Origin of the sequence: Burkholderia sp. MSMB1826 (genome assembly GCF_001526325.1) — a bacterium.
Taxonomy (GTDB): Bacteria; Pseudomonadota; Gammaproteobacteria; order Burkholderiales; family Burkholderiaceae; genus Burkholderia.
Map to the genome: position 1 here is coordinate 1 of NZ_LOYN01000040.1, position 57671 is coordinate 57671.

Annotated in this window: 50 protein-coding genes and 1 pseudogene (1 of these 51 running past the window's edge); 19 read left to right on the forward strand and 32 right to left on the reverse strand. The window is 68.7% G+C overall.

What is annotated here, in order from left to right; all coding sequences use genetic code 11:
* Positions 1-979, forward strand: a 979-nt coding sequence (locus WS95_RS23285) for an electron transfer flavoprotein-ubiquinone oxidoreductase (protein WP_179950227.1), incomplete at its 5' end; no start/stop codon positions are given.
* A 149-nt stretch (positions 980-1128) separates the two neighbouring features.
* On the opposite strand, the gene aroC is transcribed toward WS95_RS23285, so the two are convergent.
* The 3 genes from aroC to WS95_RS23300 all read right to left on the reverse strand — a co-directional run bounded on the left by aroC (position 1129) and on the right by WS95_RS23300 (position 5006).
* Complete coding sequence (gene aroC, locus WS95_RS23290) at positions 1129-2229, reverse strand: chorismate synthase (RefSeq protein ID WP_034207095.1); 1101 nt, start codon at positions 2227-2229, stop codon at positions 1129-1131.
* A gap of 244 nt (positions 2230-2473) precedes the next feature.
* A complete protein-coding gene (locus tag WS95_RS23295; protein ID WP_059826387.1) occupies positions 2474-4408 on the reverse strand; it encodes an MFS transporter in 1935 nt (644 codons plus the stop codon).
* A 142-nt stretch (positions 4409-4550) separates the two neighbouring features.
* Complete coding sequence (locus tag WS95_RS23300; RefSeq protein ID WP_034207093.1) at positions 4551-5006, reverse strand: CBS domain-containing protein; 456 nt, start codon at positions 5004-5006, stop codon at positions 4551-4553.
* Between the two features lie 157 nt (positions 5007-5163).
* Between WS95_RS23300 and WS95_RS23305 the strand changes: the two genes are divergently transcribed.
* Entirely contained in the window at positions 5164-5481 is a 318-nt protein-coding gene (locus WS95_RS23305; protein WP_059826390.1) for an Mpo1-like protein, read from the forward strand.
* Positions 5482-5497: 16 nt separating this feature from the next.
* On the opposite strand, the gene WS95_RS23310 is transcribed toward WS95_RS23305, so the two are convergent.
* Positions 5498-6826, reverse strand: coding sequence for a YihY family inner membrane protein (locus tag WS95_RS23310; protein ID WP_059826393.1), 1329 nt, complete (start codon positions 6824-6826; stop codon positions 5498-5500).
* 142 nt (positions 6827-6968) lie between these two features.
* On the opposite strand from WS95_RS23310, the gene wrbA reads away from it, so the two are divergent.
* Genes wrbA through WS95_RS23330 form a run of 4 tightly spaced genes read left to right on the forward strand, consistent with a single transcriptional unit; the run spans position 6969 to position 10274 of the window.
* The gene (gene wrbA / locus WS95_RS23315; protein WP_059826394.1) at positions 6969-7589 is read left to right on the forward strand and encodes an NAD(P)H:quinone oxidoreductase; all 621 of its coding nucleotides are present in this window, start codon (positions 6969-6971) and stop codon (positions 7587-7589) included.
* Positions 7586-7978, forward strand: coding sequence for a DUF2069 domain-containing protein (locus tag WS95_RS23320; protein WP_059826397.1), 393 nt, complete (start codon positions 7586-7588; stop codon positions 7976-7978). Before wrbA ends, WS95_RS23320 begins: the two co-directional genes overlap by 4 nt.
* A gap of 18 nt (positions 7979-7996) precedes the next feature.
* Positions 7997-9418, forward strand: a complete 1422-nt coding sequence (locus WS95_RS23325) for an FAD-binding oxidoreductase (RefSeq protein ID WP_059826400.1) — start codon at positions 7997-7999, stop codon at positions 9416-9418.
* 25 nt (positions 9419-9443) lie between these two features.
* Positions 9444-10274, forward strand: coding sequence for a metallophosphoesterase (locus tag WS95_RS23330; protein ID WP_059826403.1), 831 nt, complete (start codon positions 9444-9446; stop codon positions 10272-10274).
* Between the two features lie 57 nt (positions 10275-10331).
* On the opposite strand, the gene WS95_RS35395 is transcribed toward WS95_RS23330, so the two are convergent.
* Entirely contained in the window at positions 10332-10484 is a 153-nt protein-coding gene (locus WS95_RS35395; RefSeq protein ID WP_179949992.1) for a hypothetical protein, read from the reverse strand.
* Between the two features lie 117 nt (positions 10485-10601).
* Positions 10602-11543, reverse strand: coding sequence for a LysR family transcriptional regulator (locus tag WS95_RS23335; protein ID WP_059826406.1), 942 nt, complete (start codon positions 11541-11543; stop codon positions 10602-10604).
* 157 nt (positions 11544-11700) lie between these two features.
* On the opposite strand from WS95_RS23335, the gene WS95_RS23340 reads away from it, so the two are divergent.
* Genes WS95_RS23340 through WS95_RS23355 form a run of 4 tightly spaced genes read left to right on the forward strand, consistent with a single transcriptional unit; the run spans position 11701 to position 16595 of the window.
* Entirely contained in the window at positions 11701-13287 is a 1587-nt protein-coding gene (locus WS95_RS23340; RefSeq protein WP_059826408.1) for an efflux transporter outer membrane subunit, read from the forward strand.
* 15 nt (positions 13288-13302) lie between these two features.
* Positions 13303-15507, forward strand: a complete 2205-nt coding sequence (locus WS95_RS23345; protein WP_034207085.1) for an FUSC family protein — start codon at positions 13303-13305, stop codon at positions 15505-15507.
* A complete protein-coding gene (locus WS95_RS23350; RefSeq protein ID WP_034207084.1) occupies positions 15504-15707 on the forward strand; it encodes a DUF1656 domain-containing protein in 204 nt (67 codons plus the stop codon). The genes WS95_RS23345 and WS95_RS23350 overlap by 4 nt, the downstream gene beginning before the upstream one ends.
* A 12-nt stretch (positions 15708-15719) precedes the next feature.
* Positions 15720-16595 (forward strand): efflux RND transporter periplasmic adaptor subunit, encoded by an 876-nt coding sequence (locus WS95_RS23355; RefSeq protein ID WP_034207083.1) that lies wholly within the window; start codon positions 15720-15722, stop codon positions 16593-16595.
* 21 nt (positions 16596-16616) lie between these two features.
* Here the strand turns inward: WS95_RS23355 and WS95_RS23360 are convergent, their stop codons facing one another.
* Positions 16617-18290, reverse strand: a complete 1674-nt coding sequence (locus tag WS95_RS23360; RefSeq protein ID WP_059826409.1) for a methyl-accepting chemotaxis protein — start codon at positions 18288-18290, stop codon at positions 16617-16619.
* Positions 18291-18693: 403 nt separating this feature from the next.
* Here WS95_RS23360 and WS95_RS23365 point away from each other — a divergent pair, with 403 nt between their 5' ends.
* Entirely contained in the window at positions 18694-19932 is a 1239-nt protein-coding gene (locus WS95_RS23365) for an MFS transporter (protein ID WP_059780253.1), read from the forward strand.
* A 69-nt stretch (positions 19933-20001) separates the two neighbouring features.
* On the opposite strand, the gene WS95_RS23370 is transcribed toward WS95_RS23365, so the two are convergent.
* Both WS95_RS23370 and WS95_RS23375 read right to left on the reverse strand, forming a co-directional pair.
* Positions 20002-20796, reverse strand: coding sequence for a 5'-methylthioadenosine/adenosylhomocysteine nucleosidase (locus WS95_RS23370; protein WP_373557166.1), 795 nt, complete (start codon positions 20794-20796; stop codon positions 20002-20004).
* Positions 20796-23159 (reverse strand): UvrD-helicase domain-containing protein, encoded by a 2364-nt coding sequence (locus WS95_RS23375; RefSeq protein ID WP_034207079.1) that lies wholly within the window; start codon positions 23157-23159, stop codon positions 20796-20798. The genes WS95_RS23370 and WS95_RS23375 overlap by 1 nt, the downstream gene beginning before the upstream one ends.
* Before the next feature lie 224 nt (positions 23160-23383).
* Between WS95_RS23375 and WS95_RS23380 the strand changes: the two genes are divergently transcribed.
* Together WS95_RS23380 and galU are read left to right on the forward strand one after the other, a co-directional pair.
* Positions 23384-26251, forward strand: coding sequence for a valine--tRNA ligase (locus WS95_RS23380; RefSeq protein WP_059826411.1), 2868 nt, complete (start codon positions 23384-23386; stop codon positions 26249-26251).
* Between the two features lie 87 nt (positions 26252-26338).
* A complete protein-coding gene (gene galU, locus WS95_RS23385) occupies positions 26339-27223 on the forward strand; it encodes a UTP--glucose-1-phosphate uridylyltransferase GalU (protein ID WP_034207077.1) in 885 nt (294 codons plus the stop codon).
* 51 nt (positions 27224-27274) lie between these two features.
* On the opposite strand, the gene WS95_RS23390 is transcribed toward galU, so the two are convergent.
* From WS95_RS23390 to WS95_RS23420, 7 genes are all read right to left on the reverse strand, one after another.
* A complete protein-coding gene (locus tag WS95_RS23390) occupies positions 27275-27889 on the reverse strand; it encodes a DUF4136 domain-containing protein (protein ID WP_034207076.1) in 615 nt (204 codons plus the stop codon).
* 37 nt (positions 27890-27926) lie between these two features.
* On the reverse strand, positions 27927-30314 hold the full coding sequence (locus WS95_RS23395; protein WP_059826413.1) for a CHASE2 domain-containing protein: 2388 nt from the start codon (positions 30312-30314) through the stop codon (positions 27927-27929).
* Between the two features lie 10 nt (positions 30315-30324).
* A complete protein-coding gene (locus tag WS95_RS23400; protein ID WP_059826416.1) occupies positions 30325-31698 on the reverse strand; it encodes a FecR family protein in 1374 nt (457 codons plus the stop codon).
* Positions 31695-32399, reverse strand: a complete 705-nt coding sequence (locus WS95_RS23405) for a response regulator transcription factor (RefSeq protein WP_006490421.1) — start codon at positions 32397-32399, stop codon at positions 31695-31697. The genes WS95_RS23400 and WS95_RS23405 overlap by 4 nt, the downstream gene beginning before the upstream one ends.
* Positions 32400-32665: 266 nt before the next feature.
* Positions 32666-33085 (reverse strand): hypothetical protein, encoded by a 420-nt coding sequence (locus WS95_RS23410; protein WP_034207074.1) that lies wholly within the window; start codon positions 33083-33085, stop codon positions 32666-32668.
* Positions 33086-33359: 274 nt separating this feature from the next.
* Positions 33360-33587: a sulfurtransferase TusA family protein gene (locus tag WS95_RS23415; protein ID WP_006402122.1), complete on the reverse strand. Its 228-nt coding sequence runs from the start codon at positions 33585-33587 to the stop codon at positions 33360-33362.
* Positions 33588-33703: 116 nt separating this feature from the next.
* On the reverse strand, positions 33704-34639 hold the full coding sequence (locus tag WS95_RS23420) for a LysR family transcriptional regulator (protein ID WP_059826418.1): 936 nt from the start codon (positions 34637-34639) through the stop codon (positions 33704-33706).
* Positions 34640-34756: 117 nt separating this feature from the next.
* Between WS95_RS23420 and WS95_RS23425 the strand changes: the two genes are divergently transcribed.
* The gene (locus WS95_RS23425; protein ID WP_059826422.1) at positions 34757-36277 is read left to right on the forward strand and encodes a CoA-acylating methylmalonate-semialdehyde dehydrogenase; all 1521 of its coding nucleotides are present in this window, start codon (positions 34757-34759) and stop codon (positions 36275-36277) included.
* A 57-nt stretch (positions 36278-36334) separates the two neighbouring features.
* On the opposite strand, the gene WS95_RS23430 is transcribed toward WS95_RS23425, so the two are convergent.
* The 8 genes from WS95_RS23430 to WS95_RS23465 all read right to left on the reverse strand — a co-directional run bounded on the left by WS95_RS23430 (position 36335) and on the right by WS95_RS23465 (position 45426).
* Positions 36335-37219, reverse strand: a complete 885-nt coding sequence (locus tag WS95_RS23430; RefSeq protein ID WP_034207071.1) for a MurR/RpiR family transcriptional regulator — start codon at positions 37217-37219, stop codon at positions 36335-36337.
* A gap of 284 nt (positions 37220-37503) precedes the next feature.
* Positions 37504-38676 carry a Gfo/Idh/MocA family protein gene (locus WS95_RS23435; protein ID WP_059780245.1) on the reverse strand — a complete coding sequence of 391 codons (1173 nt, stop codon included), beginning with the start codon at positions 38674-38676 and terminating at the stop codon, positions 37504-37506.
* A gap of 65 nt (positions 38677-38741) precedes the next feature.
* Positions 38742-39668 carry a TIM barrel protein gene (locus WS95_RS23440; protein WP_059826423.1) on the reverse strand — a complete coding sequence of 309 codons (927 nt, stop codon included), beginning with the start codon at positions 39666-39668 and terminating at the stop codon, positions 38742-38744.
* A gap of 77 nt (positions 39669-39745) precedes the next feature.
* Complete coding sequence (locus WS95_RS23445) at positions 39746-40759, reverse strand: Gfo/Idh/MocA family protein (protein ID WP_059826426.1); 1014 nt, start codon at positions 40757-40759, stop codon at positions 39746-39748.
* A gap of 75 nt (positions 40760-40834) precedes the next feature.
* Positions 40835-41749, reverse strand: coding sequence for a sugar phosphate isomerase/epimerase family protein (locus tag WS95_RS23450; RefSeq protein ID WP_059826428.1), 915 nt, complete (start codon positions 41747-41749; stop codon positions 40835-40837).
* A 44-nt stretch (positions 41750-41793) separates the two neighbouring features.
* Positions 41794-42819, reverse strand: a complete 1026-nt coding sequence (locus WS95_RS23455; protein WP_034207066.1) for an ABC transporter permease — start codon at positions 42817-42819, stop codon at positions 41794-41796.
* A 27-nt stretch (positions 42820-42846) separates the two neighbouring features.
* Positions 42847-44430, reverse strand: a complete 1584-nt coding sequence (locus WS95_RS23460; RefSeq protein ID WP_059826431.1) for a sugar ABC transporter ATP-binding protein — start codon at positions 44428-44430, stop codon at positions 42847-42849.
* A 69-nt stretch (positions 44431-44499) separates the two neighbouring features.
* Positions 44500-45426, reverse strand: coding sequence for a sugar ABC transporter substrate-binding protein (locus tag WS95_RS23465; RefSeq protein ID WP_034207064.1), 927 nt, complete (start codon positions 45424-45426; stop codon positions 44500-44502).
* Between the two features lie 316 nt (positions 45427-45742).
* On the opposite strand from WS95_RS23465, the gene WS95_RS23470 reads away from it, so the two are divergent.
* From WS95_RS23470 to WS95_RS23490, 5 genes are all read left to right on the forward strand, one after another.
* Entirely contained in the window at positions 45743-47698 is a 1956-nt protein-coding gene (locus tag WS95_RS23470) for a bifunctional 5-dehydro-2-deoxygluconokinase/5-dehydro-2-deoxyphosphogluconate aldolase (protein WP_059826432.1), read from the forward strand.
* A 46-nt stretch (positions 47699-47744) separates the two neighbouring features.
* The gene (gene iolD / locus WS95_RS23475) at positions 47745-49628 is read left to right on the forward strand and encodes a 3D-(3,5/4)-trihydroxycyclohexane-1,2-dione acylhydrolase (decyclizing) (protein WP_059826435.1); all 1884 of its coding nucleotides are present in this window, start codon (positions 47745-47747) and stop codon (positions 49626-49628) included.
* A gap of 70 nt (positions 49629-49698) precedes the next feature.
* Complete coding sequence (iolE, locus tag WS95_RS23480) at positions 49699-50628, forward strand: myo-inosose-2 dehydratase (protein WP_059826438.1); 930 nt, start codon at positions 49699-49701, stop codon at positions 50626-50628.
* A gap of 56 nt (positions 50629-50684) precedes the next feature.
* Entirely contained in the window at positions 50685-51503 is an 819-nt protein-coding gene (iolB, locus tag WS95_RS23485; RefSeq protein WP_059505638.1) for a 5-deoxy-glucuronate isomerase, read from the forward strand.
* Between the two features lie 102 nt (positions 51504-51605).
* The gene (locus tag WS95_RS23490) at positions 51606-52100 is read left to right on the forward strand and encodes a heme-degrading domain-containing protein (protein ID WP_059826439.1); all 495 of its coding nucleotides are present in this window, start codon (positions 51606-51608) and stop codon (positions 52098-52100) included.
* A gap of 46 nt (positions 52101-52146) precedes the next feature.
* On the opposite strand, the gene WS95_RS23495 is transcribed toward WS95_RS23490, so the two are convergent.
* From WS95_RS23495 to WS95_RS23525, 8 genes and pseudogenes are all read right to left on the reverse strand, one after another.
* Entirely contained in the window at positions 52147-52893 is a 747-nt protein-coding gene (locus WS95_RS23495; protein WP_034207058.1) for an SDR family NAD(P)-dependent oxidoreductase, read from the reverse strand.
* Between the two features lie 184 nt (positions 52894-53077).
* Positions 53078-53782, reverse strand: a complete 705-nt coding sequence (locus tag WS95_RS23500; protein WP_059826441.1) for an ABC transporter ATP-binding protein — start codon at positions 53780-53782, stop codon at positions 53078-53080.
* Complete coding sequence (locus tag WS95_RS23505) at positions 53779-54531, reverse strand: ABC transporter ATP-binding protein (RefSeq protein WP_059826443.1); 753 nt, start codon at positions 54529-54531, stop codon at positions 53779-53781. Before WS95_RS23505 ends, WS95_RS23500 begins: the two co-directional genes overlap by 4 nt.
* Positions 54528-55757, reverse strand: a complete 1230-nt coding sequence (locus WS95_RS23510) for a branched-chain amino acid ABC transporter permease (protein WP_059826444.1) — start codon at positions 55755-55757, stop codon at positions 54528-54530. The genes WS95_RS23505 and WS95_RS23510 overlap by 4 nt, the downstream gene beginning before the upstream one ends.
* Positions 55750-56685, reverse strand: a complete 936-nt coding sequence (locus tag WS95_RS23515; RefSeq protein ID WP_059826445.1) for a branched-chain amino acid ABC transporter permease — start codon at positions 56683-56685, stop codon at positions 55750-55752. Before WS95_RS23515 ends, WS95_RS23510 begins: the two co-directional genes overlap by 8 nt.
* A 9-nt stretch (positions 56686-56694) precedes the next feature.
* The gene (locus WS95_RS23520) at positions 56695-57132 is read right to left on the reverse strand and encodes an acyl-CoA thioesterase (RefSeq protein ID WP_059826447.1); all 438 of its coding nucleotides are present in this window, start codon (positions 57130-57132) and stop codon (positions 56695-56697) included.
* Positions 57036-57254, reverse strand: a pseudogene (locus WS95_RS36200) (hypothetical protein). The gene WS95_RS23520 and the pseudogene WS95_RS36200 overlap by 97 nt, the downstream one beginning before the upstream one ends.
* A gap of 20 nt (positions 57255-57274) precedes the next feature.
* Positions 57275-57671, reverse strand: partial view of an NUDIX domain-containing protein gene (locus tag WS95_RS23525; RefSeq protein ID WP_059780231.1) — the 3' portion only. 140 nt of this gene lie beyond the right edge of the window; 397 of the gene's 537 nt are visible here — the last part of the coding sequence; its start codon lies beyond the right edge, outside the window — the gene reads right to left on this strand; the stop codon is at positions 57275-57277.

The following is a 57671-nucleotide window of genomic DNA, read 5'->3' on the forward strand; positions in this document are numbered from 1 at the left end:
TCCGGCCAAGCACAAGCCGGGCCTCGTGATCCACACGGCCGGCTGGCCGCTGAAGTCGGATACGTACGGCGGCTCGTTCCTGTATCACATGGACAACAACCAGGTCGTGGTCGGCTTCGTGGTGGGCTTGGGCTACACGAACCCGTACCTGTCGCCGTTCGAGGAATTCCAGCGCTACAAGACGCATCCGTCGATCCGCGCATTCCTCGAAGGCGGCAAGCGCGTGTCGTACGGCGCGCGCGCGATCACGGCCGGCGGTCTGCTGTCGTTGCCGAAGACGGTGTTCCCGGGCGGCGCGCTGATCGGCGACGATGCGGGCTTCCTGAACGCGTCGCGGATCAAGGGCAGCCATGCGGCGATCAAGACCGGTATGCTGGCCGCGGACGCCGCATTCGACGCGGTGCAGGCAGGCCGGCAGTCGGACGAACTCAACGCGTACCCGGACGCGTTCAAGCAATCGTGGCTGTACACGGAGCTGTACCGCGCGCGCAACTTCAAGCAGTGGATGGCCAAGGGCCTGTACCTCGGCACGCTGATGGTCGGCATCGAGCAGAAGGTGATGGGCGGCAACGTGCCGTGGACGCTGCATCACCAGCATGCGGACCACGAGATGCTGAAGCCGGCGTCGCAGTGCGAGCCGATCGCGTATCCGAAGCCGGACGGCAAGCTGACGTTCGATCGCCTCTCGTCGGTGTTCATCTCGAACACGAACCACGAGGAGAACCAGCCGGCGCACCTGACGCTGAAGGACGCGAGCGTGCCGGTGAACGTGAACCTGCGCACGTACGCGGGGCCGGAGGCGCGGTTCTGCCCGGCGGCGGTGTACGAGTTCGTGAAGAACGACGACGGCAGCGAGCGGCTCGTGATCAACGCGCAGAACTGCGTGCACTGCAAGACCTGCGACATCAAGGACCCGACGCAGAACATCGTGTGGGTCACGCCGGAAGGCGGCGGCGGGCCGAATTACCCGAACATGTAAGCTGCCGGAACGCGCCGCCACGAGCGGCGCGTTTCGTTTGGCCACTGCACATCGCCGCAAACGAAACGGGGCGCTGCATCACGCAGCGCCCCGCTTGCATTCGTCGTTCGACGGTCGAGACGGTGCGCGCTGCGCCCCGCCCGCTCGTATCAGGTCGCGCTGCCGGCGATCTTCGGCGTCGGCGTCTCGACGTCGCCGCACTGCGCGCGGTGACGCAGCGCATGATCGATCAGCACCAGCGCGAGCATCGATTCGGCGATCGGCGTCGCACGAATGCCGACGCACGGATCGTGGCGACCGAAGGTTTCGACCGTCGCCTCTTCACCGCTCTTCGTGATCGAGCGGCGCGGCGTGCGGATGCTCGACGTCGGCTTGATCGCGATCGACACGGTGATGTCCTGCCCCGTCGAAATCCCGCCGAGCACGCCGCCTGCATGGTTGCCGACGAAGCCGGCCGGCGTCAGTTCGTCGCCGTGGACCGAGCCGCGCTGCGCGACGCTGTCGAAGCCCGCGCCGATCTCGACGCCCTTCACCGCGTTGATGCTCATCATCGCCTTCGCGATATCGGCGTCGAGCCGGTCGAACACCGGTTCGCCCCAGCCGACCGGCACGCCCGACGCGACGACGTCGATGCGCGCGCCGATCGAATCGCCGTCCTTGCGCAGCGCGTCCATGTACGCCTCGAGCTCCGGCACGACCGCCGCGTTCGGCGAGAAGAACGGGTTCTCGTGCACGTGCGACCAGTCGACGAACGGCACGTCGATTTCGCCGAGGCCGCTCATGTAGCCGCGCACCTCGACCCCGAAGCGCTCGCGCAGCCACTTCTTCGCGACCGCGCCGGCGCCGACGATCGGCGCGGTCAGGCGTGCGGACGAGCGGCCGCCGCCGCGGTAGTCGCGGATGCCGTATTTCTGCCAGTAGGTGTAGTCGGCGTGGCCGGGACGGAACGTCTCGACGATGTTGCCGTAATCCTTGCTGCGCTGGTCGGTGTTGCGGATCAGCAGCGCGATCGGCGTACCGGTCGTCACGCCTTCGAACACGCCCGACAGGATCTCGACCTCGTCGGCCTCCTGCCGTTGCGTCACGTGCCGCGACGTGCCCGGCTTGCGGCGATCGAGCTCGACCTGGATGTCGGCTTCGGTCAGCCCCATCCCCGGCGGGCAGCCGTCGATCACGCAGCCGATCGCGGGACCGTGCGATTCGCCGAAGGTCGTGACAGTGAAAAGCGTGCCGAGGGTATTGCCGGACATGATGGAACCGCCCAAAGAGAAATGGGCAAACCGATGCGCTGCCGGGGCCGCAGGCAGGTCGATCGTTTGCCGGTCGAGAAAAGAGGTAAACCGCTATTATGCCAGCCGTCCCGGACCCGCGGGCCGCCCGACCGCCGGCCACGCGCAGGCTGCGTGCATGCGCGGCCCACGAAAGCGCGTCCGGGAGGCCCGCCCCAGCCCGGACGCAGCCGAATTCCCGCGCGTTGCCGGGTCCAGCGCTCGCCTACTTCCGCGCGCCGCGCAGCTCCGTCACCGCCGCCTGCAACGCCTCGGGCGTCGCCACCGACGCCGGGACCGGCTCGCCGACCGCCAGCGTCAGCCGGCTCATCACGCCGCGCTTGATGGGACGCGGCATCCGCGCATCGGTATGCCGCGAAAAATAGCTGCCCCACAGCCCGCGCAATGCCATCGGGATCACCGGCGCCGGCGTGCGGTTCAGGATCTCGGTGATGCCGTGGTGGAACGTGTTGATGTCGCCCGTCTTCGTCAGCTTGCCCTCGGGGAAGATGCACACGAGCTCGCCGTCCTTCAGCGCGGCCTCGCACAGGTCGTACGCGCGCGCGAGCATCGCAGGATCCTCGTGACGCGGCGCGATCGGGATCGCCTTCGCATGCCGGAATACCCAGCTCGCGAAACGCGTCTTGAAGATCCGGTGATCCATCACGAAACGAATCGGGCGCGGGCTCGCGGCGGCCAGCACGAGCGCGTCGACGTAGCTGACGTGGTTGCACACGAGTACCGCGGCCCCTTCCGCCGGGATTCGCTCCGCGTGCACGAGGCGGATCCGGTAGAAGGTATGCACGAGCACCCACGCGACGAAGCGCAGCAGGAACTCGGGCACGAGCAGGTAGATATACGTCGCGACGACCACGTTCAGCAGCGCGGTGACGAGGAACAGCCCGGGAATGTCGACGCCGGCCTTGGTCAACCCCATCGCCATCACGGCCGACAGGATCATGAACAGCGCGTTCAGGATGTTGTTCGCGGCGATGATTCGCGCGCGGTGCGTCGGCGCGCTGCGGCTCTGGATCAGCGCGTACAGCGGCACGCTGTAGAAGCCGCCGAACATCGCCAGCAGGAACAGGTCGGCCAGGATGCGCCAGTGGCGCGCACCAGCCAGGAATTCGCCGACCGACAGCAGATGGCCGGGCGACGGCAGCGCGTGGCTCGCGAAATACAGCTCGATCGCGAACACGCTGATGCCGATCGAGCCGAGCGGCACGAGGCCGATCTCGACGCGCCGCTGCGACAGCCGCTCGCACAGCAGCGAACCGAGGCCGATGCCGACCGAGAACGTCGCGAGCAGGATCGTGACGACGTCGGGGCTCGCGGACAGCACGTCCTTCGCGAAATTGAAGAACGACGTGAGGAACGTCGCGCCGACGAACCACAGCCACGAGATGCCGAGCAGGCTCAGGAACACCGTGCGGTTCTGGCGCGCGAGGCCGAGGTTGCGCCAGGTCTCGCTGACCGGGTTCCAGTTGATCACGAGGTCGGGCTGCGGCGCGGGCGTCGACGGCACGCGCTGCGCGACGAGCCGCCCGGCCAGCGCGATGACGACGACGCTCACCGCGAGCACGCGCTCGCCGCTGCCTTCGATGCCGGCCGCCGCGCCGCCGATGATCGTGCCGATCAGGATCGCGATGAACGTACCCATCTCGACGAGGCCGTTGCCGCCGACCAGCTCGTGTTCGCCGAGATGCTGCGGCAGGTACGAATACTTGACGGGCCCGAACAGCGTCGAGTGCATCCCCATCATGAACGTGCACAGATACAGCAGCGTCGCGCTGTGCGTGACGAAGCCGGCTGCGCCGACCACCATCAGCACGATCTCGAAGGACTTCACGAAGCGCGTGAGGGTCGCCTTGTCGTATTTGTCGGCGATCTGGCCGGACGTCGCCGAGAACAGCACGAACGGCAAAATGAAGATCGCGGAAATCAGGAACGCGGCCGTCTTCGCATCGACGCCGGAGAACCGCGCTGTGTGATACGTGACGAGCGACGTGAAGCCGATCTTGAAGACGTTGTCGTTCAGCGCGCCGAGGAACTGGGTCGTGAAGAACGGCACGAAGCGACGCTCGCGCAGCAGGTCGAACTGCGATGCGTGCGCGCGCCGTTCGTCGCGCCGCCCGGAAGTGGCTTGCGTGTGATCGCTCATGCGGAATACGCGCGCATCGTCTGGGCGAAGCTGCGCGGGCCTCGTGTTGTTGTCGTTGAAAAAAAGGCGGCGCAGGACAAACCTGCGCCGCCGCATGCCGGATGGCGGCGCCCATGCATCGAGGTGCCGGGCGCGGCAGGGTTCACGGCTTGTGCGCTTCGGCTTCCGATTCCGGCCAGTCGCGGATGTACGCCTTCAGCATCCGGTTCTCGAAGCTCTGCGCCTCGACGACCGTCTTCGCGACGTCGTAGAACGAAATGACGCCCATCAGCACCTTCTTGTCGAGCACCGGCATGTAGCGTGCGTGACGCTCGAGCATCATCCGGCGCACTTCGTTGACGTCGGTTTCCGGCGTGCACGTGAGCGGCTCGTCCATCACCTTGCGCACCTGCACGTCGCCGATCGCGCCGCCGTTTTCGCGCAGGCGCAGGATGATCTCGCGAAACGTCAGCATCCCGACGAGATCGCCGTACTCCATCACGACGAGCGAACCGATGTCGTGTTCGGCCATCGTATCGACCGCTTCGCGCAGCGGCTTATCGGGCGTCACCGTAAACAGCGTGTTGCCCTTCACTTTCAGAATATCGCTGACGCGCATCGTAGTCCCCTCATGCTTGAATGCAAAATCTCTTTCGATCCTATCGGAAAGCCTGTCAAAAGGAAAGCACGGGCCGGCGCGGCGGGCCGCCGCCGCTTGCGGACCCGGGCCGCCGGCCGCACAATGGCCTCATGAACGGCGGCCCGAGGAGACGGCCATGGCGCATACGCATACGGAGCAATTCGCCAGCTTCGCTGACTTCTACCCGTATTACCTGAACGAGCACCAGAACCTGACGTCGCGGCGGCTGCATTTCGTCGGCTCGCTCGGCGTGATCGGCTGCGTCGCGATGGCGGTCGCGACCGGCTACTGGCTGTGGCTGCCGGCGGCGATCGTCTGCGGCTACGGGTTCGCGTGGCTCGGACACTTCTTCTTCGAGAAGAACCGCCCGGCCACGTTCCGGCACCCGGTCTACAGCCTGATGGGTGACTGGGTGATGTTCAAGGACATCTGCACCGGCAAGATCCCGCTGTAACCGCCGGGCCCCGCCGTCACGCAGGCCGCGGCGGCCGCGCGGGCGGGTCGGCCACGCCCGGCGCCGCACCGGCGCCGCCGGCCGGCTCCGCGCCCGCGAGCCGGTGCGCGGCGATCAGCGACGCGAGCGTCACGTCGAACCGGTCGCTCGACAGCACCGCGAGCAGCGCCGCGCCGTCGACGTGGCTGCGGCGCCGCTGGAGCTGGTAGGTCAGTTCCGTGCGATCGATCACCAGCACGTCGAACAGCTGCGCGAGCGTCAATTGTTCCGGGTTCGCGAGCAGGATGTAGCGCGGCGTGGCCTCGCCGTCGCCGTCGAGCCGCGCCACCCATTCCCGCTCCTCCATCGTCGTCAGCAGCCGCTGCGCGGTTTCCATGTCGCAGCGCAGCATCGTCGCGAGCCGGATCGCCGTGTGGCCGCGCTTGCCGGCCGCGCGCGCGTCGGCCAGCCGCGCGAGCAGCTCGAGCGCGTCGAGCAGGTCGCTGCCCGGATAGTGGATGCGGTGGAACTGGCCGACACGAATCGCGGGCAGCGCCGACGCGACCATCGCGCCGAGCAGCGCGATGAACCAGCTCAAATACACCCACAGCAGGAACACCGGCAGCGCCGCGAACGCGCCATAGACGGCCGTATAGGTCGGAATGCGCCGGACGTAGTAGCCGAAGCCGCGCTTCGCGAGTTCGAACGCGATGGCCGCGAACAGGCCGCCGATCACCGCGTCGCGCCATGCGACCGCGCAGTTCGGCAGGTACACGTACAGCAGCGTGAACGCGAGCACCGTCAACGGCAGCGACGCAAGTGCGAGCAGCCACTCGACGATCGACGTGGACGGCCCCGCGCCGGTGAACGCGAGCGACTGCGTGAACAGGTACGACGAGATCGACAGGCTCACGCCGAACAGCAACGGCCCGAGCGTGATCAGCGCCCAGTACGCGAGCACGCGCTGCGCGAACGGCCTGGGCTTGCGCACGCGCCAGATCAGGTTGAACGCCGATTCGATCGTCATCATGGTCATCACCGACGTGACGACGAGCACGATCAGGCCGGCCGTCGTCAGGCCCTTGGCCTTCGACGCGAACTGGTTCAGGTACTTGAAGATCTGGATGTTGAACTGCGCGGGCATCAGGTGATCCGCGAGGAACCCCTGCAGCGAGATCTGGAACGACGCGAACATCGGGAACGCGGTGAACAACGCGAACGCGACCGTCAGCAGCGGCACGAGCGACAGCATCGTCGTGAAGGTCAGGCTGCCCGCCACTTGCGGGATGCGATCCTCGGCGCTGCGCCGGGCCGCGAACTGCGCGAGGCGCTTGATGGTGACGAGATCGACGCTCAACTTCGGCAAACGGCTTCTCCTTCTTGATGCTGCGCGCGTCACGGCGCGCCGCCGCGCTGCGCGACGGCTTCAGCCCCTATAATAGCCGCTCGATTCCAGCAGGGGCCGACTGCACCGGGCACGCGCGCGGCCGCACGCGGCCCCGTCGCCCATGAAAGACATCCTCGTCCTCTATTACAGCCGTCACGGCGCCACGCGCGATCTCGCGCTCGCGATCGCGAACGGCATCGACAGCGTGCCGGGCATGCAGGCCCGCATCCGCACCGTGCCGCCCGTGTCGGCCGTCTGCGAAGCCACCGCCCCCGACATCCCGGCCGACGGCCCGCCGTACGCGGAACTGCGCGACCTCGAAGAATGCGCGGGCCTCGCGCTCGGCTCGCCCACCCGCTTCGGCAACATGGCCGCGTCGCTCAAGTATTTCCTCGACGGCACGACGCCGCAATGGCTGTCGGGCGCGCTGACCGGCAAGCCCGCGAGCGTGTTCACGTCGACGGGCAGCCTGCACGGCGGCCAGGAATCGACGCTGTTGTCGATGATGCTGCCGCTGCTGCATCACGGGATGATGATCGTCGGGATCCCGTACACCGAATCCGCCCTCAGCACGACGCGTACGGGCGGCACGCCGTACGGCGCGTCGCACGTCGCGCAGCACGACCGCGCGGCGCCCGGCGGGCTGTCGGCGGACGAGAAGGCGCTCGCGGCCGCGCTCGGCGTACGGCTCGCGCGCGCCGCCGCGGCCCTCGCCGGCGCCCGGGCCGCCGAGGCGGCATGAGCGCCCCCGCCCGCCCCGCGGTCGCGTCCCGGCCGCGCCATGCGCGGGCCGCCGCCGCGTGTCTCGTCGCGCTGATCGCGCTGTCGCTCGCGTGGGAGCTGTGGCTCGCGCCGTTGCGCCCCGGCGGCTCCGCGCTGATGCTCAAGGCCGTGCCGCTCGCGCTCGCGCTGCCCGGCGTCTGGCGGCGTAACATCTATACGATGCAGTGGGCGAGCATGCTGATCCTCGTCTATCTTGCAGAAGGCATCGTGCGCGGCATGTCCGATCGCGGGCTGTCCGCGACGCTCGGCTGGTGCGAGACCGCACTGGCCGTCGGCTTCTTCGTGGCGGCGCTGGCTTACGTCGCGCCGTTCAAGCGCGCGGCGAAAAAGCCGCGCGCCACGTCCTGACCCTTACGCGACAAGGTGATGATGTCCTCCGAAGCTTTCGTTTCCGCGTGCCGCGACGCGATCGGCGCCGACCACGTGCTGACCGATCCGCACGATACCGAACCGTTCCTGACCGACTGGCGCCGCCGCTACAAGGGCGCGGCATGCGCGGTGCTGAAACCCGCGAACACGGCCGAAGTCGCCGCGGTCGTGAAGCTCGCCAACGCGCACGGCGTCGCGCTCGTGCCGCAAGGCGGCAATACGGGCCTCGCCGGCGGCGCGACGCCCGATGCGAGCGGCAGCCAGGCCGTGCTGAGCGTCGCGCGCCTGAACCGCGTGCGCGCACTCGATCCGCACAACAACACGATCACCGTCGAAGCCGGCGTGATCCTCGCCGACGTGCAGGCGCGCGCCCGCGAAGGCGGCCGGCTGTTCGCGCTGAGCCTCGCGGCGGAAGGCAGCTGCACGATCGGCGGCAACCTGTCGACCAATGCGGGCGGCACCGCGGTGCTGCGCTACGGCAATGCGCGCGAGCAGTGCCTCGGGCTCGAGGTCGTGACGCCGCAGGGCGAGATCTGGGACGGGCTGCGCGGACTGCGCAAGGACAACACGGGCTACGACCTGCGCGACCTGTTCATCGGCGCCGAAGGCACGCTCGGCATCATCACGGCGGCGGTGATGAAGCTGCATCCGCTGCCGGCGGCACAGGTCACGGCGCTGGCCGCGCTCGAATCGCCGCATGCGGCGCTCGATTTCCTCGCGCTGGCGCAGCGGGCGGCCGGGCCGCTGTTGACCGGCTTCGAGCTGATGTCGGATTTCTGCATGCAGCTGGTCGGCAAGCACTATCCGCAACTGCGTTACCCGTTCGCGCAGACCCATGCGCAAACGGTGCTGCTGGAGCTGTCCGACAACGAAAGCGAAGCGCATGCGCGCGCGCTGTTCGAGAAGCTGATGGAAGAAGCGTTCGAGGCCGGGCTCGTGGTCGATGCGGTGGTCGCGGAGAACCTCGCGCAATCGCGTGCGTTCTGGGACCTGCGCGAGCACATCCCGCTCGCGCAGGCCGACGAAGGGCTCAACATCAAGCACGACATCGCGGTGCCGATCTCGTCGATCGCCCGCTTCATCGACGAGACCGACGCAGCGATCCAGCAGGCCGCGCCGGGCGCGCGCATGGTCACGTTCGGCCACCTCGGCGACGGCAACCTGCACTACAACGTGCAGATGCCCGAAGGCGGCGATGCGAAGGCGTTCCTCGCCGCGTTCCAGGCGCCGATCAACCGGATCGTCTACGACAACGTGCACCGCCACCACGGCACGATCAGCGCGGAGCACGGCATCGGCCAGTTGAAGATCGACGACGCGCAGCGCTACAAGTCGCCGGTCGAAACGACGCTGATGCGCACGCTGAAGACCGCGCTCGATCCGCGCGGCCTGATGAATCCCGGCAAGGTCCTGCGCTGAAGCCGCCTGCTCCGGAGCGAATCCCGTGAAAGTCCGCGTCCTGTCCGACCTGCATCTCGAAAGCAACCTGCCCGACGCGATCCCGTATGCAGACGCCGATCTCGTCGTGCTGGCCGGCGACATCCACAATCACGCGGAGGGCCTGCGCTGGGCCGCCGAAACGTTCGACCCGGCGGTGCCGGTGATCTACGTACCGGGCAACCACGAGTACTACGACGGGGAATTCGGCGCGCTGGAGACGGCGATGCGCGACGCGGCGCACGCGCTCGACAACGTGCATTACCTGAACAACGGCGTCTACGTCGATCCCGCCCAACGCTTCCGCGTGCTGGGCACGACGCTCTGGACCGATTTTTCGCTGTTCGGCCGGGACGAAGCCAGCGTCGCGCGCGCGACCGACGCCGGCCTGCGCGTGATGCTCGATTTCAAGGGATTGATCCAGGTGACCTGGCCGCACGACGCGGCGGTGCATGCGACGGCAGAGGCGCCGGAACGGGATTTCGCGCCGGCCGACGCGATCGCGCTGCACCGGCAAGGCCGTGCATGGCTGGAAGCGCAGCTGGCGGCGCCGTTCGCGGGCAGGACGATCGTCGTCACCCATCATGCGCCGCACCGCCGCTCGCTGGCGGAACGCTATGCGGAAGATCTGGCGTCGGCGGGGTTCGTCACGGACATGGCGGAACTGGTGCGGCCGCCGGTGGATCTGTGGCTGCACGGCCACACGCATACGTCATTCGACTACGTTGCGGACGGCGGCACGCGCGTGGTGTGCAATCCGCGCGGCTACCTTCACCGGCGCACCGGCGAATGGGAAAACCCCGCGTTCGCGTGGGACAAGGTCGTCGAACTCGACTGAGGGCCGGCCGGACGGCCGCGTGGCGCGGCCTTCCCGCCCTGAGGCGCGACGGCAGGATCAGCGGCCGGGGCGGCGCGGCTGGCGCACGCGGACCGGCACGGGCTTCATCTGCGCCTTCGCCTTCATCGCACGCAGCAGGTCGCGGGTCGCCGCCGCGGCGGCAGCCGCGCCCAGCAGGACGCCAAGGCCGATCATCAGGTGCGTATCCATCGCTACTCCGGTGTGGTGTATCTCGTTAATTCCAACAGTATCAAACTGTCCGACACACGTTCGTAAAAAAATGTTGCGTGAAGGACAAATCTCGTCAGATTGCGGTCGACTGCGCGCTCATGTCGCACGCGTGTACTGTTCGAGCGCGGCTTCGTCGGCTTCGAGCGTGAGCGGCAATTCCTCGCGCAGGAAATCGACCCAGGTCCGGATTTTCGCGTCGAGGTACTGGCGCGACGGATACAGCGCGTAGATGTTCATCACGTGCGACCGGTACTCGGGCATCACGCGCACGATGTGCCCGCTGCGCAGCCAGCCGATTGCCGAATAGACCGGCAACCCGCCGACGCCCATCCCCTCCCGCACGGCCACCGCGAGCGCCTCGGCGACGTTCACGCGGAACGGCGGCGCCGTGATCGGCACGACCTCGTCGCCGTTCGGCCCCGCCAGCGCCCATTCGTCGAAGTGAAAGCCCGGCGTGACCATCCCGAGGCACACGTGCTGCGCGAGATCGGCCGGCCGCTGCGGCACGCCGTGCGACTCGACGTAGCCCGGCGATGCACACACGACGCTATAGCTCTCGCCGAGCCGCTGCGACACGAGCCCCGAATCGGGCAGATCGCGGCCGACGACGATCGCGACGTCGTACCCCTCGTCGAGCAGGTCGGGCATGCGCTGCGCGAGCGTCAGCTCGACGTGCACGTCCGGGTAGCGCTCGCGGTAGCGCGCGATGGCCGGCACCAGATAGTGCTGGCCGAGGCTCGTGAAGCAATGGACCTTCAGCTTGCCGGACGGGCGCGCATGCGCGTCGCCCGCCTCGGCTTCGGCCTGGTCGACGTACGCGAGGATCTGTTCGCAGCGTTGCAGATAGCGCTCGCCGGCTTCGGTCAGCGCGATCCGGCGCGTCGTGCGGTTCAGGAGACGCGTGCGCAGGTGTGCCTCGAGATCCGAGACCGCGCGCGACGCGTAGGCGGTGGTCGAATTCATCTGCTGGGCGGCCGCGGTAAAGCTGCCCGCGTCGACCACGCGGACGAATACCCGCATGTTTTGTAGCGTATCCATCCTGTTACCCCTGTGAATCCGGAGGGATTGTTGCACAGGGCCCAACAAATATTATCTCAAGATTCGTAAAAATGACTTGCACCGTTGTCCGTATATTCAGGAATCGCTGAAAAATATAATCGCTTCCGACTCATCTATATCCGAAAGGGAGAAAATCGTGCAGTCTCCGGCGACAAAAGGGACGCTCGCACTGGCGGTTCTTGCAGTCTCATTAATAATGGCCGGTTGCGCGAGCATGGGCGACAACACAACCCAGTCCACCCGTATCGACGCGAACGCGCTCGATGCCGGCGCGGCGATCCGCGCGGCCGACCGCGACGCGGGCTGGCCCGCCGCGGACTGGTGGCGCGCGTACCGCGATCCGCAGCTCGATGCGTGGATCGCCGCCGCCCAGGCCGGCAACCCGACCCTCGCGGCCGCCGAGGCCCGCGTGCGCGAAGCGCAGGCAATGGCGCGCGTCGCGCGTTCGGCCGAACTGCCGCAGATCAACGGCAACCTGTCGCTGATGCGCGAGCACTGGCCGGACAACGTGTACTACGGCCCGGGCCCGCTCGCGAACGCCGACACCTGGAACAACACCGGCACGCTCGGCCTGTCGTACCACCTCGATCTGTGGGGCAAGGACAAGAACGCGACCGAGCGCGCGCTCGACACCGCGCACGCGAGCGCCGCCGACGCACGGGCGGCGAAGCTCGAACTCGAGGTCAACGTCGTACGCGCGTATGTCGGCCTGTCGATGAACTACGCGCTGCTCGATCTCGCGCACGAAACCTTCGAACGCCAGCGCGCGCTCGCCGATCTCGCACGCAAGCGGCTGCAGGCCGGCCTCGGCACGCAGCTCGACGTGAGCCAGGCGGAATCGACGCTGCCCGACTACGAGCGCCAGATCGACAGCTACGAAGAAGCGATCCAGCTCGCGCGCCACCAGCTCGCCGCCCTCGCCGGCAAGGGCCCGGGCGCCGGCGACGCCATCAAGCGGCCGCAGCTTGCGCTCGACGCGCCGGCCGGCCTGCCGTCGGCGCTGCCGGCCGACCTGCTCGGCCGCCGCCCCGACGTCGTCGCGGCGCGCTGGACGGTCGACGCGCAGGCGCGCGGCATCGACGTCGCGAAAGCGTCGTTCTACCCGAACATCGACCTGCTCGCGACGGTCGGCGGCTTCGGCGTGACCGCGCCGTTCACCGACTTCCTGCGCGCGATGAACGGCGGCTGGACGGCCGGCCCCGCGCTATCGCTGCCGATCTTCGAAGGCGGCCGGCTGCGCGCGCAGCTCGGCGCCGCGAATGCCGGCTACGACCAGGCGGTCGAGCGCTACAACCAGACGATCGTCGGCGCGCTCAAGGACATCGCCGATCAGGTCGTGCGGATCCGCTCGCTCGATACGCAGAAGAAGGACGCCGCGCGGTCGGTGGCGGCCAACGATCGCAGCTATCGACTGTCGCGCGAAGGCTTCCGCCGCGGGCTGACCGATTACGTGAACGTGCTGGTCGCGCAGCAGCAACTGCTGCGCGCGCAGGAAACGGCCGCCCGCATCGACGCGGAACGCCTCGCCGCGCACGCGCAGTTGATGGCCGCGCTCGGCGGCGGGATCGAGACGGGCAAGGACGTTCCGGCGGACGACCGGCCCGCCGACGGCACCAACCCGTCGGGCACGGCGCCCGCGGCGGCGGTTGCCCGGCCCGCGGAAGTCGCCGCCGCCGGCACGTCCGGGACGCCCCGGACGCCCGCCGTGCCGGCCGCACGGTAACGCGGAGCGCGCGCCATGTCAGCCTCCTCTCCCGCTTCCACGCCCGCCGGCGGTCCGCTCGCGGCCTGGTACGCCGCGTTCGGCGACTGGGCCCGCACCGACGGCGCCGCCTGGCTCTATCTGTTCAAGGCGCTGCTCGCCGCGTTCATCGCGACCGGCGTGTCGATGCGGCTCGACCTGCCCGCGCCGAAAACGGCGATGACGACGGTGTTCATCGTGATGCAGCCGCAAAGCGGCGCGGTGCTCGCAAAAAGCTTCTACCGCGTCGCCGGCACGATCTTCGGGCTGATCGCGACGCTCACCTTCGTCGGGCTGTTCCCGCAGCAGCCGCAACTGTTCCTGCTGGCGGTCGCGCTGTGGGTCGCACTGTGCACGGCCGGCGCCGCGCGCAACCGCAACTTCCGCAGCTACGGCTTCCTGCTGGCCGGCTACACGACCGCGCTGATCGGGCTGCCTGCGTCGCAGCACCCGGACGGCGCGTTCATGAGCGCGATGACGCGGGTGGCCGAAATCATGGTCGGGATCGTGTCGGCCGGCGTGGTCAGCGCGCTCGTGTTTCCGCAGACCACCGGCGAGCAGATGCGCACGACGGTGCGCAAGCGCTTCGGCAGCTTCGTCGACTACGTCGCGGCGGCGCTGTCGGGCCAGCTCGACCGCGCGCATATCGAAACCATCCATACGCGCTTCGTCGCCGACGTGGTCGGGTTCGAGGCCGCGCGCAGCATGGCCGTGTTCGAGGATCCGGACACGCGAATGCGCAGCGGCCGCCTCGCGCGGCTGAACAGCGAGTTCATGAGCGCGTCGAGCCGGTTCCATGCGCTGCACCAGTTGATGAACCGGCTGCATGCGGCCGGCGCGCAGGCCGCGATCGACGCGATCGAGCCGTACTTCCGCGAGATCGCACCGCTGCTGCTGACGCCCGCCGGCGAACCGGTGCGCACGTCGGCCGATGCGGGCCACGCGGCCGCGCAACTGCTCGCGTGGCGCGACGCGCTGCCGCGCCGCATCCGCGCGACGCGCGCCGCGCTCGAAACGCAGCCGGACTTTCCGCTGCTCGACTTCGACACGGCCGCCGAACTGCTGTACCGCTTCATCACCGACCTGCACGAGTACGCGGCCACCTATGCGTCGCTGTCGACCGCGACGCACGAGCGCGAACGCTGGATCGAGCGCTACGAGCCGCGCACCAATGCGACGGCGATGGTGATCGCGGCGATTCGCACCGCGACCGTGATCCTCGTGCTCGGCTGGTTCTGGATCGAGACCGCGTGGCCGAGCGGCGTGACGATGACGCTGACGGCCGCGGCCACCTGCGCGCTCGCGTCGTCGACGCCGCGCCCGACCGCGATGTCCGCGCAGATGGGCATGGGCACGGCGCTCGCCGTCTGCACGGGCTTCCTGCTGACGTTCGGCATCTATCCGCACATCGACGGCTTTGCGCTGCTGTGCGTCGCGCTCGCGCCGCTGCTCGCGATCGGCATCTTCATGACGCTGAAGCCGAAGCTCGCCGGCTACGGAATGGGCTACCTGATCTTCTTCAGCTTCCTCGCCGGCCCGGACAACATCACGCACTACGATCCGACCGGTTTCATGAACGATTCGCTCGCGCTCGTGCTGTCGATGCTGGTGTCGGCGATCGCGTTCGCGGTGCTGTTCCCGCCGACCGCGCCGTGGCTCAAGAAGCGGCTGTTCGCGGACCTGCGCCACCAGGCCGTCGCAGCCGGCCACGCGCGGCTCGCGGGCTTGCGCACGCGCTTCGAGAGCGGTGCGCGCGACCTGATGTACCAGGCGCACACGCTGTCGGCCGACCAGCCCGACGTGCAGCGCGACGCGCTGCGCTGGATGTTCGCGGTGCTCGAAGCCGGCAACGCGACGATCGACCTGCGTCACGAGCTCGCGACGCTGCCGTCCGAGCCGCGCTATGCACCCGCGATGCCGTGGCGGCGCGCGATCGAGACGATGCGCACCGCGCTGTCGGCGCTGTTCTCGAAGCCGAGCGCCGCGCGTTTCGATGCGACGCTCGCCGCGACCAACGCGGCGATCGACGCGACCCGGCAAACGCTCGATGCGTTCGAGCCGTCGCGTGACGAGCGCCACCGGCTGCAGCGCATCCTGAGCCATCTGCATTTCGTACGGACCGCGCTGCTCGACCCGGAATCGCCGCTCGAGCCGCTCAACCGCAACCGCCCCGTGCGTCCTCAACCCGGAGCCTCGTCATGATGCCGCGTGAAATCGCCATTCTCGATGCCTACATGCCCACGGTGGTGCTGATGTTCGCGCTCGGCGCGATCGCGACCTGGGCCGTCGATCGCTTGCTCGCCTATACGGGCCTCTACCGTCTCGTCTGGCACCCGTCGCTGTTCCGGGCCTGCCTTCTCGTCTGCATTTGCGGCGGACTGAGTCTTGCCGTTTACCGTTGATTCCGAACCATCATGATGCTCAGAAAACTCCTCGGCTTCGTCGCGACCGCCGTCATCCTTCTCGTCGCGATCCTGATCGGGCGCTCGCTGTGGGTGCACTACATGGACGATCCGTGGACGCGCGACGGACGTGTGCGCGCCGAGATCGTCAACGTCGCGCCGGACGTGTCGGGCGCGATCGTCGACCTGCCGGTGCATGACAACCAGCTGGTGAAGAAAGGCGACCTGATCATGCAGATCGACCCGTCGCACTACCGGATCGCGGTCGAGCAGGCGCAGGCGGCGGTGGCCGCTCGTCGCGCGGAACTGCAGATGCGCCGCGACGACGCGGCCCGCCGCGCGGACCTCGACGCGCTCGTCGTGTCGAAGGAAAACCGCGAGAACGCGGTGCACAGCGCGTCGAGCGCCGATGCGCAGTACCAGCAGGCGGTCGCCGCGCTCGACGCCGCGAAGCTCAACCTCGAACGCACGCGCGTCGTCGCGCCGGTCGACGGCTACATCACGAACCTGCAGACGTTCAAGGGCAACTATGCGGTGGCCGGCCAGGCGAAGCTCGCGATCGTCGACAGCCACTCGTTCTGGGTCTACGGCTACTTCGAGGAAACCAAGCTGCCGCGCGTGAAGATCGGCGCGCCGGCCGAGATGCGGCTGATGAGCGGCGGCGTGATGAAGGGCCACGTCGAGAGCATCTCGCGCGGCATCTACGATCGCGACAACCCGCAAAGCCGCGACCTCGTCGCGGACGTTAACCCGACCTTCAACTGGGTGCGCCTCGCGCAGCGCGTGCCGGTGCGCATCCGGATCGACGAAGTGCCGGCCGACGTGGTGCTGTCGGCGGGCACGACCTGCACGGTCATCATCGATCCGGATCGGCGGAAGAAGTCGTGATCGCCCGGGCGCGCCGCGCGCTCACGCCGCGATACGGAAACGCCCGACCAGCGCCTTCAACGCCTGTGCCTGCTCGTCGAGCGCGTTCGCGGCAGCGGCCGCCTGTTCGACGAGCGCCGCGTTCTGCTGGGTGCCGGCGTCCATCTGCGTGACCGCGCGGCCGATCTCGTCGATCCCCGCGCTCTGCTCGTCCGACGCCGCCGAGATCTCGCCGATGATGTCGGTCACGCGCTTGACCGCGCGTACCACGTCGCCCATCGTGCGGCCCGCGTCGTGCGCGAGCGCCGCGCCGTTCGCCACGCGCTCGACCGACGCGCCGATCAGTTCCCGAATCTCCTTGGCCGCCGTCGCCGAGCGCTGCGCGAGCAGCCGCACCTCGCCCGCGACCACCGAAAAGCCGCGTCCCTGTTCGCCGGCGCGCGCGGCCTCGACCGCCGCGTTCAACGCGAGAATGTTGGTCTGGAATGCGATCCCCTCGATCGTGCCGATGATGTCGCGAATGTTCTTCGCGCTGTCGTCGATCTCGCTCATCGTCGCGACCACGCGCCCGACGACCTCCCCGCCCGTCTCCGCGACCGCCGACGCATTGGCCGCGAGCGTGCTCGCCTGCCGCGCGTTCTCGGCGTTCTGCCGCACGGTCGACGTGAGCTGCTCCATGCTGGCCGCGGTGCGCTCGAGCGCGACGGCCTGCTGTTCGGTACGCCGCGACAGGTCGAGGTTGCCGGTCGAGATTTCGCCGGACGCGGCCGCGATCGCCTCGGCGCTCACCGCGATCTCGCCCACGGTGGCCGCGAGCCCCGTCTGCATCTCGGCCAGCGCGCGCACCATGCTGTCGCGGTCGTGGCGGCCGAGCGTGATCGGCCGCGTCAGGTCGCCGCGCGCGATGTCCGCGGCAATCTCCTTCGCGTGCGCGGGCTCGCCGCCGAGCTGCGATGCGAGGCGCCGCACGACGCGCTCGGCGATCGCGACGGCCAGCACGATCAGCGCGGCCGTCATCGCCGCGATCATCGCGAACGACGACGAAAAAATGGTCGCGGACGCATCGAGCGTCGCCTTCGACTTTTCGCCGCGCGTCTTCACGAGTTCGGCGACGAGTTTTTCGAGCTTGCCGGTTTCGACCAGCAGCGACACGTCCTGCGTGCCGACCTGCCAGTTCATCTGCGACAGGTCGAGCGGTTGCGCACGCACGAGCGTGACGAAATCGCGCAGATGCGCGCTCCACGTGCCGACCGCCGTCGAGAATGCGTGCAGCCGCGCCGAATCGCCGGCATCGGCCGGATCCGCATAGCGCTGCAGCGTGCCGAGCGCCTGGCCGATCGACGCGAGTCCCGCGCTCACGTCGGCGCCGAGTTCGTCGCGCTCCTTCGCGGTGGTCGCGGTCAGCAGCATCTTCTGCGCGCGGCTCGCGCGCAGCACCTCGGCGCGGACTTCCTCGGCCGCACGGCTCGCGACGTGCCCCTGCGCGTAGACCGACGCGATCGACGCGTTCAGGCGGCTGATCTGCCACAGCGAAAACATGCCGATCGCGAGCGTGCCGGCCAGCAGGATCGCGAATGCGGCGCGCAACGTCGCCTTGACGGTCCACGGCCGGCGCGCGCGACGCGCCGCGTGTGCGCGCCGAGCGGCGCGACCGGCGGCAACGTCGGGTGCGGCGGCGGCTGCACCGGGCTGTGGATGCAAAGATGCTGCTTTCATCGATCTACCCCGTATTGATCACGCTGCCGGAAAGGTCGGTCCCGGCGTTCCCGCGACGGCTGGCCATGCCGCGCGTCCTGCCCCCTGCCCGGCGGGTAGCCGGCGCCGGGCGCGGCGCGCCTGTTGTCATTGGGTCGTTCTACGGCCGCCACCGCCGTTTCTTGAGTCCGGTAAAACACCACCCGGCCCCGGCGCGCTGCCGTTCACGGGCCGACACGCCGCCAGCGTTATACCCGTTCAAAAAAGTACGCACCGGCCGATCCGTCACACGAATGTCCGATTCACGACAAAACTTGGCCTGACATTCTCGATACGCCACATTACACTTCTTTGACGCAGCAACGATCCAGAACGCGCCGATCCCCAACAGAGCGCGCCAGCCACCTCAACTCGTTCAACTCTCATGGAAACCAGCCTCGACTCCGGCTCCGCCGGCGCAGCCGCCGCCCAGCCGTCCGCACCGCCCGTCGCCCGCACCGTCTATCCGGTGCTCGGCGCGATCAGCTTCTCGCACATGCTCAACGACATGATCCAGTCGTTGATCCTCGCGATCTATCCGATGCTCAAGAGCCAGTTCGCGCTGTCGTTCGCGCAGATCGGCCTGATCACGCTCACCTACCAGATCACCGCGTCGCTGCTGCAGCCGCTCGTCGGCCTCTATACCGACAAGCGTCCGAAGCCGTATTCGCTGCCGGTCGGCATGGGCTTCACGCTCGCAGGCTTGCTGCTGATGTCGGCGGCGTCGAATTTCCCGATGCTGCTGGTGGCCGCCGCGCTCGTCGGCTGCGGCTCGTCGGTGTTCCACCCCGAATCGTCGCGGGTCGCGCGGATGGCGTCGGGCGGCCAGCACGGGCTCGCGCAGTCGGTGTTCCAGGTGGGCGGCAATGCAGGCTCGGCGCTCGGGCCGCTGCTCGCCGCGCTCGTGATCATTCCGCACGGCCAGCACAGCATCGCGTGGTTCTCGGCGGCCGCGCTCGTCGCGATGATCGTGCTCACGCAGATCGGCCACTGGTACAAGAAGCATCCGTCGATGAAGAAGAAGGCCGCGTCGGCCGGCCACCCGACGCTGTCGCGCGGCCGCGTGATGGGCGCGATCGGCGTGCTGGTGCTGCTCGTGTTCTCGAAGTACTTCTACCTCGCGAGCATCAACAGCTATTTCACGTTCTATCTGATCGACAAGTTCCACCTGTCGGTGCAGGCCGCGCAGATCCACCTGTTCGTGTTCCTCGCGGCGGTGGCGGCCGGCACGCTGATCGGCGGGCCCGTCGGCGACCGGATCGGCCGCAAGTACGTGATCTGGGTGTCGATCCTCGGCGTCGCGCCGTTCACGATGCTGCTGCCGTACGCGAACCTGTTCTGGACGAGCGTGCTGACCGTGATCATCGGCGTCGTGCTGGCGTCGGCGTTCGCTGCGATCCTCGTCTATGCGACGGAGCTGATGCCCGGCAAGGTCGGGATGGTCGCGGGCCTGTTCTTCGGCTTCGCATTCGGCCTGGGCGGCGTCGGCGCGGCCGTGCTCGGCCAGCTCGCGGACGCGACGAGCATCCCGTTCGTCTACAAGGTGTGCTCGTTCCTGCCGCTGATCGGCGTGCTGACGGTGTTCCTGCCGAACCTCGAAAGCAGCCGGCGCAAGAAGGCATGACGAACGACAGGCCGCGGCGTGCAAGCCGCGGCCTGTCGAATGGTACGAACGGCGGATTCGACGGCGGCTTCAGGCCGCCGTCGTCGCATGCAGCGTCAGGAAACGCTCGAGGATGCCGGACGAATAGCTGCTCGCGATCGCCGACAGGAAGTGCGAGAACGACTGCGTCGCGTGGTCGTCGGCCGTGTCGGAGATCGTGCGCACGAGCGCGAACGGCACGTCGTGTTCCGCGCATACCTGCGCGATCGCCGCGCCTTCCATCTCGACCGCGAGCGCGTCCGGCAGCGCGTCGCGCAGCGCGACGACTTCCCGCTCGCTCGACACGAAGCGGTCGCCGCTGATGATCAACCCGCCGTGTAGCGTCGCGCCGGCCAGCCCGAAGCGCTCGGCGAACTGCGCGCCCTCTTCTTCGACGAACAGCGCGCATGCGGCCTTCAGGCGGGCCGTCAGCGCCGCGTCGGTCGCGAAGCGCGTGATGCCGAGCAGCGGCACCTCGTAGCGCGGAAACAGCGGCGACGCGTCGAGATCGTGCTGCAGCAGCGTATCGGCCACGACGACGTCGCCGACCCGCACCGTGCGCGACACGCCGCCCGCGACGCCGGTGAACACGACGCCCGACACGCCGAACACGTGGATCAGCGCGCTGACCGTCGCGGCGGCCGCGACCTTGCCGACGCGCGCGAGCGTGACGACGCAGGCCGCACCGTGCACGGTTCCGACGTGATAATCGCGGCGGCCGAGCGTGACCGTCTTCATCGCGCCGTCGGCGCGCATCGCGGCGATCAGGTCGCCGAGTTCCTCGGGCAGCGCGGCCAGAATGCCGAGCGGCCGGGCGGCAGGCGTAACGGCCATGTCGACGTCCATCATTCCACCGCCTGCAGTTTCGCGACCGCGAGCGCGAGCCATTTCTCGCCGTGGCGCTTGAACTTCACCTGCGCCTTCGCATCGGTGCCGTTGCCTTCGAGCGCGGTGACCGTGCCTTCGCCGAATTTCGTATGGAACACCTGCTGGCCGACCCGGAAGCCGGCGTCGGCCGCGCGCTGCTTGTCCGCGAACGCCGGCAGCGGCGCGGACACGGCCGCATCGACGATCTGCTCGCGACTGCCGCCGCCCGGCCGCGCGAACCAGTCGCGCCCGTAACCGGCATTGTCCGACCGGCCGCCCCAACGCGACCCGGCCTCGACCTTCGGCGTCAACCACTTCAGCACGTGCTCCGGCAGTTCGTCGAAGAAGCGCGAGCGCACGTTGTAGCGCGTCTGGCCGTGCAGCATCCGGCTTTGCGCGAACGACAGGTAGAGCCGCTCCTTCGCGCGCGTGATCGCGACGTACATCAGCCGGCGCTCTTCCTCGAGGCCGTCCGATTCGAGCACGCTGTTCTCGTGCGGGAACAGCCCCTCCTCGAGCCCCGTGATGAACACGGCCGAGAACTCGAGCCCCTTCGCCGCGTGCACCGTCATCAGTTGCACGGCGTCCTGGCCGGCCTGCGCCTGGTTGTCGCCGGCCTCCAGCGACGCGTGCGACAGAAAGCCCGCGAGCGGCGTCATCGTGTCGGGATTCTGCGCGGGGTCGGCGGGCGAAGCCGGATCGAGCACGTCGAGCGCCGGATCGTCCGTCGCGGCGCTCAGCTCGGGCGCCGCGATCGCGCCCGCGCGCAGCGGGATCGAGCGGGCCGGCGTGTCGAGCCCGTAGCCTTCCTCGGCGATGAACGCGGTGGCCGCGTTCACGAGTTCCTGCAGGTTTTCGAGGCGATCCTGGCCTTCGCGCTCGCCCTGGTAGAAATCGGCGAGGCCGCTCGCGCGCACGATGTGCTCGACGGTGTCGGGCAGGTTCATGTGCTGCGTGTCGGCGCGCATCTTCGCGATCAGGTTCGCGAACCCGCCGAGGCTCGTGCCGGCCTTGCCGGTCACGTACGGAATCGCGGCGGCCATCGAGCAGCCGTACAGGCGTGCTGCGTCGGCCAGTTGCTCGACCGAGCGCGCGCCGATCCCGCGGGTCGGAAAATTGACGACGCGCGCGAATGCCGTGTCGTCGTTCGGGTTGTCGATCAGGCGCAGGTAGGCGAGCGCGTGCTTCACTTCCTGCCGCTCGAAAAAGCGCAGGCCGCCGTACACGCGGTACGGAATGCCCGACGACATCAGCGTGTGCTCGATCGAGCGCGACTGCGCGTTGCTGCGGTACAGGACGGCCACTTCGCTGCGCGCCATCCCGGTGTTGATCAGCGAACGGATCTCCTCGACGATCCAGCCGGCCTCCTGCGAATCGGTGCTGGCTTCGTACACGCGCACGGGCTCGCCGTGGCCGGCATCGGTGCGCAGGTTCTTGCCGAGGCGGTGCGCGTTGTTCGAGATCAGCTGGTTCGCCGCGTCGAGGATGTTGCCGTGCGACCGGTAGTTCTGCTCGAGCTTGATCAGGTTGCGCACGCGGAATTCGTCTTCGAAGTCGCGCATGTTGCCGACGTTCGCGCCGCGGAATGCGTAGATCGACTGATCGTCGTCGCCGACCGCGAAGATCGCGTTCTCGCCGCCGGCGAGCATCTTGAGCCACGCGTACTGCAGCTTGTTGGTGTCCTGGAACTCGTCGACGAGGATGTGCCGGAAGCGCGCCTGATAGTGCGCGCGCAACGGCGCGTTGTACGCGAGCAACTCGTAGCAGCGCAGCAGCAGTTCGGGGAAATCGACGACGCCTTCGCGCTGGCACTGCTGGTCGTACGCCTGGTACAGCTCGACGAACTTGCGGTTGAAGTTGTCGGTCGCGTCGACCTTGTCCGGGCGCAGCCCCTGCTCCTTCGCGTTGTTGATGAAGTACTGGACGTTCTTCGGCGGGTACTTTTCGTCGTCGACGTTCGCCGCCTTCATCAGCCGCTTGATCGCGGACAGCTGGTCGGCCGTGTCGAGGATCTGGAAGGTCTGCGGCAGGCCGGCATCGCGCCAGTGCGTGCGCAGCATCCGGTTGCACAGGCCGTGGAACGTGCCGATCCACATCCCGCGCGTGTCGATCGGCATCATCGCCGACAGGCGCGCCATCATCTCGCGCGCGGCCTTGTTCGTGAAGGTGACGGCGAGCACGGTAGGCGGCGACGCATAGCCCTGCTGGATCAGCCAGGCGATGCGCGTGATCAGCACGCGGGTCTTGCCGCTGCCCGCCCCTGCGAGGATCAGCGCCGGTTCGTTCGGCAACGTGACGGCGGCGAGTTGTTCGGGGTTCAGATTGGCGAGCAGATCGGGCATGGAGCGGCAGCTGACGGGCGAGAAAAATGCGGACCCGTCATTATAAGTCGGCCGCGCGATACCGTTTCCGATCCGTTCGGCCGCCCGTCGTACGCGCGGCGCAGGCACGTTGCGGCCGCGCCCCGACCGGCCCGCGCCGGCTGCGCGATGGCTGGCCGATGGGCATCCATTTATAATTGTCAGATTCGGCATCCAATTCACGCATTTTTCGGCAGATTTCCAACATGAGCGACAACACGCTTGCGAAGAGCTTCGAGCCCCATACCATCGAGTCCCAATGGGGGCCGGAGTGGGAAAAACGCGGCTATGCCGCCCCGGCATTCGATCCGTCCCGCCCCGATTTCGCGATCCAGTTGCCGCCGCCGAACGTGACGGGCACGCTGCACATGGGCCACGCGTTCAACCAGACGATCATGGACGGCCTCGCGCGCTATCACCGGATGCTCGGCGAGAACACGCTGTGGGTGCCCGGCACCGACCACGCGGGCATCGCCACCCAGATCGTCGTCGAACGCCAGCTCGACGCGCAGGGCGTGTCGCGCCACGACCTCGGCCGCGAGAAGTTCGTCGAGCGCGTGTGGGAATGGAAGCAGCAATCCGGTTCGACGATCACCGGCCAGGTCCGCCGCCTCGGCGCGTCGACCGACTGGTCGCGCGAATATTTCACGATGGACGACAAGATGTCGGCCGCCGTGCGCGACGTGTTCGTCACGCTCTACGAACAGGGCCTGATCTACCGCGGCAAGCGCCTCGTCAACTGGGATCCGGTGCTGCTCACCGCGGTGTCGGATCTCGAAGTCGCGAGCGAAGAGGAAAACGGCCACCTGTGGCACATCCGCTACCCGCTCGTCGACGAGTCGGGCTCGCTCACGGTCGCCACCACGCGCCCCGAGACGATGCTCGGCGACGTCGCCGTGATGGTGCACCCGGAAGACGAGCGCTACGCGCACCTGATCGGCAAGCGCGTGACGCTGCCGCTGACGGGCCGCGAGATCCCGGTGATCGCCGACGACTACGTCGATCGCGAGTTCGGCACCGGCGTCGTGAAGGTCACGCCCGCGCACGATTTCAACGACTACCAGGTCGGCCTGCGCCATAATCTCGCGCCGATCGAGATCCTGACGCTCGACGCGAAGATCAACGACAACGGCCCCGAGCAGTATCGCGGCCTCGACCGCTTCGACGCGCGCAAGGCAATCGTGGCCGACCTCGACGCGCAGGGCTTCCTCGACTCGGTGAAGCCGCACAAGCTGATGGTGCCGCGCGGCGACCGCACGGGCGTCGTGATCGAGCCGATGCTGACCGACCAGTGGTTCGTCGCGATGACGAAGCCGGCGCCGGAAGGCACGTTCAATCCGGGCAAGTCGATCACCGAGACGTCGCTCGACGTGGTGCGCGACGGCCGGATCAAGTTCGTGCCGGAGAACTGGACGACCACCTACTACCAGTGGCTCGAGAACATCCAGGACTGGTGCATTTCGCGCCAGCTGTGGTGGGGCCACCAGATTCCGGCGTGGTACGGCGAGAACGGCGAGGTATTCGTCGCGCGCAACGAGGAAGACGCGCGCGCGCAGGCCGCCGCAAAGGGCTACACGGGCGCGCTCAAGCGCGACGAGGACGTGCTCGACACGTGGTTCTCGTCGGCGCTCGTGCCGTTCTCGTCGCTCGGCTGGCCGAACGAAACGCCCGAACTGCAGCACTTCCTGCCGTCGTCGGTGCTCGTCACCGGCTTCGACATCATCTTCTTCTGGGTCGCCCGGATGGTGATGATGACCACGCACTTCACGGGCAAGGTGCCGTTCCATACCGTCTACGTGCACGGCCTCGTGCGCGACGCGGAAGGCCAGAAGATGTCGAAGAGCAAGGGCAACACGCTCGACCCGATCGACATCGTCGACGGCATCGACCTCGAAACGCTGGTCGCGAAGCGCACGACGGGCCTGATGAACCCGAAGCAGGCGGCGACGATCGAGAAGAAGACGCGCAAGGAATTCCCGGACGGCATCCCCGCGTTCGGCACCGACGCGCTGCGCTTCACGATGGCGTCGATGGCGACGCTCGGCCGCAACGTGAACTTCGACCTCGCGCGCTGCGAAGGCTATCGCAACTTCTGCAACAAGCTGTGGAACGCGACGCGCTTCGTGCTGATGAACTGCGAAGGCCACGACTGCGGCAACGACAAGCCGGAAGTGTGCGGCGCGGGCGACTGCGGCCCCGGCGGCTACCTCGACTTCTCGGCGGCCGACCGCTGGATCGTGTCGCTGCTGCAGCGCACCGAAGCCGACATCGCGAAGGGTTTCGCCGATTACCGCTTCGACAACATCGCGACCAGCATCTACAAGTTCGTGTGGGACGAGTACTGCGACTGGTACCTCGAACTCGCGAAGGTCCAGATCCAGAACGGCACGCCGGAACAGCAGCGCGCGACGCGCCGCACGCTGCTGCGCGTGCTGGAAACGGTGCTGCGCCTCGCGCACCCGATCATCCCGTTCATCACCGAGGCGCTCTGGCAGAAGGTCGCGCCGCTCGCCGGCCGCTATCCGCAAGGCAAGGCCGAGGGCGAAGCGTCGCTGATGACGCAGGCGTATCCGGTCGCGAACCTGCAGAAGATCGACGAGGCGTCCGAGCAGTGGGCGGCCGACCTGAAGGCGATCGTCGACGCATGCCGCAACCTGCGCGGCGAGATGAACCTGTCGCCGGCCACCAAGGTGCCGCTGCTGGCGGCCGGCGACGCCGAGCGCCTGCGCTCGTTCGCGCCGTACGTGCAGGCGCTCGCGCGCCTGTCGGAAGTGCAGATCCTCGCGGACGAAGCGGCGCTCGACCAGCAAGCGCACGGCGCGCCGATCGCGATCGTCGGCCCGAACAAGCTGGTGCTGAAGGTGGAAATCGACGTCGCGGCCGAACGCGAGCGCCTGTCGAAGGAAATCACGCGCCTGACGGGCGAGATCGCGAAATGCAACGCGAAGCTCGGCAACGAGGCTTTCGTCGCGAAAGCGCCGCCGGCCGTGGTCGAACAGGAGCAGAAACGCGTCGCGGAATTCCAGAGCACGCTCGAAAAACTGCGCGCGCAACTCGATCGGTTGCCTGCGTAACAAACGGTAAGGTCGTTTGCGTTCACTATAATGCGAACGTGAACATAGACCGTCTGACAAGTCGATTACAGGAATAAAGGTTCGATCATGTTGAAAGTCACCAAGGCGGTATTCCCCGTTGCCGGTCTCGGCACGCGGTTCCTGCCGGCAACGAAGGCGAGCCCGAAGGAAATGCTGCCCGTCGTCGACAAGCCGCTGATCCAGTACGCGGTCGAGGAAGCGATCGCCGCGGGCATCACCGAGATGATCTTCGTGACCGGGCGCAGCAAGCGCGCGATCGAGGATCACTTCGACAAGTCGTACGAAGTCGAGGCCGAACTCGAGGCGCGCGGCAAGGAAAAGCTGCTCGAACTCGTGCGCAGCATCAAGCCGAGCCATGTCGACTGCTTCTACGTGCGCCAGCCGGAAGCGCTCGGCCTCGGCCACGCGGTACTGTGCGCGGAAAAGCTCGTCGCCGACAATCCGTTCGCGGTGATCCTCGCCGACGACCTGCTCGACGGCAATCCGCCGGTGATGAAGCAGATGGTCGACGTGTTCGACCACTATCACAGCTCGGTGATCGGCGTCGAAGAGATCCCGCCGTCGGAGACGAAGTCGTACGGGATCGTCGACGGCAAGGAATGGGAGGAGTCGATCGTCAAGATGTCGGCGATCGTCGAGAAGCCGGCGCCGGAAGTCGCGCCGTCGAACCTCGGCGTGGTCGGCCGCTACATCCTGAAGCCGCGGATCTTCGAGCACCTGCGCGCGCTGAAGCCCGGCGCGGGCGGCGAACTGCAGCTCACCGACGCGATCCAGGCACTGCTCGCCGACGAACAGGTGCTGGCCTACAAGTACCAGGGCACGCGCTACGACTGCGGCAGCAAGCTCGGCTACCTGAAGGCGACGGTCGAATTCGCGCTGCGCCACCCGGAAGTCGGTGCGGAATTCGATACGTACCTGCGCACGCGCGACGGCGCCCAACCCGCCGTCTGAACGCGGCAAGGGCGCGCCCCGGCGGGCGCGCCCTCACCTCCCGGCCACCGCTCAGCGCGCGTCGGCCGGCTTCACCGAGACGACGCCCGGCATCCCGCCCGCGTCGTCTTTTTTCGTCTTGACCAGCCAGCCGCCGCCGTCGCCGAACGGCAGCTTCGCCAGCGCGCTCCTGACGAGCGCCGGTGCGGCCTGCTGCGTGCCCGGATCGCGGTCGCGCAGCGACGCCGACACGCGATAGACGTCGGCGCCCGATTGCGCATCGACGAAACGCAGCGTCAGCACGTGACGGTATACCTTGCCCGCGAACGGCAGCGCGAACGGCGCCGGCCCGTCGACCGTCACGCATGCGCTGCTGGCCGCACCGCACCGGTCGGCGCTCGTCGCGACCGTCGCCGGCTGCGTCGCATACGCGATCGACAGCCGGTAACGCGCGTCCTTGAGCGGCTGCGCATCGAAGCCGCGGCGCGCGAGTTCGTCGCGTACGAGCGACTCGATCCGCCGGTAGTCGGCGTCGTCCCGCTGCGCGGCCGTCCGCACGAAATCGTAGCCGTGCGCGCCGGATGCAAATGCATTCGGCTGCCCGACCGCACTCACGCCGCTCGTCACGCCGGCGCAACCCGTCAACAGCGACGCCGCCAGCGCGGTCGCTGCCCATTGCTTTCTCATGGCTTTCCCCAAATGCCTGCCGTCGCGCCCGGCCCTGTCAGGCGGACGGCTCGTCGATCGCGGGCAGCGACACCGTCACCGCGGTGCCGACACCCACTTCGCTGTCGACCGACACGCTGCCCCCATGGCGCGTGACGACCGTCTTCACGAACGCCATGCCGAGCCCGGAACCCGGGATGTCGGGCCGCTCGCCGGCATGGAATCGCTTGAAACGCTCGAACAGATGCCGCTGATCTTCCGGCGCAATGCCGTACCCCTGATCGCGAATCGTACAGAACATCCGCTTCGATGCGTGCTCGACCGTCAGCGTACACGTGATCACCGTGTCGGACGGACTGTATTTGACCGCATTGTTCAACAGGTTCACGAACGCGCGCGTGATCAACGAGCGATCCGCGCGCACCCAGCACATGTCGGCGCCCACGTCGGACTCGATGCGAATGTGCTTCGCCTGCGCCTGCGGCCACACTTCGTCGCTCGCATCGATCAGCACGTCGACGAGGCTCGTCACCTCGAGCTGGTACGCCTGCGACTCGGCGCGCGCCAGTTGCACGAACTCGTCGGCGAGCGACAGCGCGCGGTGCGCATAGCGCTCGATCCGCGCGAGCAGACTGCGCATCGCGTCGCTCTCGACGCGATCGCGCTCGATCTCGACGAGCGCGAGGATCGACGACTGCGGCGAACGCATGTCGTGCGACAGCAGATGCAGCGCCTCCTCGCGATGCCGTTCGGCCGCATGCAGGTCGGTCACGTCGACGAGGCCGGCGATCCAGCCCGTCACGCGCCCTTGCGCGTTCGTGCATGCCGCGTAGCGTAGCAGATGGTCGAGCCCGTCGCGATCGCGCACCTCGATGCCGCGCGCCATCGCGTCGTGCTCGGCCTCGAGCGTCGGGTCGAGCGCGGCCGGCCAGCGCTCGCGGATCGCCGCGTCGTGCTCGGCGTTGCCGTCGACGGTCTTCATGAACGTCAGCTCGCCGAGCGCGGTGCGCAGCGGCCGCCCTTCCGGCAACGGCAGCGCGAGCCGCGACCCGTAGCGTTTGGCCGCGTGGTTCGCGATCAGCACGGTGCCGGCGAGGTCGGTCACGAAGATCGGCTCGGGCATGCTGTCGAGGCTGTCCCACACGAAGCGCTTCATGTCCTGCACGCGCTGCGCGGCCTGCGCCATCAGCGCCATCTGCCGCTCGAGCACGTCGCCGCCGACGCTGCGCGTGCGCGGCGCCTCGGGCAACAGGTGCGGCTCGTCGGCGAGCCGCTGCAGCTCGCGGCGCAGGTACGACATCGTCATTTCCAGCCGCCGCCAGTTCCAGATCGGGTAGACGGCGATCAGCCCGAAGATCGCGGGCGCCGGCGTCAGCCAGATGCGCGCCTCGAACAGCAGCGTCATGCTCGCGATCACGGCCAGCGCGGCAAGGCTCAGCGTCAGCAGCAGCGCGCGCCACGGCGACAGCATCAGGAAGCCGCCCAGCAACACGGCGAGCGGCAGCAGCGACGCGACGAACAATCCCGTGCGCGACGCGGGCGAGATCGCGCTGCCGGTCGCCAGCATGTCGAGCACATTCGCATGGATATACACGCCGGCCAGCGGGCCGAACTCGCCGGACACCGGCGTCGCGAAACGATCGTACAGCCCCGACGCCGTCACGCCGACGACGACGATCTTGCCGCGCAGCGCGTCGGGCTTCACGCGCCCTTCGAGCACGTCGTCGAACGACAGCGTCGGATACGCGGGCGTGTTGCGGCTGAACGGAATCAGGTAGCGGCCGTCGCCGGCCGCATCGCGCGACAGGTCGTGCGCGTTCGCGCCGGGCACGCCGCCGACCGGGTGCAGCCGGCCGGCCTGGATCGCGCGGTAGACGGGCACCATCAGTTGCGGCCAGCGCACGCGGCCGTCGCTTTCGAACAGCGCGACGCTGCGCACGATGCCGTCGCGATCGACTTCGAGATTGATATGGCCGAGCCCCGTCGCGCGCGCGGCGAGCGCGGCGACCGGCGGATCGACCGATCGCGTGCCGTCCGGCTGCTCGGGGCTCAGCAGCACCGGCAGGAAGGTCGGCACGCGGCTCATCGCGTCCGCGAACGTGCGATCCTCGGACGACGGCTCGGTAAACAGCACGTCGTAGACGACGGCGGCCGGCTGCGCGCGCGCGAGCGTGTCGAGCAACCGCGCATGCACGTCGCGCGGCCACGGCCAGCGGCCGAGCGCGGACACGCTCTGGTTGTCGATGTCGACCACCACCACGTCGGGCGACAGCGGCAGGCTGCGCAGCATCAGCAGCCGGTCGTAGATCAATCCGTCGACGCTCGACGACAGGCGGCCGAGCGCGCACGCGAGGATCACCGCGATCCCGAGGCAGCCGATCGCGATCCACTCGATCAGAAAGCGGCGGCCGAGGCGCCGCCGCGGGGAAACGGAGTCGGGTTTCATGCGCCGCGGGTCAGCGCGACAACGTGAACGCGCTGACCGGACTGGTCTTCTCGTAGAACTTGCCGCCTTCGAATTCCTCGACGGTCACGGCCCAGAAGTAGTCGCCCGCCGGCAGGTGCGCGACGGTGATCTGGCGCGCGTGCAGGCCGACCTGGTCGACGACCGGCGCGCTCAGGTCCTTCGAACGCGACAGCACGAACCGGTAACGCGCATTCTTGCCCGACCCGTTCGGCGACCAGCGGAACTCGTAACCGCCCGCGCCCTGCGACGCGCTCGCGTCGAGCCCCATCACGCGGCGTTCGAACGCATAGGTGCGCGGCTGCCCCTCGAGGCCGTTCGCATCGATCGCGGCGATCCGCACGAAGTAATTCCCGTTCGGCACGTCGCGGAACACCGCGTGCGGGGAATCGGTACGCGTTTCGCGGAACAGGTCGAGCAGCCCCGCGTCGTGCGCGAGCTGCACGCGATACGCATGCGCCTGCGCGAGCGGCGTGAGGTCGAATGCGACGTCGGGCTCGTCCTGCACCTTGTCGGGATGCGCGAGCGTGGGCGCGCCCAGCAGTTCGACGGGCGCGCCGACCGCGCCGGACGACGTCGCGACGCTGCCGAAGTTCGCATGCACGAGCGTCGCGCCGGCCGGCTGCCGGCCGCCCGCGACGCCGACGGTGCCGTCGAGCACTTCGACGCGGGTCGCCGCGGTGCCGGCCGCGTCGTAGTTCACGCGAAAGCGCGTGCCGCGCACGCCGGCGACGACCGACGGCGAGCGGATCTGGAAGCGATCGTCGCGTTTCTTCAGGTGGGTGACTTCGCTGTCGACCGAGCCGCGCGTGAGTTCGAACTCGCGATCGAGCGTGCCGGTCAGCACCGTGCGGCGCAGCGACTTCAGCTCGAGCTGGCTGTCGGGCGGCAGGCTCATGTGCGTGCCGTCGGCCAGCTCGATCGTCACGAAGCCGTTCGGGCCGGTGCGCACGCGATCGCCCTCGGCGAGCGTCGCATCGTTCGCGAGCGGCGCGAACGAGGTGCCGGACGTAGCGCCGGACGCGCGCTCGGCCGTGCCCTGCACCGCGATCACGCGGGCGGTGAGCTTTTCCTTGCGCAGCCGCGCGACCGGCAGCTTCAGCGCGACGCCGGGCTGCAGGCGCTTCGGCGCCGGCACGCCGTTGAGCTGCTGGAGCAGTTGCCAGTCGTCCGCGCCTTGCAGGTAGCGCGTGGCGACGTCGTACAGCGTGTCGCCCGCCTGCGTGCGATAGACGACCGTCTTGCCCGCGGCGGCGGGCGGCTGCGCCGCGGCCTGCTGCGCGGCGAACGCGAACGCGACCGCGCAGGCCGCGCGCAGTGCCGCCGTGCGCAGGCTCGCCGTACGCTGCGTGATTCGCGCGGTCACTCCGGTTCCCCCTGGCCGACCCGTTCGAGACGGTAGCCGTACCCGTAGATCGGCGCGAGACGGTAACCGTTCTCGGGCCGCAGGCCGAGCTTCGTGCGCAGCATCGAAATATGCGTATCCATCGTGCGCGACGGAATGTCGGTCGCCTGCTTCCACACGAGGTCGAGAATGTGCGCGCGCGACAGCGGCCGATCGAGATGCTGGAACAGCAGCAGCGCGAGCTCGAATTCCTTTTGCGTGAGGCTCACGGCCTTGTCGCCGACGTACGCCTGTTTCAGGTTCACGTCGAAACGGAACTGATCGAATTCGCGGACGGTCGCCTCGGCGTTGACCGGATACGCGCGGCGCAGCAGCGAGCCGATGCGCGCGCGCAGGATCGGGCCCGACACGGGCTTGACCACGTAATCGTCGGCGCCGGCGTTGAGGATCTGCGTGATCCCCGCCTCGTCGTCGCGGCTCGTCATGAAGATGATCGGCAGGCTGTGCTCGGTCTGGTTGGCGCGCACCCATTTGAGCACTTCCTCGCCGGACATGTCGGGCACGTTCCAGTCGAGCACCAGCAGGTCGAACGTCTCGCGCTGCAGGCGCTTCTTCAGGGCCTTGCCTTCCTTGAACGCATAGCACGTGTGGCCGACGGCCGTCAGCGTTTGACTGACGAAATCCGTCTGGGCCGGATCGTCATCCAGTACAGCAATTCTCATAGCACCCCGCAAATCGAAATCGATCCGTCCATTCGGCTCCCGCGCCTGCCCCGGCCGCGCACCCTGCGCGCGGCGCCGGATACCGGCCGGCAAGCCGTCGTTCGCCGCTCGCGCCTCCTGCGCAAACCGGCGACCCCGGGCAAATATCTCAAAAACGGGGCACGGACGAACCGGCGATTTCATCATAGTAGTATGAAATTCGCCAAGAAATTGCGCGGACTATCGCCCTTTCTTCGAATAATCCTTTCTGCTGCGCAACCGGACGCCTATTCGGCGCCCGCGATGCCGGCCACCGGCTCGGCAAAATCGTCTGTCGGCACGCGCGGCGACGGCCGTTGCGCGAGCATCCGCTGCAACTGGTCGCGCACGCGCTCCCATGCGCCGGCCGCATAGTCGGGCTGGCCTGCCGCCCATGCCTGCGCCAGATCGAACACGCGTTCGATCGTCGCACCGCAGTAGGTCGGGCCCGCGCCGTCGTCGCGCGCGGCATCGCGCAGCCGTTCGTCGAGCCACTCGGCCAGCCACGGCATCTCGGCCGCGGCCGAATCCGCATAGGCTTCCAGCGCGGCACGCGCGTGGCGGTCCTGTTGCGGATCGAGCTCGATCCGGTTCAATTCCGAGGTGCGCACGGGCGCAATGCTTTCCGCTCCGGACGGACTTCGAAGGGTCCCTGGTCTGAAGGACATGTCCTCTCCCCGTTGTACGACGGTAGCGTCAGGCATGGCCCCCGAGCCCGCCGTGCGACGTACCGTGGCCGGCGCCTCCGCTGGGAGCGGACGACCGGCCGCGTCAGTATACGCAGCCGGTCACGCAACGAGGTTTAAGAATTGTCAGAGAGGCGCGGAGCCGGCCGGCCAAGGGCGGCCGGCGAGGGGCGGCCGGCTAAGCAGGCCGGCAAAGCGCGGTCAGCCAGGCGCGCCGGCTGGGAGCATGACGGGGCGGGACGTCCGATGCGCGCCTTCAGCGGCGACGCATCAGGAACACGAAGGTCTTGTCCTGGGTCGTCGACTCGACGATCTCGTTGCCCGTCTGCTTCGCGAACGCGGCGAAATCGCGCTGCGAGCCCGGATCGGTCGCGAGCACCTTGAGAATCTGCCCGCTTTCCATATCGGCAAGCGCTTTCTTGGCACGCAGGATCGGCAACGGGCAATTGAGCCCGCGCGCGTCCACTTCCTTGTGAATCTGCATCGGCTGTCGACCTTCGAATGACGCGCCCACACGGCGCGGATGGAAGCCGCGATTTTACCGCAGCGCCGCCGCGCCTGCCCGGCCCGCCCACGGCCCGGCGCCCGCCGCCGCCCGGCTCACGCGCCGGAGAAGCCGCCCGCGAGCCGCTCGCGCAGGTGCCGCACGAGCGCGCGCACCGCGCTCGGCACGACCGGGCTGTACGGGCGGATCGCGAAAATGTGGTCGCCGAACGCGCCCGACGGCCGCCAGCCGTCGAGCAGCGCGACGAGCCGGCCGGCGTCGAGATCGCGCCGCGCGCTGAAATCGGGCAGCAGCGCGATGCCGAGCCCGCCGAGCGCGGCCTCGCGCATCGCCTCGCTGTTGTTCGCCGCGAAACTGCCGCGCACCGGCACGCTCACGCGCTGGCGCCGGCGGCCGTCCGGCTCGAAGCTCCACGCGGCCGGCTCGTGCTCGCGCAGGTAGCACAGACAGCTGTGATCGACGAGTTCGCTCGGGTGGTGCGGCTCGCCGCGCGCGTCGAGATAGTCGCGGCTCGCGACCAGCAGCGAACGCGTGTCGCACAACTTCCACGCGACATGGGTCTGCGGCGCGGTGGTCGTATGGCGGATCGCGAGATCGAAGCCCTCCTGCGTCAGCGAATGCAGGCGGTCGGACAGGTCGAGCTCGATCTGTACGCCCGGATGCTGGCGCAGAAAATCGGGCAGGTGCGGCACGATCTGCTGGCGCCCGAGCGCGACCGGCACCGTCAGGCGGAGCAGCCCGCGCGGCTCGCCGGCGAGATCCTTCACGCGCGCGAAATGCTGGCCGATCGACTCGAACGCGTCGCGCGTGCTGTCGACGAGCGTCTGGCCCGCATCGGTGAGCCGCACGCTGCGCGTGGTGCGCCGCACGAGCGGCACACCGGCCGCCTTTTCGAGATCGGCGATGCGCTGGCTCATCGCGGCCTTGCTGATGCCGAGCCGCTGCGCGGCAGCCGTGAAACTGCCCGCCGCGGACAGCACCGTCAGCGAATGGATATGCGGCCAGAGCGCCTGGACATTTTGCTGATTCATCCGCCGATTATTCATAATTCTGAACAGTGAATCAAGCTGCGCGGCCTTCTCCCGCCCCGCCGCTTTGCCTAGACTAGGTTCCGTCCACCCTCCCATTCCCCTCCGCAGGAGACACGCATGACCACGGTTCCCGCCTATACGTCCGACGCCGACGTCGGCCACTACATCGACGGCGCGCCCGTCGCCGGCCGCAGCGGCCGTTTCCAGGACGTCTTCAATCCGGCGCTCGGCCGCGCGGTGCGCCGCGTCGCGCTCGCGGGCGACGACGAAGTGCAGCGCGCCGTCGCGTCCGCCCGTGCGGCGTTCCCGGCCTGGGCCGACACGCCGCCGATCCGCCGCGCGCGCGTGCTGCACCGCTTCCTGCAACTGATGAACGAGCACCGCGACACACTCGCGGCGATCATCACGGCCGAGCACGGCAAGGTGTTCTCGGACGCGCAGGGCGAAGTCGCGCGCGGCATCGACATCATCGAATTCGCGTGCGGCGTGCCGCAACTGCTGAAGGGCGACTTCACCGACCAGGTCAGCACCGGGATCGACAACTGGACGATGCGCCAGCCGCTCGGCGTCGTCGCGGGCATCACGCCGTTCAACTTCCCGTGCATGGTGCCGTGCTGGATGTTCCCGGTCGCGCTCGCGACGGGCAACACGTTCGTGCTGAAGCCGAGCGAGCGCGACCCGTCGGCCGCGCTGTTCATCGCCGACCTGCTCACGCAGGCCGGCCTGCCCGCCGGCGTGTTCAACGTCGTCCAGGGCGACAAGGGCGCGGTCGATGCCCTCCTCGACCACCCGGACGTGCAGGCCGTCAGCTTCGTCGGCTCGACACCGATCGCAGCCTACGTGCAGCAGCGCGCGGTGCAGTCGGGCAAGCGCGTACAGGCGCTCGGCGGCGCGAAGAACCACCTCGTCGTGATGCCCGACGCGAACATCGAGCAGGCCGTCGACGCGCTGATCGGCGCCGCATACGGCTCCGCGGGCGAGCGCTGCATGGCGATCAGCATCGCGGTGCTGGTCGGCGACGTGGCCGACAAGATCGTGCCGGCGGTCGCCGAGCGCGCACGCAAGCTGGTGATCGGCGACGGGATGTCGCCGGAAGTCGAGATGGGGCCGATCGTCACCGGCGACGCGCTCAAGCGCATCGAAGGCTATATCGAGCAGGGCGTGAACGAAGGCGCGCAACTGGTGGTCGACGGCCGCGGGCTGCGCGTGCCGGGCTGCGAAGCTGGCTTCTTCACCGGCGGTACGCTGTTCGACCGCGTGACGCCCGACATGCGCATCTACAAGGAAGAGATCTTCGGGCCGGTGCTCGGCTGCGTGCGCGTGAAGGACTTCGGCGAAGCGGTCGACCTGATCAACGCGCACGAGTTCGGCAACGGCGTGTCGTGCTTCACGAGCGACGGCGGCATCGCGCGCGAATTCGCGCGGCGCATCCAGGTCGGCATGGTCGGCATCAACGTGCCGATCCCGGTGCCGATGGCGTGGCACGGCTTCGGCGGCTGGAAGAAGAGCCTGTTCGGCGACATGCACGCATACGGCGAGGAAGGCGTGCGCTTCTACACGCGTCAGAAGTCGGTGATGCAGCGCTGGTCGTCGAGCATCGGCAAGGGCGCCGAATTCGCGATGCCGACCGCGAAGTAAGCCGGCCGGCGCGCCGTCCGCCGATCCGTTCGGCGGGCGGCGCACCGGCAGTCGCGATCAACCGGCTTTCGTGCCGTGCGCGCCGTCGGCGGTCGGCATATAGGACAACTCGAGCCGGTACGCGAGCGCGACGAACAGGCTCTGCGCGAGGCCCATCGTGGCGGTCAGCGCACGAAAGCCGAACGTCGCGCTGTCCTGCACCATCAGCGTCACTTCCGCCTCCCGTGCGAGCGGGCTCATCCGGCTGTCGGTGATCGCGATCAGCCGCGCGCCGCGCTGCGCGGCCTGCTGCGCGACCTGCACGGTCTCGTCCGCATACGGCATGAACGAAATCGCGATCATCACGTCGCCGTCGCGCACCGACCGGATCTGGCCGAGATGCATGCTGCCGAGCGCGCTGAACAGGCCGATCCGCTTGTCGGTATGCTGCAGCGCATAGTCGAGATACACGGCGATCGGAAACGCGCGCCGCGACCCGGCGATCCAGATCGCCTGCGTATCGGCGAGCAAATCCACGGCCTGCGCGAGTGCCTGCGAATCGAGCGTCTGCCGCAACTGCTGCATCCCGGCAATGCTGCCCTTGATGAATTCGTCGGCGATCTGTTCGGGCTGCAGACTCGACGAGCCGGCTTCGATCACGTCGCGCAGCCGCAGGTTGTACGCACGCCCCGGCGCGATCTGCTGCGCGAGCCCCTCGCGGAACAGCCGCTGCATCTCGGAGAACCCGGAGAAGCCGAAGTGCTTCGCGAAGCGCACGACGGCCGACGGCTGGACGCCGCATGCCTCCGCGAGCGACTGGATGCCTTCCAGCCCAAGCTGGTCCCGATGCGTTTCCACGTGACGCGCAATCACCTTCAGGCGATTGCTGAGACCGTCGTACTCCTGCGTCAGATGCTGCAGGAACTGCTCGACGGTGGCGGGAGGTTTCTCGGATGAACTCATCGGATAGCGCGAAGTTGACGGCCCCGATGCGCGTGCGATGCTGGCGGACGCGGCCCGGGGCTCGGCTGGATACATGCATGAAGGGCGAATTTAATCACGTTTGCGGCACGGCCCGCGCCGCCTGCTCGCTCCCACGCGCTCGATCATCGCTTGCATACGCTCCACGGCAAGACTGGAAACGATTGTCCAACGCCCTCGCGGCGTCGTAAAGATCAGGGTGTCTACCAAGCCGGCCGGCGCGACCACGCGCGACGGCCCGCGGCGGCGCCGGCCTGCCCCCTCGTTCAACGATAGTCGACCCACACGCCGCCCGCATCGGCGGACCGCACGCAGTTCTCGACCCACCGCACGCCTTCGACGCCCGCATGGACGTCCGGAAAGCGGATCTGCTTCAACGTCTGCGCGTCGCCGCGATCGGCCGCGTCCATCGCGAGCGCGAAGCGTGCGTACAGGTTCGACCACGCTTCGAACAGCCCTTCCGGATGCCCGGCGCCGATGCGGTCTTCGCGCGTCGCGTTCGGGTGCAGGTACGGCATCCCGCGATCGAGCACCTGCGCGGGCTGCCCCTGGATCTCGTAGCGCAACTGGTTCGGATGTTCGTCCCACCATTCGACGCTCGCCTTCGAGCCGATCACGCGCACCTTCTGCCCGTGCATCGAGCCGGCGTTCACCGCGCTCGACCACACGTAGCCGATCGCACCCGTGTCGTATTCCATGATCGTGAACGCGTTGTCCTCGAGCGGTGCGCGGCTCTTCACGAAGCTCTGCCGCGAACACATCAGCCGTTTGATCTTCAGGTCCGGCGCCATCACTTCGGAGATGTACAGCGGGTGCGTGCCGATATCGCCGAGCACGTAGCTCGGCCCCGCGAACTTCGGGTCGACGCGCCAGCGCGCGGCGGCGCTCGCGGCTTCGACGCCGTCGCTGTGGAAGCCGTGCGCGAACTGCATCTGCACGATGCGGATCTCGCCGAGATCGCCGCGCGCAATCATTTCGCGCGCCTGCTCGATCATCTGGTGTCCGGAATAGCCGTACGCGACGCCGACGATGCGGTTCTTCTCGACCGACAGCCGCTGCAGCGCCTCGGCCTCCTCGGTCGTGAAGCACAGCGGCTTCTCGCACACGACGTGCAGCCCCGCGTTCAGCGCCGCGCGGCAAATCTCGAAGTGCGTGTTGTTCGGCGTCGCGATCGACACCGCGCGGATGCCGTCGGCACGCTTCGCCTCGGCGTCGAACATCGTCCGGTAATCGGGATAGCAGCGGTCCGCGGCGACGCCGAGCTTCACGCCGAACTGCCGCCCGCGCTCGGCATCGATGTCGAACGCGCCGGCAACGAGCTGGAAACTGCCGTCGCGCAACGCGGCCGACCGGTGGCTGTAGCCGATCTGGCTGCCGAGGCCGCCGCCGACCATGCCCCAGCGAATCGAATGTCCGAGCAGAATCTGTCCGTCGATCATGATTGTCGTGTTCCTGTCCGTGTTCAGTGTTCAGAGTGTGTGCAAAGGGTCGGGCCGACGGCCGATCACGCGAACCCGGCCGATGCGAGAAACGCGCGGCTCGCCGCGACGTCGCGCAGGCTCGTGCCGGCATTGCGCGGATCGCGCTCCTGTTCGATCGTGATATAGCCCGCATAGCCGATGTCGTCGAGCGCGCGGCGAATCGCGCGGTAGTCGAGCACGCCGTTGCCGATCGGGCACATCACGCCGCGCGCGCACGCCGCGAAGAATGCGATGTGCTCGCGCATCACCGCGTCGTACACGGTGGCGTCGATATCCTTGAAATGCACGTAGTCGAGCCGCGCCGCGTGACGGCGCAGCCAGGTCTCGGGATCCATCCCCGAGTAGTACAGGTGGCCCGTGTCGAGACAGAGGCCCGCCGTCTCGGCCGCGACGTCGGCGACGATCCGGTCGATCTCGTCCGCGAACTCGATGTAGCCGCCCGCATGAGGATGGATCACCGCGCGCACGCCGAATTCGTCGCGCGCGAGCGTCGCGATCTGCCGGATATGGTCCACCATCCGCGCCCAGCGCTCGTCGGACAGCCGCGGCGCGCGATCGCCGTGACCGGCCGCATAGTCGCGCTCCTCGTGGCCCCAGTCCATCACGACCAGGTACGGCGCCGCGTAGCGCTGGCCGTCCTGCGTCGGCAGCTTCGGCAGCCGCGTGACCAGCGCGCAGATGTCGCGCGTCTGGCGCAGCAGGTTCGGCAGGTTCTCCGGCGACACCAGGTCGTCGAAGATCGTGCCGGCGGTGATGCTCAGGCGCTGCCGTTCGAGCTCCGCGCTCACCACGTCGAGCTCGAGCGGGATATAGCCGTACGGGCCGAGCTCGATGCCCGAATAGCCGGCCTGTGCGGCTTCGGCGAGCACGTGCCGCCACGGCGGCAGGTGCGGATTCTTCACGTCGTCGACGCCCCAGCAGCACGGCGCGCAGCCAATCTTCATCGTCATGTCGGTCAGTCCATCAGGAAAGCGGCGCGCGGCCTCGAGCGTGGCCGCGTGGCACGATGTCAACGTGTCCGGCCCGTTCAGCCGCGATAGAACGCCGGGCGTTCGGCCATCGCGATCGGCTCGACCGCTCCGCTCTGCTGCGCGCGCACGCACGCATCGGCCGCGACCGCCGCCGCATAGCCGTCCCACGCGGACGGGCCGGTCAGCGCGCCTTGCCGCACGCCGTCGACGAACGCCTGCAGCTCGACGTCGTACGACGCGATGAAGCGCGCCTTCCAGTCGGTCATGATCTCGACCGACTGCCGCGCCGCATGCTTGAGCCCGACCGCGGGCGGATCGGGCAGCTTCGCGATGCCGTTCTCGCCGACCACCTCGCACTGGATGTCGTAGCCGTACTGGCAGTTCACGAAGATCTCGACGTCGATGCGCACGCCGCTCGCGGTTTCGAGCAGCACGATCTGCGGATCGGCGAGATGCGCGCTCGCATGGCGCGTCTTCTTCGGGTAGACGACCTGCGCGCTCGTGTAGTCCTCGCCGAGCAGCCAGCGCAGCACGTCGAGCTCGTGGATCAGCGTGTCGGTGATCGCCATGTCGGTCGTATAGCGCTCGCCGACCGACTGGTTGCGATGCGCGCAATGCAGCATCAGCGGCGCGCCGATCTCGCCGCTGTCGATCACGCGCTTGAGCGCACGATAGCCTTCGTCGTACGGACGCATGAAGCCGACCTGCACGAGCCGCTTGCCGTGCGCGATCTCGGCCTCGACGATGCGCATGCAGCCGTCGGCGGTGACGGCCAGCGGCTTCTCGCAGAACACCGGCTTGCCGTGCGCGATCGCGTCGAGCACGAACGCTTCGTGCGTCGGCCCCCACGACGTGACGAGCACGGCCTGCACGTCGGCGGCCGCGACCACGTCGTGGCCGTCGCCGTAGATTTCCGCGTCGAGCCCGTACTTCGTCACCGCATCGCGCGCCTGCTGCGGGTCGATGTCGTTGACGGCCACCACGCGTGCGCCGGACAGCGTACGCGTCAGCCTGCGGATATGGTCCTGGCCGATCGCGCCGCAGCCGATCACACCGATTTGCAACGTCATTCGAATATCTCCAGTCGTTCGTTCATCAACGGCGCGGCCCGTGCCGCGCCGGTCAGCAAGGGTGCCCAAAACGGCTCAGCGCGCGGCCGCCCGCTCGAAATGGCGTTCGACGTAGCGCTGGATCGTGTCGCGCATGTAGCGCGACGACGCTTCCGCGCGGTCCTCCCACGCGAACACGCACGACGACATCACGCCGTCGAAGCCGGCCGCGCCGAGCGCGCCGAAAAACACGTCCCAGTCGATCTCGCCCTGCCCGATGTCGAGATGCTGGTGCACGCGGATCTGGTTCGAGCCCGGCGGGTTCACGATGTAGCGCAACTGACTGCTCTTGCGGTGGTCGAACGTGTCGGCCACGCGCACGTGCGCGAGAATCGGCGCGGCGGCCGCGATCATCGCGGCCATGTCGTCGCCGTAGTAGAACGTGTGCGGCGCGATGTACGACAGCTTCAGCGACGGCGAGCCGATGTTCGTGACGATGTCGATCGCCGGCTGCAACTGCTCGATCCAGTCTTCCGGATGCGGCTCGACCGACAGCACGATGCGTTCGCGCTCGAGGATCGGTAGCAGCGCGTCCATCGAGCGAAACCACGCGGCTTCGCACAGCTCCTTCGGGTTCGCGCCCGGCCGCTCGCCGACCGAACGCTCCGGCGACGCGCCGCGCCCGAACTCGGACACCATCAGCGGGCACTCCATCTCCACTGCGACCTCGATCGCCTTCTGCCAGCAGCGCACGGCCCATTGCCGCTCGTCCTCGAACGGGCTCGCCCAGCGGTACATCGGCTGCAGCGACGCGAGACCGACGCCGCTCGCGCGCATCGCCTGTCGGAACGCGGCCATGCGCTCGCGCGTCGCGCGCGGCATCACCCACCAGTCGAGAAAGTCGCTGCGTGGCGACAGCTCGATCTGGTCGTAGCCGAGCTCGGCGACCGCATGCGGCAGCCGGTCGAGCGGCAGGTGGCGAATCATGTAGGGATCCAGAGCGATCTTCATCTTCTTCCCGGAAGGTTGCGTGGTGTCGGCCGCGTCGGAATCGGTCAGCGGCGCGACTTCTTGTTGCGGTACTGGTCGGCGATCACGGCCGCGACGATGATCGCGCCCTTCACCATCTCCTGGTAATACGCGTCGATCCGGATGAACGTGAAGCCCGACGTCATCACGCCGAGGATCAGCACGCCGATCACGGTGCCCGTCACGCGCCCGAGGCCGCCCGACAGCGACGTGCCGCCGATCACGACGGCCGCGATCGCATCGAGCTCGTACATCACGCCCATGCCGGACTGGCCGGAGATCGCGCGCGCGGCCGTCACGGTACCGGCGATCCCGCTCAGGAGGCCCGCGATCGCATAGACGAAGATCAGGTGGCGCGTCACGTTGATGCCCGATACGACGGCCGCGTGGCGGTTCGCGCCGATCGCATAGGTGTATTTGCCGAAGCGCGTGTAGCGCAGCACGACGTGGAAGATCGCGGCGATCACGAGAAAGACGATCACCGGGTTCGCGCCCGCGCCGATCGCCGCGAACGAGTCGGTCAGCATCGACACCGGCATCCCGTTGGTGAACCACTTCGCGAAGCCGCGCGCGGCGACCATCGTGCCGAGCGTCGCGATGAACGGCGGGATGCCCGTCATCGCGATCAGCGTGCCGTTCAGCAGGCCGACCAGCAGCCCGACGCACACGCCGGCCAGCACCGGCCAGATCACCGGCAGATCGGTGAGATGCGGAAACACCGCGCGCGGGAAGTCGGACACCTGCGCGAGGCTCGCCGACACGACGGCGGCCGCCGCGACCACCGACCCCGACGAGAGATCGATCCCGCTGGTGATGATCACGAGGTTCACGCCGACCGCGATGATGCCGATCACGGCCATCTGCAGCACGATGATTTCGAGCCGCTCGGCATTGAACAGAAAGCTCTGGCCGACGACGATCCAGCCGAGAATCTCGAAGAACAGGCTGATGCCGACCAGCACGAGGAAGATGCTCAGTTCGGGCGGCCACTTCGTATGCCGCGACTTGAGTGTCATGGTCTGCGCATCCGCGACCGGGTTCAGGTTGCCCATTTCAGTTGTCTCCAATCTTGTTTCGGCTCAGCGCGACGCGAGATCCATGATGCGAACCTGGTCGGCGTCCTTGCGATCGACGATGCCGGTCATGCGCCCTTCGTGCATCACCATCACGCGATCGCTCATCCCCAGCACTTCCGGCATTTCCGACGAGATCATCAGCACCGCGACGCCCTTGCCGGCCAGCGCGCTGACGAGCCGGTGAATCTCGGCCTTCGCGCCGACGTCGATGCCGCGCGTCGGTTCGTCGAGGATCAGGATGCGCGGCTGCGTGAGCAGCCAGCGGCCGATCAGCACCTTCTGCTGGTTACCGCCCGACAGGTTCTGGATTTCCTCGTGCAGCCCGGGCGACTTCACGCGCAGCATCCGGCTCATTTCCTCGCAGTCGCGCTTCAACTGCGCCTGCTGCACGAAATTGAACTTCACGTAGCGGTTGCTGAGCACCGCCGCTTCCATGTTCGCGAGCAGGTCGAGATTCAGGAAGCAGCCGGAGTCCTTGCGATCCTCGGTGAGGAACGCCATCCCGTGCTTCATCGCCTGCGCGGGCGTCGCGATCCGCACCGGCTTGCCGTCGATGCGGATCTCGCCCGACGTGGCCGGCACGACGCCGAACAGCGCCTCCGCGACGTTCGAGCGCCCCGAGCCGACGAGGCCCGCGACGCCGAGGATCTCGCCCGCGCGCAGCTCGAAGCTGACGTCGCGGAACACGCCGTCGACGCAGAGATCCTTCACCGACAGCACGACGTCGCCGATCGGCACCGCTTCCTTCGGAAACATCTGCGTGATCTCGCGCCCGACCATCATGCGGATGATGTCGTCGCGCGTGACGTCGCTCGACGCATGCGTGCCGATGTACTTGCCGTCGCGGAACACCGAGAACTCGTCGGCGATCTCGAACAGCTCGTTCATCTTGTGCGTGATGTAGACGATGCCCTTGCCCTGCTCGCGCAGCTGGCGAATGATCCGGAACAGGTGCGCGACTTCCTTTTCGGTCAGCGCGGAGGTCGGCTCGTCCATGATCAGCACGTCCGAGTCGAACGACACGGCCTTCGCGATCTCGACCATCTGGCGGCTCGCGACCGACAGCGTGCGCACGTCGGTTTCCGGATCGATGTCGATCGACAGCCGCTCGAACAGCGCGGCCGTGCGGCGGCGCAGTTCGGCGTGATCGATCAGGCCGAAGCGGTTCTTCGGTTCGCGGCGGATCCAGATGTTCTCCGCGACCGTCATGTACGGCATCAGGTTGAGCTCCTGATGGATCATCGCGATGCCGCGGTCGAGCGCATCGAGCGGGCCGTTCAGCACGACCGGTTCGCCGTTGATCAGGATTTCGCCCTGGTCGGGCGTGTAGACGCCGGCGATGATCTTCATCAGCGTGGATTTTCCGGCACCGTTCTCGCCCATCAGCGCATGAACGGTGCCGCGGCGCACGCGGAACTGCACGCCGTCGAGCGCGACGACGCCGGGAAAGGACTTGCCGACGCCGCGCACCTCGAGCACGCAGTCGGCCGTGGAAGGAGGCGGCGAGCCGGACGAGCCGGCCGCCCCGGACGAAGCGGCCGGCGCGTCGCCGCCGGCCATCGGGCGCGCGATCCTGGCTGTAAACATGGACGTTCCTCGACAAGTCGCGCGCGAACCCGGCCGTGCCGGGCCCGCGCAGTTCAACGGGACAACCGGTCAGTGCTTCGCGTACTGGTTCATGTTGTCGGGCGTCACGAGCTCGAACGGCACGTTCACATAGCGATCGACCGGCTGCTTCTTCGCGAGCTTCAGCGCGGTGGCGACGGCCTGCGCGCCCTGCCCGGTCGCGTTCTGGTAGACGGACACCTTCAACTCGCCGGCCTTCATCGCCGCGAGGCCGTCCGGCGTCGCGTCGATGCCCGCGACGACCGTTTTCGGCGTCAGCTTGCGCGCGGCCTTCAGCGCGTTGATCGCGCCGATCGCCATTTCGTCGTTGTTCGACACGATCGCGTCGAACTTGGTCCCGGAGCTCAGCCAGTTCATCGTGATGTCCTGGCCCTGCGTGCGGCTCCACTTGCCTTCGCGCTTGTCGACGATCTTCATGCCCGCGCATTCCTTCGTCGCGATCACGTCCTCGATGTCCTTGGTGCGGGCGCGCGCCGATTCGTTGGACAGCTCGCCCATCAGCACGAGGATGTCGCCCTTGCCGCCGAGCAGCTTGCACACCTGGCGCGCCTGCAGCGTGCCCGACTGCTTCTCGTCGGAGGCGACGACCGCGACGCCGGCCGGCAGCTTGTCGAAATCGACCGGCTTGCGGTTCACGTAGACGAGCGGGATCTTCGCCGCGGTCACCATCTTCGTGATCTTCGGCGTCGCGTCGGTATCGACCGCGTTCACGATGATCGCGTCGACCTTCTGCGCGATCATGTTCTGGACCTGGCTCAACTGCTTGCCGACGTCATTGCCGCCGTCCTCGATCTGCACCGTCGCGCCGTCCTTCTTCGCCGAATCGGCGATGCTGTTGCGCAGGATGGTCAGGAACGTGTCGTCGAACGATGCCATCGTCACGCCGATCTTCTCCGCATGCGCAAGCGGCGCAGCCAGGATCGCGGCGGCCGCGACGGCCATCAGCTTGGTCTTCATGATCAATCTGTCTCCTCATCTCCGGGGGGCGGAAGACGGCGCATTGCGCGCCGCCGGGCCGAGTCCGATCGGATCCGATCGGGACTGAAGCATCCGGATGAAACTGTAGATCACTTCCTCCAAAATTTGGAAATTTATTTCTACGTGATTTCACCTAGGGAACTGGATTTCCAAAAAGTCTAGACTGCGTCCGTAGCCCGAATCCCGGCGGCAGGCCGCCTCGCGTCGTGCGGCACATGCCGCGGACAGCCGCCGCCGGATCGGTCCCCTAATCCGCCGGCAGCGCCGAACGCCGGCCGCGAGCGTGACACGTGATATGAGCCTGCTGAACTTTCCGAGTGACCGCCCCATCGATCTCGCCTGCCTCGGCCGCGTGGCCGTGGATCTCTATGCGCAGCAGTACGGCAGCCGCCTCGAAGACGCGCGCAGCTTCCAGATGTATCTCGGCGGCTCGTCGGGCAACGTCGCGTTCGGCGTCGCGCGGCTCGGGCTGAAGACCGCGATGATCTCGCGCGTCGGCGACGAGCAGATGGGCCGTTTCCTGCGCGAGACGCTCGAGCGCGAAGGCTGCGACACGAGCCAGTTGCAGACCGATCGCGAGCGTCTCACAGCGCTGGTGCTGCTCGGGCTGAAGGATCGCGATACGTTCCCGCTGCTGTTCGTGCGCGAGAACTGCGCGGACATGGCCGTGCGCGCCGACGAGATCAGCGAGGACTTCATCGCCGGTTGCCGCGCGCTGGCGATCACCGGCACGCATCTGTCGACGCCGGGCACGCGCGAGGCGTCGCTGACCGCGCTCGGTTACGCGCGCCGCCACGGCGCGGTGCGCATCCTCGACATCGACTACCGGCCGGTGCTGTGGGGGCTGACCGCGCGCGGCGCCGGCGAGAACCGTTACGTACCCGACGCGCAGGTGACGCGGCAACTGCAGCAGGTGCTCGACGAATTCGATCTGCTGGTCGGCACCGAGGAGGAATTTCTGATCGCGGGCGGCGTGCCGCACGACCTGATCGCGTCGTTGCAGGCGGTGCGCGCGATCACGAACGCGACGCTGGTCGTCAAGCGCGGCGCGCTCGGCTGCTGCGTGATCGAAGGCGACGTTCCCGCGCGCATCGACGCCGCGCCGACCTTCGTCGGCGAACGCGTCGAGGTGCTCAACGTGCTCGGCGCGGGCGACGCGTTCCTGTCGGGCCTGCTGTCGGGGCTGCTGCGCGGGTGCGACTGGGCCGAATCGACGCGCATCGCGAACGCGTGCGGCGCGATCGTCGTGTCGCGCCACGCGTGCTCGGCCGCGATGCCGACGCCAGCCGAACTCGCGCACTGGTTCGGCGGCAGCCGCAATCCGGCGGTCGATGCCGACCGCACGCTCGCGCACCTGCATCGCGTGACGGTGCCGCGCCGCGAATGGGACGACCTGTGCGTGATGGCGTTCGACCATCGCAGCCAGTTCTACGAGCTCGCGGTGCAGGCCGGCGCGGACGAGGCGCGGATCAGCACGTTGAAGCGGCTGCTCGTGCGCGCGGTCGAACAGGTCGAGCGCGACCGCGGCATCGCCGGCCACGTCGGCGTGCTGATCGACGGCGGCGCGTACGGCCGCGACGCGCTCGCGTCGGCCACCGGGCGCGGCTGGTGGGTCGGCCGGCCGGTCGAGCTGCCGGGCTCGCGGCCGCTGCGGTTCGACGAGACGCGTTCGGTCGGCTCGTCGCTCACGCACTGGCCGACCGAACAGGTCGTGAAATGCCTCGTTCACTATCACCCCGACGACCCCGTCGACCTGCGCGTCGAGCAGGAGCAGCGCGTGCTCGAACTGTGGGAAGCCACGCGCGCGAGCGGCAACGAGCTGCTGCTGGAAATGATTCCGCCGCGCGCGGTCACGCCGGCCGGCACCGAGGACGACGCGGTGCTGCGCACGGTCGCGCGCTTCTACAACCTCGGCGTGAAGCCCGAATGGTGGAAGCTCACGCCGCTGAGCGCCGACGGCTGGGCACGGCTTGCCGCGCTGATCGCCGAGCGCGACCCGCACTGCCGCGGCGCGGTGATCCTCGGGCTGAACCAGCCGCTGCAATACCTCGTCGACAGCTTCCGCTCGGCGACCGACCCGATCGTCAAGGGCTTCATGGTCGGGCGCACGCTGTGGGCCGATGCATCGCTGAACTGGCTCGCGGGCCGGATCGACGATCAGGCGCTGATCGACGAAGTGGCCGGCAACTTCGCGCAACTGGTCGACGCGTGGCTGGGCCGCCGGGCCGCCGCGCGCGCCGCCGCAGCCTGATGCCCGTGTTCGCGACGACCACCCGACTTCTCTCTATCGACCGACGATGACCACCACCGTAAGACTGACCGTCAGCCAGGCGCTCGTGCGCTACCTGGCCGCCCTGCGCGCCGAAGTCGTCCAGCCCGACGGCCGCACCGAGATCCTGCCGTACTGCGGCGGCGTGTTCGCGATCTTCGGCCACGGCAATGTAGCCGGGCTCGGCGAAGCGCTGCATGCCGAGAAGGAGCGGCTGCCGACGTTTCGCGCGCACAACGAGCAAGGGATGGCCAACGCGGCCGTCGCGTTCGCGAAAGCGAATTTCCGCCAGCGGATGATGGCCGCGACGTCGAGCATCGGCCCCGGCGCGACCAACATGCTCACGTCCGCCGCGCTCGCGCACGTCGGCCGCTTGCCGCTGCTGCTGCTGCCCGGCGACGTGTTCGTGTCGCGGCTGCCCGACCCGGTACTGCAGCAGGTCGAGGATTTCGAACAGGGCGACGTCAGCGCGAACGACTGCTTCCGGCCGGTGACGCGCTACTTCGACCGCATCACGTCGCCCGAGCAACTGCTCGTCGCGCTGCCGCGCGCGATCCAGGTGATGACCGATCCCGCGCAGTGCGGCCCCGTGTGCCTCGCGCTGCCGCAGGACGTACAGACCTTCGCGTACGACTGGCCCGAGGATTTCTTCGCGCCGCCGGTGATCCGGATGCGCCGGCCGCCGGCCGACCCGCTCGAACTCGTCGACGCGCTCGACGTGCTGAAGGCCGCGAAGAAGCCGCTGATCGTCGCCGGCGGCGGCGTGCTGTACAGCCAGGCGTGGGACGCGCTGCGCACGTTCGCCGACACGCATGGCGTGCCGGTGGCCGAATCGCAGGCCGGCAAGGGCAGCCTCGCGTGGGACCACCCGCTGAACCTCGGATCGATCGGCGTGACGGGCTCCCCCGCCGCGAATCGCGCGGCCGCGCAGGCCGACGTCGTGTTCGCGGTCGGCACGCGGCTGCAGGATTTCACGACCGGCTCGCACGCGCTCTACGGCGACGCAACGTTGTTGAGCCTGAACGTGCAGCCGTTCGACGCGGGCAAGAAGCGCGGCCGGCAACTGGTTGCCGATGCGCGTACGGGCCTCGGCCAGCTGTCGGCCGCGCTGGCCGGCTGGCGCGCCGACGCGGCGTGGACGGCCGCGAACCGCGACCAGGCCGCCGCGTGGAACGCGCGCGTGACGGCGCTGACCACCCGGATGCCGACCGACACGCTGCCGTACGACGCGGAAGTGATCGGTGCGGTGCGCGACTCCGCGGCCGACGCGGGGCGCGACAGCGCGCGCGACGACCTCGTCGTCTGCGCGGCCGGCACGCTGCCGGCCGAACTGCACAAGCTGTGGCGCAGCGGCGTGCCGGGCAACTACCACATGGACTATGCGTATTCGTGCATGGGCTACGAGGTCGCGGGCGGTCTCGGCGCGAAGCTCGCGCGGCCCGAGCGCGAAGTGATCGTGATCGTCGGCGACGGCTCGTACATGATGCTCAACGCGGAGCTCGCGACCTCCGTGATGCTCGGCCGCAAGATCATCGTCGTGATCCTCGACAACCGCGGCTACGGCTGCATCGAGCGGTTGCAGCTCAACTGCGGCGGTGCGAGCTTCAACAACATGCTCGACGACTGCGTGCCCGAAGGCGGCGAACGCTCGACGATCGACTTCGCGATGCATGCGCGCGCGATGGGTGCGGAAGCCGTGCACGTGCGCGACGTCGGCGAGCTGCGCCGCGAAATGAAACGCGCACGGGCGGCGACGAAGAGCCAGGTGCTCGTGATCGACACCACGCACCGTCGCACCACCGACGACGGCGGCGCGTGGTGGGAAGTCGCGGTGCCGCAGGTCTCCGCACGCGCCGATGTCGAACGCGCGCACCAAACGTATCTCGACGCGAAAACCCGGCAGCGGCGCTGATCGCGCACGCCGCTCCACGAACACGCTTCGCCCCCATCATCCGAATCGAATCGAATCGAGGAAGCAAGACATGAGCTGGAACGTCCGCATCGGCATCAACCCCCTGTCGTGGATGAACGACGACCTGCCGTCGCTCGGCGGCGAGACGCCGCTCGAGACGGCGCTGAAGGAAGGCGCCGAAATTGGCTATGCGGGCTTCGAGCTCGGCAACAAGTTTCCGAAGACGGGCCCCGAACTGAAGGCGAAGCTCGCCGAATTCGGGCTCGTGTGCGTGTCGGGCTGGTATTCGGGCTTCCTCGCGGAAGTCGCGCCGGGCATGACCGACGCCGACGCGGTCGCCGCCGAGATCGAGCGCTGCCGTGCGCACATGACGAAGCTGCAGTACAACGACGTGACGGTCGTCGTGTACGGCGAATGCGCGGGCACGATCCAGGGCAGCATCGACACGCCGGTCGCGAAGCGGCCGCGTTTCGTCGACGACGAAGCGTGGCGGCGCTACGCGGCGCGCCTCGACGCGTTCGGCGCGCATCTGCTCGACACCTACGGGATCCGGCTCGCCTACCATCACCACATGGGCGCGTACGTCGAGTCGCCGGACGACGTCGACCGGCTGATGGCGCTGACCGATCCCGCGAAGGTGTTCCTGCTGTTCGACACCGGCCACGCGTATTTCGGCGGCGCGGCCGACCCGGTGACGCTGCTGAAGAAGCACGTGTCGCGCGTGGCGCACGTGCATTGCAAGGACGTGCGGCCGCAGGTCGTCAACCAGGCGCGCAACGACGGCTGGAGCTTCCTGAACGGCGTGATCAACGGCACCTTCACGGTGCCGGGCGACGGCGCGCTCGACTACGACGCGACGCTGCGCACGCTGAAGGATGCCGGCTACGAGGGCTGGCTCGTCGTCGAGGCCGAGCAGGATCCGGCCGTCGCGCCGAGCTATGCGTATGCGAAGAAGGGCTACGAGTCGCTGCGCGCGATCGTCGACCGGTTGAGCGCGTGAGCTCGCGCGCAAGCGCCCGAGCATTCGCGTCCTACCCTATTGCGGAGACCCACTTCATGACGATTTCTCCCCTGCTGGTCAAGGCATCCGCCGACCGCGAAATCTGCAACGTCACGCCCGAATCGGCCGGCTGGAAGCACGTCGGCTTTCGCGCGCTGCGCCTGAAGGCCGGCGACGCCGAGACGCTCGACACGGGCACGCGCGAACTGTGCGTCGTCGTGCTGACGGGCACGGTGCGCGCGGACGTCGACGGCGAAACCTACGACGCGCTCGGCAAGCGCGACAGCGTGTTCGAAGACGTATCGCCGGACGCGCTGTACGTGCCGGGCGGCAAGCGCGTCACGCTGGTCGCGACGCGCGATGCGGAAGTCGCGCTGTGCACCGCGCCGTACGCGAGCGGCGACAAGCCCGTGCGGCGCCTCGACGGCGAACGGATGCGCCGCTCGGTACGCGGGCAAGGCACCAACACGCGCTACGTATGCGACATCCTGATGGGCGACAACCCGGCCGCCGAGCGCCTCCTCGTCGTCGAAGTCGTCACGCCGGCCAGCCATTCGAGCAGCTATCCGCCGCACAAGCACGACCGCGACGCGGCGCCCGACGAAACCTCGCTCGAGGAAACCTATTACCACCGGATCGATCCGCCGCAGGGTTTCGCGTTCCAGCGCGTGTACACCGACGACCGCAGCCTCGACGAGGCGTGCGCGGTGGAGAACCACGACGTCGTGATGGTGCCGCGCGGCTACCACCCGGTCGTGGCTCCTCACGGCTACAACCTGTACTACCTGAACGTGATGGCCGGACCGAGCCGCGCGTGGGCGTTCAAGAACGACCCCGCGCACGAGTGGATGCTCGATGCGGCGCCGAAACGCTGACGTGCCGACGCGCCGAAGCACTGAACGGAACACGGGCCCGCGCGGCCCGTGACGATGCGACGCCCGGCACGCGTATCGAGCCGGCCACGCCACGGAGCCGCCATGGTGACGTCCCCCTTTCGCCTCGAACCCCACGCCTTCGACGACGATACGTCGACCCCGGCGCTGCCGCACTTCGATGCGGCCGTCGCGCGCCGCATGGGAGAAATCGCGGTCAACCTCGCGTCGCGACGCGGGCTGCCGATTGCGGTCGGCATCGTCGGCGAGCAGGCGCTGCTGTTCTACTGTGCGCTCGACGGCAGCGGCGCACACGACGGCGATGCGATCCGCCGTCGGCAGAACACGGTCCTGCGTTTCGACGAGAGTTCGCTCGTGGTCGGCGCGCACTTTCGACGTGCCGGCTGGTCGCTGCGGTCGCAGGGCCTGTCGGACGACGACTACGCGCTCGACGGCGGCGGCGTGCCGTTGCGGATCGCCGGCGCCGGCATCGTCGGCGCGATGGCGATCGCGGGCCTCGGCTCCGAACGCGATCACGCGCTCGTCGTCGAATGCCTGCGATGGCACGTCGGCGCGAATGCGCTCGCGATGAGCGCGTAGCGGCGCGAACGGCGCTCCTGGCCCGTTCGCGCGATACCGCCGACGATCAGTTCAACCCGCCGCTCACGACGAGGTGCTCGCCGGTCATCCAGCGTGCATCGTCCGAGGCGAGGAACACGGCGACCGACGCGATGTCGTTCGGCTCGCCGAGGCGGCCGAGCGGCGTCTGGCCGCGCACCTGCGCTTCGAGATCGGAACCGATGATGCCCGCGCTGTGCGTGCCTTCGGTCACGATCATCCCCGGGTTGATCGCGTTCACGCGGATCTTGCGCGGGCCGAGTTCGAGCGCGAGCACGCCGGTGATCGCATCGACCGCACCCTTCGTGCCGCTGTACACGGCGCTGGCGGGCGGCGTGATGCTGGTCACGACCGAGCTGATGTTGATGATGCTCGCGCCTTCGCCGAGATGCTTGACCGCCGCCTGCGTGGTCAGCAGCACGCCGAACACGTTCGTGTCGAACTGCCGGCGGTAGTGTTCCTCGGTGATCGCTTCGATCGGCGCGAATTCGTACACGCCGGAGTTGTTGACGAGCACGTCGAGACGACCATACGTCTCGATCGCGGTATCGACGATGCGTTGCGCGTCGGCTGCCTTCGACACGTCGCCGCCGACCGCGACCGCGCGGCCGCCCGCTTCCGTGATCGCGCTCACGACCGCATCCGCGCCTGCCTTGCTGCTCGCGTAGTTGACGACGACCGCTGCACCTTCGTCGGCCAGTGCCTTCGCGATTGCCGCGCCGATGCCCTTCGATGCGCCCGTGACGATCGCTACCTTGCCTGTCAGCTTGCTCATGATTTCATTCCTCAGTCCGAAGACGTTCGATGGATGGCGCCGGTTGCCGCGACGATGCGTCGATGCGTCGATGCGTTGCGACGGCGACCGGCCTGACTGGCAATGTACGGTGCGGCGCCGCGACGATAAAGCGGCTCGACGCGAATTGACTGGCGGAGTTTGCCGAACAATCGACTGGATGCCGTCAGCCGGCGCTCAGCCACGCGCGTGCGACCTCGCCGCCCAGCCCGTCGAGCCCGCCGTCGTAGACGATCCGTCCGCGCCCCATTACCGCCGCTCGCCGCGCGAGCCGCGGCGCAAGCTGCAGCCGCTGCTCGATCAGCACGATCGACACGCCGTCGGCCTGCAGCGCGGCGAGGCACGCGCCGACTTCGTCGACCGCGAGCGGCGCGAGCCCTTCGGCCGGCTCGTCGACGATCAGCACGCGCGGCCGGCCGGCGAGTGCGCGCACCAGCGCGAGCACCTGCTGCTCGCCGCCCGACAGCCGCCCGGCTTTCACGTCCGCGCGCGCGGCCAGCAGCGGAAAGCGCTCGAACAGGCGGTCGAGCGCCGCGCGTTCGATGGCGCCGCTCGCGCCGCGCAAACCGAGCCGCAGGTTGTCGCGCACGGTCAGCAGCGGAAACACGTCGCGGCTTTCGGCTACGTAAGCGACGCCGCGCCGCGCGATCTCGAACGTGCGCGCACCCGCGCATTCGGCGCCGGCGATGCGCACCGAGCCGGCCGTGCGCACGAGCCCCATCACGGCCTTCGCGAGCGTCGAGCGCCCCGAGCCGTTGCGGCCGAGCAGCGCGAGCGTCTCGCCCGGCGCGAGCGCGAGATCGACGCCGTCGAGCACGGGCTGCACCCCGTACCACGCACGCAGCCCGCGAATATCGAGCACGGCGCTCATGCCGCGCCCTCGCCCAGATAGGCGGCCCGCACGCGCGGATCGGCGCGGATCGCGTCGGGCGCGCCGGTCGCGACCACCGTGCCGCGCACCAGCACGGTGATGCGTTCGGCGAAACCGAACACGGCGTCCATGTCGTGCTCGATCATCAGCACGGTGCGGCCCTGCGTCGTCGCGCGGATCAGCGCGATCATCCGCGCCGCCTGCGCGCGGCTCATGCCGGCCGTGGGCTCGTCGAGCAGCAGCGTACGCGCGCCGCTCGCGAGCGCGATCCCGAGATCGAGCGCGCGCTGCTCCGCATAGCTCAGCTCGGCGGCCGGCGTGTCGCGCCGCGCATCGAGGCCGATGTCGTGCAGCACGCGCGCCGCCGCGCGATCGATCGACGCCGATTCGCGCAGCCGGTTCCACCAGCGTCGCCGTTCGGCCGGCGCGTGCAGCGCCGCGCAGCGCAGGTTGTCGAACACCGTCAGGCGCGCGAACGTGCTCGTCTGCTGGAAACTGCGGCCGATGCCGAGGCGGCTCGCGACGACCGGCCCGCGCCCGCGCAGCTCGACGCCGTGCAGCACGACGCGCCCGCGCGTGGGCCGCGTCGCCCCGGCGATCACGCCGAACAGCGTCGATTTGCCCGCGCCGTTCGGCCCGATCAGCGCGTGGCGCTCGCCCGCCGCGATGCTCAGGTCGAGCCCGTCGAGCACGGTCTGCGCGCCGAAGCGCTGCACGACGCCGTGAAGCGCGATCGCGTTGCCGTTCATCGCGCGTCCTCCTGCATGGCCACCGCCGCGTCATGCGCGAGCCGCGCGCGCCAGCGCCACAGCAGCGTGCCGATGCCGGCCGCCGAGCACGCGACGGCCCAGCCGGCCGGCGTATCGGCGTCGATGTTCCACGCGCCGAACGCGAAGCCCGTGCCGTCGTCCTGCGCGAAGCGCCATGCATAGCCGAGCTCGGCCGCGCAGACGATCGCGACGCCCCAGAACGCGCACGCACCGACGGCGCACAGCACGCGCCACCGCTCGACGGCCGGCGCGCCGCGCCGCAGCGCAGGCGCGAGCGAGCGCGCAATGCCCGCGATCCCGCCGGGCGCGGCGACGACGATCGCGACGAACAGCACGCCGAGATACAGCGCCCACGCGCGCGACACGCCCGCGACGACGATACTCAGCGCGGTCAGCACGGCCGCGCCGGCCGCCGGCCCGAAGAAGGCGCCGGTGCCGCCGATCACCGCGGCGATCAGCACGGTCGCCGAGCGCGCCATCGACACGCTGTCGGGCGTCGCGATCTCGACGTCGATCAGCGTCAGCGTGCCGGCGATGCCGGCGAAGAACGATGCGCAGGTGACCATCGCGAGCCGCACGCGGCGCGGATCGGTGCCGAGCGCGGCGACGCGCGCCGGGTTGTCGCGCACCGCGTTCGCGAGGCGCGCGAGCGGCGTGCGCGTCAGCGCATGCATCGCCCACGCCGACACGATGCACCACGCGGCGATCAACGCATACGCGTGCGTCGGCGCGCCGAAATGCGCGTTGCCCCACGGCGCACCGCTCGCGCGATCGATCGGCACGCCGCCGAGGCCGCCGAACCACGCGGGCACGCTCCACGCGGCGGCCGCGACGCATTCGCCGAGGCCGAGCGTGATCATCGCGAACGCGGTGCCGGAACGGCGCGTCGCCAGCAGCCCGGCGACGAACCCGAAGCCCGCGCCGGCCACGCCGCCGACGAGCGGCAACAGCGGCAGCGGGCCGCCGATATGGTTGAACCAGTGGGCGGCCGCGAACGCGCCGAGGCCCGCGAATGCCGCATGCCCGAACGACAGCAGCCCGGTCGTGCCGAGCTGCAGGTTGTACGACAGCGCGAGCACGACGAGCGCGGCCGTCTGCGCGAGATAGCCGAGCACCGCGCCATGCGGCCACAGCCATGCGGGCAGCGCGACGCACGCGGCGAACAGCGCCCAGCGCACGCATCCGGCCAGTGCGCGGCTACGCATCGGCACGCTCGCCGAACAGCCCGCGCGGCCGCGCGACCAGGACCGCGACGAGCAGCAGGTACGGCACCAGCGGCGCCAGTTGCGCGATCGACACGGTGGCCACGCTGTCGGGCAGCGCGATGCCCGTCCATGCCGCGAGGTCGCGCAGCGACGTGTCGCTCGCCGCCGCGAAGGTCTGCGCGAAGCCGACCGCGAGCGACGCGACGAACGCGCCGCCGAGCGAGCCGAGCCCGCCGATCACGACCACCGCGAACACGACCGATCCGACGGTTTCAGCCAGCGCGGGCTCGATCACCGCGAGCGGCGCGCCGATCACGCCGGCCAGCGCCGCGAGCGCGGTGCCCGCGCCGAACAGCGCCGTCATCACACGCGGCACGTCGTAGCCGAGCGCCTCGACCGCCGCGCGATGCGTGAGCGCCGCGCGCACGACGAGCCCGAGGCGCGACGCGCGCAGCAGCCCGCCGAGCACGACCAGCATCGTTGCGGACATCGCCATCATGAACAGCCGGTAACGCGGCAACGCGAGACCGAACACGGTCACGGGCGCGCCGTCGAACAGCGGCGGCACGGGCGCCGGCAGCGGCGCGAGACCCCATGCGAGTTTCGTGCCCTCGCCGATCAGGTACGCGAGACCGAAGGTCAACAGCAGTTCGCTCGTATGGCCGCGCGCCTGCACGCGGCGCAGCAGCGCGCGTTCGCAGCCGGCGCCGAGCAGCCCGACGGCCAGCGGCGCGAACACGAGCGCGGGCCAGAAGCCCGCCGAGGCCGCGATGCCGTAGCCGACATACGCGCCGAGCATGTAGAAGCTCGCATGGGCGAAGTTGAGCACGCCCTGCACGCTGAAGATCAGCGTGAGGCCGGCCGACAGCATGAACAGCAGCAAGCCGTAGCTGAGGCCGTTGAACGCCTGGAGCGCGAACGCGTGCACCGCGTATCGTCAGGCGGCGAGCGGTTCGAGCGCGGCGCGCAGCGCATCGGGCAGCGGCACCGGGCGGCGCGTGCCGCGATCGACGTACACGTGCACGAAATGCCCCTGTGCGGCGGGCGCCGCATCGCCTCGGGCGAACAACCCGACCTCATAGCGCACGCTCGACGTGCCGAGCTTCACGACGCGCAGGCCCGCGTCGACCGATTGCGGGAACACGAGCGGCGCGAAGTAGTTGCATTGCGTCTCGACGACGAGCCCGATCGTCTGCCCATGCTCGACGTCGAGCACGCCCGCGCGGATCAGGTACTCGTTCACGACGGTGTCGAAGTAGCTGTAGTAGACGACGTTGTTCACGTGCCCGTAGACGTCGTTGTCCATCCAGCGGGTCGTGATCGGCAGGAAGTGGCGATAGGCGTCGCGCGGACGCGGCTGCGGCTTGTCGGACATGGCGATGGCGGTCAGGACGATGGGAGCGAAGGGAACGACGGGGACGGCGCGTGACGGCCGCACGACGCGGCGCGCCGGCCGGCGACGAAGCGCCGCGACGCGCGCGCCACGGCGGACGGCATGCTGCGGGCAGGCCGGCGCGTCACTGCCCCGGCCGGTCGACGAATTCGAAATCGAGGCCGCGCGCGCGCATCCAGTCGGCGAGCGCGACGCCCGTGCCGGCGCGCCACGGGCGCAGCAGCGGCGGATCGACGAGCTTGTATTCGAGCAGTTCCGGCGACAGCGACACCGTGCCCGACGCCCGCACGTGGTACGCGATGATCAGCTCGTTCTTGCGCATGAATTCGTACACGCCGACGAGCGATACGTGCTCGGCCTTCAGCGCGGTTTCCTCGAATACCTCGCGCGCGATGCCGTCCTCGGGCGTCTCGCCGTTTTCGAGAAAGCCGGTGATCAGCGCGAACATCCCTTCGGGCCACGCCGCGTTGCGCGCGAGCAGGACCTTGCCGTCGAGTTCGACGATCGCGGCGACGACGGGC

What these genes read in the sequence shown, in the direction of transcription:
- WS95_RS23345 (WP_034207085.1), top strand. Translation starts at nt 13,303, where the DNA reads ATGTCAGCCTCCTCTCCCGCTTCCACGCCCGCCGGCGGTCCGCTCGCG.
- aroC (WP_034207095.1), bottom strand. Translation starts at nt 2,229, where the DNA reads ATGTCCGGCAATACCCTCGGCACGCTTTTCACTGTCACGACCTTCGGC.
- WS95_RS23415 (WP_006402122.1), bottom strand. Translation starts at nt 33,587, where the DNA reads ATGCAGATTCACAAGGAAGTGGACGCGCGCGGGCTCAATTGCCCGTTG.
- WS95_RS23335 (WP_059826406.1), bottom strand. Translation starts at nt 11,543, where the DNA reads ATGGATACGCTACAAAACATGCGGGTATTCGTCCGCGTGGTCGACGCG.
- WS95_RS23375 (WP_034207079.1), bottom strand. Translation starts at nt 23,159, where the DNA reads ATGCCCGATCTGCTCGCCAATCTGAACCCCGAACAACTCGCCGCCGTC.
- WS95_RS23380 (WP_059826411.1), top strand. Translation starts at nt 23,384, where the DNA reads ATGAGCGACAACACGCTTGCGAAGAGCTTCGAGCCCCATACCATCGAG.
- WS95_RS23505 (WP_059826443.1), bottom strand. Translation starts at nt 54,531, where the DNA reads ATGAACGGCAACGCGATCGCGCTTCACGGCGTCGTGCAGCGCTTCGGC.
- WS95_RS23450 (WP_059826428.1), bottom strand. Translation starts at nt 41,749, where the DNA reads ATGAAGATCGCTCTGGATCCCTACATGATTCGCCACCTGCCGCTCGAC.
- WS95_RS23350 (WP_034207084.1), top strand. Translation starts at nt 15,504, where the DNA reads ATGATGCCGCGTGAAATCGCCATTCTCGATGCCTACATGCCCACGGTG.
- WS95_RS23490 (WP_059826439.1), top strand. Translation starts at nt 51,606, where the DNA reads ATGGTGACGTCCCCCTTTCGCCTCGAACCCCACGCCTTCGACGACGAT.
- iolB (WP_059505638.1), top strand. Translation starts at nt 50,685, where the DNA reads ATGACGATTTCTCCCCTGCTGGTCAAGGCATCCGCCGACCGCGAAATC.
- WS95_RS23295 (WP_059826387.1), bottom strand. Translation starts at nt 4,408, where the DNA reads ATGAGCGATCACACGCAAGCCACTTCCGGGCGGCGCGACGAACGGCGC.
- WS95_RS23300 (WP_034207093.1), bottom strand. Translation starts at nt 5,006, where the DNA reads ATGCGCGTCAGCGATATTCTGAAAGTGAAGGGCAACACGCTGTTTACG.
- WS95_RS35395 (WP_179949992.1), bottom strand. Translation starts at nt 10,484, where the DNA reads ATGGATACGCACCTGATGATCGGCCTTGGCGTCCTGCTGGGCGCGGCT.
- iolD (WP_059826435.1), top strand. Translation starts at nt 47,745, where the DNA reads ATGACCACCACCGTAAGACTGACCGTCAGCCAGGCGCTCGTGCGCTAC.
- WS95_RS23390 (WP_034207076.1), bottom strand. Translation starts at nt 27,889, where the DNA reads ATGAGAAAGCAATGGGCAGCGACCGCGCTGGCGGCGTCGCTGTTGACG.
- WS95_RS23355 (WP_034207083.1), top strand. Translation starts at nt 15,720, where the DNA reads ATGATGCTCAGAAAACTCCTCGGCTTCGTCGCGACCGCCGTCATCCTT.
- WS95_RS23405 (WP_006490421.1), bottom strand. Translation starts at nt 32,399, where the DNA reads ATGAGAATTGCTGTACTGGATGACGATCCGGCCCAGACGGATTTCGTC.
- WS95_RS23465 (WP_034207064.1), bottom strand. Translation starts at nt 45,426, where the DNA reads ATGAAGACCAAGCTGATGGCCGTCGCGGCCGCCGCGATCCTGGCTGCG.
- WS95_RS23360 (WP_059826409.1), bottom strand. Translation starts at nt 18,290, where the DNA reads ATGAAAGCAGCATCTTTGCATCCACAGCCCGGTGCAGCCGCCGCCGCA.
- WS95_RS23395 (WP_059826413.1), bottom strand. Translation starts at nt 30,314, where the DNA reads ATGAAACCCGACTCCGTTTCCCCGCGGCGGCGCCTCGGCCGCCGCTTT.
- WS95_RS23500 (WP_059826441.1), bottom strand. Translation starts at nt 53,782, where the DNA reads ATGAGCGCCGTGCTCGATATTCGCGGGCTGCGTGCGTGGTACGGGGTG.
- WS95_RS23305 (WP_059826390.1), top strand. Translation starts at nt 5,164, where the DNA reads ATGGCGCATACGCATACGGAGCAATTCGCCAGCTTCGCTGACTTCTAC.
- WS95_RS23410 (WP_034207074.1), bottom strand. Translation starts at nt 33,085, where the DNA reads ATGTCCTTCAGACCAGGGACCCTTCGAAGTCCGTCCGGAGCGGAAAGC.
- WS95_RS23495 (WP_034207058.1), bottom strand. Translation starts at nt 52,893, where the DNA reads ATGAGCAAGCTGACAGGCAAGGTAGCGATCGTCACGGGCGCATCGAAG.
- WS95_RS23370 (WP_373557166.1), bottom strand. Translation starts at nt 20,796, where the DNA reads ATGGACGTCGACATGGCCGTTACGCCTGCCGCCCGGCCGCTCGGCATT.
- WS95_RS23430 (WP_034207071.1), bottom strand. Translation starts at nt 37,219, where the DNA reads ATGAGTTCATCCGAGAAACCTCCCGCCACCGTCGAGCAGTTCCTGCAG.
- WS95_RS23425 (WP_059826422.1), top strand. Translation starts at nt 34,757, where the DNA reads ATGACCACGGTTCCCGCCTATACGTCCGACGCCGACGTCGGCCACTAC.
- WS95_RS23440 (WP_059826423.1), bottom strand. Translation starts at nt 39,668, where the DNA reads ATGACGATGAAGATTGGCTGCGCGCCGTGCTGCTGGGGCGTCGACGAC.
- WS95_RS23365 (WP_059780253.1), top strand. Translation starts at nt 18,694, where the DNA reads ATGGAAACCAGCCTCGACTCCGGCTCCGCCGGCGCAGCCGCCGCCCAG.
- WS95_RS23320 (WP_059826397.1), top strand. Translation starts at nt 7,586, where the DNA reads ATGAGCGCCCCCGCCCGCCCCGCGGTCGCGTCCCGGCCGCGCCATGCG.
- WS95_RS23420 (WP_059826418.1), bottom strand. Translation starts at nt 34,639, where the DNA reads ATGAATCAGCAAAATGTCCAGGCGCTCTGGCCGCATATCCATTCGCTG.
- WS95_RS23520 (WP_059826447.1), bottom strand. Translation starts at nt 57,132, where the DNA reads ATGTCCGACAAGCCGCAGCCGCGTCCGCGCGACGCCTATCGCCACTTC.
- WS95_RS23445 (WP_059826426.1), bottom strand. Translation starts at nt 40,759, where the DNA reads ATGACGTTGCAAATCGGTGTGATCGGCTGCGGCGCGATCGGCCAGGAC.
- WS95_RS23455 (WP_034207066.1), bottom strand. Translation starts at nt 42,819, where the DNA reads ATGGGCAACCTGAACCCGGTCGCGGATGCGCAGACCATGACACTCAAG.
- WS95_RS23460 (WP_059826431.1), bottom strand. Translation starts at nt 44,430, where the DNA reads ATGTTTACAGCCAGGATCGCGCGCCCGATGGCCGGCGGCGACGCGCCG.
- WS95_RS23510 (WP_059826444.1), bottom strand. Translation starts at nt 55,757, where the DNA reads ATGCGTAGCCGCGCACTGGCCGGATGCGTGCGCTGGGCGCTGTTCGCC.
- wrbA (WP_059826394.1), top strand. Translation starts at nt 6,969, where the DNA reads ATGAAAGACATCCTCGTCCTCTATTACAGCCGTCACGGCGCCACGCGC.
- WS95_RS23435 (WP_059780245.1), bottom strand. Translation starts at nt 38,676, where the DNA reads ATGATCGACGGACAGATTCTGCTCGGACATTCGATTCGCTGGGGCATG.
- galU (WP_034207077.1), top strand. Translation starts at nt 26,339, where the DNA reads ATGTTGAAAGTCACCAAGGCGGTATTCCCCGTTGCCGGTCTCGGCACG.
- iolE (WP_059826438.1), top strand. Translation starts at nt 49,699, where the DNA reads ATGAGCTGGAACGTCCGCATCGGCATCAACCCCCTGTCGTGGATGAAC.
- WS95_RS23470 (WP_059826432.1), top strand. Translation starts at nt 45,743, where the DNA reads ATGAGCCTGCTGAACTTTCCGAGTGACCGCCCCATCGATCTCGCCTGC.
- WS95_RS23325 (WP_059826400.1), top strand. Translation starts at nt 7,997, where the DNA reads ATGATGTCCTCCGAAGCTTTCGTTTCCGCGTGCCGCGACGCGATCGGC.